Origin of the sequence: Streptomyces sp. cmx-4-9 (assembly GCF_046548835.1) — a bacterium.
In the GTDB taxonomy this organism is placed as follows: domain Bacteria; phylum Actinomycetota; class Actinomycetes; order Streptomycetales; family Streptomycetaceae; genus Streptomyces.
On the sequence record NZ_JAEBEE010000007.1, the window covers coordinates 343530 to 398880 of the forward strand.

Genomic DNA, 55351 nt, shown 5'->3' on the forward strand with positions numbered 1-55351 from the left:
ACCCCGGCGCCTTTGCGCGCCTCGGCAAGCCCCTCGGCTTGCAGGACACCGAACGCCTGGCGCGCCGTCATCCGCGCCACCCCGTACGCGCTCATGAGGTCGCTCTCCCCGGGCAGCCGGTCGCCCGGACCGTACTCTCCGGAGGCGATGGCGTCCTTCAGCGCGGCGGCGATGCGCAGGTACTTGGGCAGCCGTGCGGTGGCGTCCTCAGGCATGTGTGCTCCCGTCCATCCCGCCAGCCTAGGGGCGCACCGTCGGCGCACCTACGAGGCGCCCCCGGCCCCCATAAGGGCGAACCTGTCTAGACACCTCTTGACCCGGGCCCTTTGCACCCTTTGACTGAGCGCAGGTATCTAGATAGGTGGTCGCCATGGTCCTGCCCTCCGCCGATGAGATCTTCCTGCTTCTGCCCCGGAACACCCGCGCTCCGGGACGGGCCCGCGCACTGCTGCGGGAGCGGCTGGCCGCCTGGGAGGTCGAGGCGGAGCCCACCGCGACGGCCGAGCTGCTGCTGTCGGAGCTGGTGACCAATGCCGTCCGGCACGCCCGTGCCCCGCAGGGGCGGGACATCGGCGTCCGGCTCGCCCGCCGCGACGGCGTGCTGCGCGTCGAAGTCTCCGACGCGGGCCCGCCCGTCACACTCACGCCGCAGGTCGTGGCGGACGAGGACGAGCGGGGCCGCGGCCTCGCGATCGTCTCGGCCCTGGCCGAGCGGTGGGGCTGCTGCCCCCGCCGCCACGGCATCGGCAAGGCCGTCTGGGCCGAGGTGGCCGTCAGGGAGTAGCAGCCGGCTTCACCACGGGGGGCTCGGCCAGGGGCTTGTTCTCACAGCCCAGGGCGTCGGTCACCCGGCGGGCCATGAGGTAGGTCAAGGCGGTCTGCCGGTCACGGGCCGCCTGGTCGACGTCCGTCCGGCCGATGTTGACCGTGTAGGAGGCATCGGCGTAGAGCCACGCCGACTTCGAGCGCTCACCGAGGTCGCCAGGCAGAGTGCAGGCAATGTACATCCTGGTATGGGTGTCACTGCTTGCACCGAAGGCGTCGTTCACCGCGTAGGGGGCGCCTCCGGGCAGGGGGTTTTCAGCGCCCTGCGAGACACGGGGGGCCCACCCGAACCCGAACGTCGCGCGCTCGACGGCGGCCCTGGGTCGGAAGGCGCAGGCGTACTCCGGCAGCGTCTCCTTCTGGGGCTCCATCCCGCGGAGCTCGCCTTCCAGCGCTTCTGCAAAGCGTTCCGAGCTGCTGCTGATCTGCGTGTCGAAGTCCTCACCCCGGAGGACCTTCCGCAGGGAAGCCCCCTCTTCCGACGACGGTCGCACTTCGCACAGCGGCGCCCTCTCGGACTCGGACCCGCCTGCGCCGCACGCTGCCAGCATCACCACGGCGAGCAGGACGGCTGCGGAACGGCCTACGCGCCGGAGCCCTATCACCCTTGGCCCGCACTGCCGGGCGCCGGCTTCACCACGGGGGGCTCGGCCAGGGGCTTGTTCTCACAGCCCAGGGCGTCGGTCACCCGGCGGGCCATGAGGTAGGTCAAGGCGGTCTGCCGGTCACGGGCCGCCTGGTCGACGTCCGTCCGCGGGGGGCCGGCGGGCCGCGAAGCCTTCGCCTGGAGCCAGGCCGCCTTCGACGGCCCGCCGAGTTCGCCGGGCATCTCGCAGGTGACGAGCATGGCCGTATCGGTGTCGTTGGCCTGCCCGTGGGCACCGCCCGCCGTTTGGAACGGCACGGCGTCGGGCAGGGGCTGCTCCGCCTCCGTCGACGTACGCGAGACCCAGCGGAAGCTGAAGGTCACCCGGTCACCGCCGTTCTGTCCCGCCGCCCACAGGGCGCAGGTCTGCTTCGGCGACGTCCGCCCGGCCGGGCTCATCCCGGGCAACGCGCTCCGCAGCGTTGTCGCCACGTCGTCCGTGCTGTTGTAGACCAGCGCCTCGAACTCCTGCGCACCGAGGATCTCCTTCAGCAGGACGCCTTCCTCCGAGGAGGCGCTGACCCCGCACGGCTGCCCGCTCTTCGCCTCAGGCTCCCCGGAGGAGCACGAGGCCAGCATCACCACGGCGAGCAGGGCAGTCGCCGATGGCACGAACGCCTTGAGCACGTTACGGCCGCAGGTGCGCACGGGCAGCCTCCCGACCAGCGGAATACGCATCGCCGGCCCCGTCCTTGGCGTGCTCGAACGCAGGGTTCCCGCCCATCTTTCGCTCATCTCTCCATGCATCCAAGAGTTCGTTGGTCCCGTCCATGCCCGCCGCGTAATTCGTGCTGGAATCCTGCTTGCTCTGCTCCTCGGCCGCGTCCTTGACGCCCTCGACCCAGTCGTACTTGCCTGCATCGATCAACGACCCTCCGATCGTGCTCACGACCGGGATCTCGCCGATGAGCCCGTTCACTCCGGCTGCCGTGTACTCAGCCGTACCCTCCGCCCACTTGACCTGGTCGTCTTCCTTGTCCTTGTACACGTCGGCCCCGATGCCGTTGAGGGCGCCCGTTGCCGCTCCGATGTCATGGGCACGGTTGTCCCAGTCGACACCGGCCTTCTGGGGGTCGGCCTCGTAGCGGTCAGCCGTCACGAGTTGTTCCGCCGAGTACACCTGCTCCGCCATCACCAGCAAGCCGTACGACGGGCCGTCGTCCGCAATGCCGCGCATGACCCGGATCAGGCTGCCCTGGCCCACCGCGATCTGTGCGTTGTCCCCCGCACCATGGATGGAGTCGTTGCCCTTGATGCCACCCAGGTCGGAGTTCTGGCCGCCGAGGATGACGTGCGTGTCCTCCACGTAGTCGACCAGCGCCTTCGCCATCGGCTGGCGCAGGCCCTCCAGGTCCTCGGGGAACTTGTCCCCGCCCATCTCGTCGTCCAGCATGCGGATCGCGTGGTGCATCACGCGGGCCTGGCCCTCGGTGTGGGGGCCGGGCGGGCCGAGCTTCTCGCCGTCCGTGTGGCCGGTCGCCGCCGCCTGGAGGGCGGCGCCCAGGCCGGCCGTTTTGTCGCCGTCCATCTCGATCGGCGGGCCGACGGCGGTCGAGATCCACGGGTCCGGCATGTCGCGGTCGTTGAGCAGGTACTTCAGGTGCTCGTTCTTGTTCCCGGGCGCCTCGGGGTCGAGGAAGTACGTCGCCGAGTCCGGGTCCTTGGCCATGATGCCCAGCAGGCCGTCCAGCGGGTCCGAGACCAGGTTCGGGCGCTGGGAGTCGTAGGCGTGGTCGTACATGTGCGGCTTCGACTTCTCGGCCTCGATCATGCCGTCGCCGAGGTCGTTGAGGAACTGCTTGCCGTAGCCGCCGCCGTTTGCCATCAGCGTGACCAGCGACTGGTAGCCGTACGTCGGCCGCAGGCCCTTGGCGACCAGCTCGGGGCCCTGCTCCTTGAGCCCGTTGACGAAGGGCTTGTAGGCGTAGCTCTCCGGGTCCTTGGTGCCCGAGGCGATCGTGCCGGCGAGGCCGGAGTTGATCGACTCGTAGAGCTTCTTCTCCGCTGCCGACGCACCGCGGTCGTTGGACGCCAGGTTCATCTGGTCGGCGAGGTGCAGGGTGTCCTTCGCGCCCAGGGAGTGCAGGTATGCCTCGCTGAAGTGCGGGTCGCCGCTGTTCTGGCGCAGCAGCTCGTCGTAGTGCTTCAGCTCCTCGGGGGAGGCGTCACCCGAGCGGATCTTGTGGGTGAGGGCCAGCGCTTCCACGGCCTCGACGTCGTTCACGGGCTTGGAGTTGAAGCCGAACATGGAGGTCCCGTCCGCGCCCGAGGCGTTGAGCAGGGCCGTCTTGACGTCCTCGTCGAACTCGGTGACCACCTTCACCGTGTCGGCGATCCGGCGGGTCCAGGACCGCTCGACCTCCGGGAGGTCGGGGTCGTGGCGGATCGCGTTCACCGAGGCGGGGTCGGCCTTGCTGAAGTCGTAGCTCGCGATGCCCGCGTCGGAGACCTTCATGCCGGCCTTGACGGCGTCCGCGACGGCGGAGGTCACCCGCCCCTTCAGCTCCGTGAACCGGGCGTGCGCGTCGCGCAGCAGCGACTCCATCGCCAGCGCCTCGGTCTGGGCCGCGTCGAACTCGCCGCGGGTCATGGCGGAGTTGCTGCTCGCGGTGGTTGCGCTGCTGCCGATCCAGCCGTTGCCCTTGGAGACGCTCTGGACCTCCTTCTCGTACACGTCCTCCATCGTCTTGAACTTCGCGGCCATCGATTTCCAGCCGTCGGCGGCCGTGGTCAGCGCGGAGAGGTCCGTCTGCATGATCTCTTGGTAGCTCGGCACGTCGTTCCCCTACACCCCGTCGACCTTGGACTGCACGGGCTGGAAACTGCTGCCCGTCAACTGGTCGTTGCCGGTGAAGAGGTTCGAGGCGCCGCGCAGGGCCGTCTTCTCCGAGTCGAGCCGCCCCATCAGCCGTTTGACCTGGTCGTCCCAGTGCGTGTGCGCCTTGGCCAGGCCCACGGCGGTCTCCCATCCGTGGAAGGCCTTGACGGCGCCCTGCGTCGGTTCGTCGGCGGCGTCAGCGGCCTTCTTCGTACCGGGCTGCAGGACGTTCTCGATGGTGTTGGCGGCCTTCTTCTTCTCCGGCGGGGCCGTCGCGAGGACGCCGTAGCCGCCACCGCCGCCCGGGTCCGCGGCGAGCTGGTTCAGCCGCATCTGCGGCGACGGGCCGGCGGCCGCGGCCTGCTTCTGCCGGGCCCACTCCTGCTCGAACGACACCGTTCCCCCTGAGACATCCGTTTCGGCCTTGACCGCCACCACCCTAGCCAGGGGTCCCAGCCGCCCCCGCCGGGACCCCGGGCGGACGGCCGGCCATGGCCGGAACTTGCCGTTGTCTACAGGTGGGTGGGGGCGAACATCTTCAGGGTGGCCGGGAGGACGAGGACGGAGGGGCCCGGCGTGGCCAGGGCCTGCTTGAGGTCCGCCGCCAGCGCCTGCGGGGTGGTCGTGGCCGCCGGGACGCCGAAGGAGGCGGCCAGCGCGACGAAGTCGGGGCGGGCCAGTTCCGTCCCGGTGGCGCTGCCGAAGGAGTCCGTCATGTACGCGCGCAGGATGCCGTAGCCACCGTCGTCCACGATCAGCCAGGTCACGTCCAGGTCGTGCTGGCGGGCCGTGGCCAGGTCGGCGAGGGAGTACATCGCGCCGCCGTCGCCGGACACGGCCAGCACGGGGGTGCCCGGTTCCGCCACGCAGGCGCCGAGGGCCGCGGGGAAGGCGTAGCCGAGGCCGCCCGCGCCCTGGGCCGAGTGCATGGTGTTGGGATGCTTGGGGTCGAAGGCCGACCACGCCCAGTAGGACAGGATCGTCATGTCCCAGAACGACGGCGAGCGGGCGGGCAGGGCGGTGCGGATCGAGGTCAGCAGCTGCTGCTCCAGGCCCACGTCCTGGCCGGCCAGCCGGTCCGCGATGTCCGCGAGGACCGCCTTCACCCGGTCGGCGGCCGACGGGTCCTCGCGCACCGGGACCGTCTCCAGCAGGGCTTGGAGCGCCAGCCGGGCGTCGGCGTGGATGCCGAGGCCGGGGTGGTTGGACTCCAGCTTGCCGAGGTCCGCCTCGATCTGGACGACCCGGCCGGTGGGGAAGAAGGTGTGGTAGTTCGAGGAGAGTTCGCCGAGGCCCGAGCCGACGACCAGCAGGACGTCCGCGCCCTCCAGGAAGTCGGTCATGTGGCGGTCCTCCAGCCAGGACTGGAGGGACAGCGGATGGTTCCAGGGGAAGGCGCCCTTGCCGCCGAAGGTGGTGACGACCGGCGCGTTCAGCCGTTCGGCGAGCTGCTTGAGCTTGCCCGCGGCGTCGGCCCGCACCACACCGCCGCCCGCGACGATCACCGGGCGGGCGGCCTGCGACAGCCAGTGCGCGGCGACCGCCGTCAGCTCGGGTCGCGGGGCCAGCTCGTGCGGGGTGGCGTCCATGCCGGTGACCTGCGGGATGAACGTCTCGGCCCGCAGGACGTCCTCGGGGATCTCCACCCAGACGGGGCCGTGCGGGGCGGTGAGCGCCGACTCCCAGGCCTCGGCGACCACCGAGGGGATCTGCGAGGGGGTGCGGACCACGTGGACGGACTTGACCACGTCCCGGAAGGAGGCGGACTGGTCGCGCAGTTCGTGCAGGTGGCCGCGGCGGCCGCCGCCGAGTCCCGCGACCGGCACCTGGGAGGCGATCGCGAGGACCGGGGCGGAGGCGGCCGCCGCCTCGGCGAGGGCAGGCAGGGCCATCAGGGCGCCGGGGCCGGTGGACAGCAGCAGCGGCACGGCTTCGCCGGTGATGCGGCCGTAGGCGTCGGCGGCGAAGCCGGCGTTGTTCTCCGTGCGCAGGCCGATCAGCCGCAGGTCGGAGCGGCCGACCGCGTCGAAGACGCCGAGCGCGTGCTGGCCCGGCAGGCCGAAGACGGTGGTCGCGCCGAGCGAGCGCAGCGTCTCCACGACCAGGTCTCCGCCCGTGCGGCCCGGCGGCGGTGCGAGGGCGGCCGCCGTCTGGGCCTCGGTGGGACGGAGTACCAGGTCATGGTCGTGCGTCACGGTGCTTGGTTGCCCTTCGCCTTCGCCGCCGCGATCTGACGGCTCATGATCGTCGTGAGTTCGTACGCGGTGTGCGAGGCCGCGACCGAGGTGATCTCGGCGTGATCGTACGCCGGGGCGACCTCGACCACGTCCGCGGAGACCAGGTTGCAGGAGGACAGGCCGCGGATGATCTCCAGGAGCTCGCGGGAGGTCATGCCGCCCGCCTCCGGGGTGCCGGTGCCGGGCGCGTGCGCCGGGTCCAGCACGTCGATGTCGATCGAGATGTAGAGCGGGCGGTCGCCGATGCGCTGGCGCAGCTGGTCCGCGACCTCGTCGGCGCCGCGCCGGTAGACGTCGGCGGAGGTGACGATGCCGAAGCCCATCTTGGCGTCGTCGTCCAGGTCCTGCTTGCCGTACAGCGGGCCGCGGGTACCGACGTGGGAGAGTGCCTCGGTGTCGAGGATGCCCTCCTCGACGGCGCGGCGGAACGGGGTGCCGTGGGTGTACTCGGCGCCGAAGTAGGTGTCCCAGGTATCCAGGTGGGCGTCGAAGTGGAGCAGCGCGACCGGGCCGTGCTTCTTGGCGACCGAGCGCAGCAGCGGCAGGGCGATGGTGTGGTCGCCGCCGAGGGTCATGAGGCGGGAGCCGGCGCCGAGCAGTTCGTCGGCGGCGGCCTCGACCGTCTCGACGGCCTCGTTGATGTTGAAGGGGTTCACGGCGATGTCGCCGGCGTCGGCGACCTGCGCGAGGGCGAAGGGGGAGGCGTCCTGCGCCGGGTTGTACGGGCGCAGCAGGCGGGAGGCCTCGCGGATGGCGTTGCCGCCGAAGCGGGCGCCGGGCCGGTAGGAGACGCCGGAGTCGAAGGGCACCCCGACCACGGCGACGTCGGCGGAGCCGACCTCGTCGAGGCGCGGCAGCCGGGCGAAGGTCGCCGGGCCCGCGTAGCGCGGGATGCGGGAGGAGTCGACGGGGCCGCGCGGCTGCGTGCTCATGGGGGTGCCCTTCTGGAAGTCCTTCGAGTGCGGTCCTTCGAGCGTAAGCGGGTGCCCGCGGACCGCGAAGTGTACGTTTCCTCCATTGAGCCCCCTCTACCTGTACGGAGTATCCATGGAGGCTTTCTCCGTCCCGGCGGCCCCGCCCACCCCGCCGGTCGCACTGGGCGCGCTGCTGCCCGACCGGGAGCTGGGCCTGCGCCACCTCGCGGGGCCCGCGGAGGCCGAGGTGCACGGGGTGCACGCCTCCGAGATGGCCGATCCGTCCCCGTACCTGCTGGGCGGCGAGCTGCTGCTCACGGCGGGGGCGGAACTGGCCGGGGCCGATGCGGGGGCGTATGTGGCCCGGCTCGCCGCGGCCGGGGTGGCGGCGCTCGGCTTCGGAGTCGCCCCCGTGCACGAGGTGGCACCGCCGGGCCTCGCCGAGGCCTGCGAGCGGTACGGGCTGCCCCTGCTGGAGGTCCCGCCCGGTACTCCTTTCAGCGCCGTGGCCCGGGCGGTGTGGCGGCTGATGGCGGGGGCCCGGACGCGGGAGCTGCGGCGGGTCACCGAAGCCCAGCAGTCGCTGGCGGCGGCGGCCGCCCGGCCCGACCCGGTGCCGGCGGTGCTGGCCCGCCTCGCGGCGAGCCTGGGCGGCTGGGCGGCGCTGCTCCCGGCGACGGAACCGGCAGCAGAACCAGAGCCTGCCGCTCCGGAATCCGGGGCGGCGCCGGCGCCGGTGTACGGGGTGGAACCGAAAGCCGGAGCCGCGTCGGGACCCGGGGCGGCACCGGGAGCGGCGCGGGCCGGAGCGGCGGGAGCGGCGCAGGCCGGAGCGGCGGGGCCCGCGCCGGCCGAAGCAGCGGCGGCGGCCCCGGCCGGCGTCGAGGCCGGGCCCGCGCCCGCCGGGGAGGTGCGCGCGGCGGTGGCGGAGCTGGCCCGCCGGGTCGCGCCCGGCGCGGCGGCGACCGCCACCGACACCTTCGGCGGGCTGCACCTGGCCGCCTACGCCGTGGGGGCCGGCCGGGTGCTCGTCCTCGCCGTCCCCTCCCGCGCCCCCGGCGACCACACCGTGGCCTCCGTCGCCGCGGTCCTGCTGGCCCTGCTCACCGCGCACCGCCCGGCCGGCACGGAGGCCGCGGCCCTGACCCGGCTGCTCCTGGACGGGGACCCCGACGCGGCCCTGGCCCCCGGCCCCTGGCACGTGGTGCACGCCCGCGGCTCCGGCGACCCGCGCGCCCTGGCCCAGGCCCTGGGCACCGTCCTGCTGGACCCGGGCGGGGACCCCGTACGCCTGCTCGCCGAGCGCAGCCCGCAGCCGCGGCCCGGATGGCGCCTGGGGGTGAGCGCCCCGGCGGCGCCCGGCGCCCTGGCGGCCGCCGACGGCCAGGCCCGCCGCGCCCTGGAGCGGGCCGAGGCGGCCCGGGCCCCCCTGGCACGGCACGCCGAGCCGGGGTTGGCGGGGCTGATCGGCGAGGACGAGGCCCGGGCGTACGCCGAGGCCCTGCTCGGGCCGCTCTCCCCGGTGCTGCGCGGGACGTTGCGCGGCTGGCTGGCGCACCACGGCGGCTGGGACCGCGCCGCTGCCGCCCTCGGGGTGCACCGCAACACCGTCCGCCAGCGCGTGGCCCGCTGCGCGGAGCTGCTGGGGCGGGACCTGGACGACCCGGACACCCGGATGGAGCTGTGGTTCGCGCTGCGCCGCGAGGAGTCCGGGCCGCCGCGGAGCAGCCCGCACCCGGCCCCCCGCCCGGGCCCGCCCGTCGGGCCCGGGCCGGCGCCCGGTGCGGAGCCACGGCCGGGCGGCTGACACGCCCCGCCGCGGGCCCCGCGCGGCCGCGGCCGGGCGGGGGGCGACCCTACGATGTGCCGCATGCTCGGCATGTGCGTACCGGCGCGGGGCCTCCCCCTCGGGGCGCGGCTGGCCCCGGCCGTCCGCATGCTGGTGTGCGCGGCCGTCCCCTGGTACCTGTGCGTGTGGCTCGGGACGAGCACCGCGCCGGTGCCGGCCGCCCTGCCCGCCGTGCTCATCCTGCGCGAGGACGTGTTCGCCGCGCCCCGGCTGGCCGTGGAGCGGCTGGCGGGGGTGGTCGCGGGCGTCCTGCTGAGCGTGCTGGTCCTGCACTGGCTGCCCCCGGGCGGTCCGTCCTTCGCGGTGCTGCTGGTGTGCGGCTGCGCCGGGATGTTCCTGCTCGGCGGCCCCGGCTCCCCCAACCAGCAGGTTCTGGTCACGGCCCTGGTGGTCTACGCGACGCCGGTGCCCGGCTATCCGCTGGCCCGGCTGGTGGAGAGCGCCGTCGGCATCGCCGTCGTGGTGGTCCTGGGCCCGCTGCTGTGGCTGCCCGACCCGTACCGGCAGGCCGCGGGCGGCCTGGAGGCGTACCGGTCCCGGCTGGGCGCGGTGCTCGGGCGGGTCCGCGCCCGGGCCGCGGCGGGGCGGCCCACGGGCCACGGCCCGCTGGACCCGATGGCGCTGTGGCACCGGCCGTACGAACTGTCCGCCGCACTGGAGCGCGGAACGGGCCGCCTGCTGCTCCTGCCGCCCCGGGCTGCCCCGGACGCAGCCGCGGGCACGCTCCGGGGCCGGCTGCGGCTGGCCGCCCGGACGGCGCCCGCCCTGCTGTTCCTCACCCGGGAGCTGGAGGCCCGGACCGCCGACGGGGCCGTCGGAGGCGCCGGGGCCGCGGGGGCCGACGCCGCGGTGCTCGACCTGGCCCCGCTGATCGGGGCGACCTCCCGGGCCCTCGACGCGGCCCTGGGCGGCGCGGACGGCGCCGACTGCGCGGCCCTGCTGCGCCGGGCCCTGGACCTGGAGGCGGAGCACCGGGCGGCGCACCCCGGCCGGCGCGACACCGCCCTGCGGGCCGGGCTGTACCTCACCCACGAGGCTCTGGCCGACCACCTCGCCCGCGGCGGCGGCTGAACCGGCGCCGAGTCAGGTCGGTCACTCTCTCTGGACAGGGGCGACAACCCGCCGGTAACTTAGTCTGAGCAAGCGCTTAGGCATAAGCGGCGGACCGCCGCGCACCGAAGGGAGCCGGCCGTGCGCCGTACCGTTTTCACCGAGGACCACGAGGCGTTCCGCGAGACCATCCGCGCCTTCATCGAGGCCGAGGTCGTCCCCGTCTACGACGAGTGGTTCCAGGCCGGTCAGGCGCCGCGCGACTTCTACTACAAGCTCGGCGAGCTGGGCGTCTTCGGCATCAACGTCCCCGAGGAGTTCGGCGGCGCGGGCCTGGACACCCACAAGTTCGAGGCCGTCCTGTACGAGGAGACCTCCCGTGCGGGCGTGAACTTCGGCGGCTCCGGCGTGCACGTGCTGCTCGCCCTCCCCTACATCAAGATGCTCTCGACGGACGAGCAGAAGAAGCGCTACCTGCCGAAGTTCGTCACCGGCGAGGAGATGTGGGCCCTGGCGATGACCGAGCCGGGCACCGGCTCCGACGTCGCGGGCATGAAGACCACCGCCAAGCTCTCCGAGGACGGCACCCACTACGTCCTCAACGGCTCCAAGACCTTCATCACCGGCGGCGTCCACGCCGACCGCGTCATCGTCTGCGCCCGCACCTCGGCCCCGCGCGAGGACGACCGCCGCTTCGGCATCTCCCTGTTCGCCGTGGACACCAAGTCCGAGGGCTACTCGATCGGCCGCAAGCTGGACAAGCTGGGCCTGCGCACCTCCGACACCGCCGAGCTGGCGTTCGTCGACGTCAAGGTGCCCGTCGAGGACCTCATGGGCGAGGAGAACAAGGGCTTCTACTACCTCGGCGCCAACCTGCCCTCCGAGCGCTGGGGCATCGCCTTCGGCGCCTACGCGCAGGCCAAGGCCGCCGTCCGGTTCGCCCAGCAGTACGTGACCGACCGCACCGTCTTCGGCAAGCCGGTCGCGCACTTCCAGAACACCAAGTTCGAACTGGCCTCCTGCCAGGCCGAGGTGGACGCCGCCGAGGCGGTCGCCGACCGCGCCCTGGAGGCCCTGGACGCCGGTGAGCTCACCGCCGCCGAGGCCGCCTCCGCGAAGCTGTTCTGCACCGAGGTCGCCCACCGCGTCATCGACAAGTGCCTCCAGCTGCACGGCGGCTACGGCTACATGAACGAGTACCCGATCGCCCGCCTGTACGCCGACAACCGCGTGAACCGCATCTACGGCGGCACCAGCGAGGTCATGAAGTCCATCATCGCCAAGTCGATGGGCCTGTAAGGGACTTCGAGGACCCCGGGACCTCCCGGACCTGCCCTTCACCTTCACCCATGAACGAGGCACTGACGACACTCCTCGACCTGCTCGACCTGGAGCAGATCGAGGAGAACATCTTCCGCGGTACCAGCCGTTCGGCGCTGGTACCGCGCGTCTTCGGCGGTCAGGTCGCGGCCCAGGCACTGGTCGCGGCCGGCCGCACCGTGCCGGCGGACCGCACCGCGCATTCGCTGCACTCGTACTTCCTGCGCGTCGGCGACCCGGGCGCCCCCATCGTGTACTCGGTGGACCGCATCCGCGACGGACGCTCCTTCACCACGCGCCGGGTCGTCGCGGTCCAGCACGGGCAGCCCGTCTTCCACCTCTCGGCGTCCTTCCAGGCGTACGAGGACGGCCTGGACCACCAGGCCGCCATGCCGGCCGCACCGGACCCGGAGACCCTGCCCACCGCGGCCGAGGCCCTGCCCGCCTACCGGGAGGTCTTCCGCGACCCGGACACCGTGGAACGCCTGATCGAGGCCCGCGGGGCGGTCGACCTGCGGTACGCCACGGTGCCGCCCTGGGGCAGCGTGGGCCGGCCGGTCGAGCCGCGCTCGCAGGTGTGGTTCCGTACGGCCGGGAAGCTGGAGAGCGAGGACCCGCTGCTCCACACCTGCCTGGCCACGTACGTCTCCGACATGACCCTGCTGGACTCGGTGCTGCTCGCGCACGGACGCGGCGGCTGGGCCGTCGGTGACGTGGTGGGGGCCTCGCTGGACCACGCGATGTGGTTCCACCGGCCGTTCCGCGCGGACGAGTGGCTGCTCTACGACCAGGAGTCCCCCTCGGCGGCAGCCGGCCGGGGCCTGGGCCAGGCCCGCATCTGGACCCAGGACGGCCGGCTGGCCGTCACCGTCATCCAGGAGGGCGTCGTCCGCGTGCCCCGCAGCTGACCGCCCGCCCCGGGCCGGGCGGCGGGCGGCCCCGCGGCGCCCTACAGCAGGCCCGCGGCGTCCAGCAGGTACGCCACCATCGGGTCGTAGAAGCGCGGGTCGCGCACGTGGTCGTCCAGGGGGACCGCCACCTGGAGGGTGCCCTCGGCCTCGCCGAGGAACAGCGCCGGGTCGTTGCAGTCCGCGTAGCCCACCGCGTCCAGGCCCCGCTGCGCCGCGCAGCCCGCCCAGCCGTGGTCGGCGACGACCAGGTCCGGCAGCGGGCGGCCCTCCGCGGCGAGGCCGTCCAGGATCGCGGCCATCGGCTCCGGCGAATGGGTGTGCCACAGCGTCGCGCCCCGCTCCAGCACGGCGACGTCCGCGAACTGCCACACCGAGCCCTCGTCGGCGGTCAGCCCGCGCGGGATCTCCACGATCCCGCAGCCCGCGGCGCGCAGGGCGGCGGCCGTGGCCCGGTGGACGTCCAGCAGGCCGCCCGGGTGGCCGGTGGCGAAGAGCACGCTCTGCCGGTCGAGCGCGGCCTTGCGCAGCCGCGCCGCCAGCCGGTCCAGTCCGCCCACGGTCAGCTCGGGGTCGATGGTGTCCTGGCCGTGGCGGTACGCCGGGTCGTCCACGACCCCGCAGCGCTCCGCCATCACCGCGAGGACGTCCTGCTCGTCGCTCCAGCGGTCGCCCAGTTCCAGGCCGAGCCAGTAGTGCCGGTCGCCGTTGGCGAGCTTGCGGTAGTGCGAGAGGTTGTTGTCGCGGGGCGTGGCCACCTGCCCCGCGATCCGGGTGCGGACCAGGTGGTCGACGAGTTCGGCGCGGCTCGGTACGGACGTCTCTATCGGCTTCGGCATGCGGCCCATTCTGCCGCCGCGGCGGCGCAGCCGTCCTGCCCGTTCCGTCCAGCGGACGCCCCGCCTCACCCCGACAGCGCCCCGAACGCCCCGTTCGCGAGGCGCCGCAGCAGCGCTTCGGTGGCCTCCCGGCCCAGGGCCGCCAGGTGCGGGGTGGAGTTCAGCAGTCCGAAGACGGCGTGCACGGCGACCCGCACCCCGGCCTCGGCGACCTCGGGGTGCAGCTGCCGGACGACGTCCACCCACAGTTCGACGTACTGGCGCTGGAGCTGGCGGACGAGTTTGCGGTCGGTCTCGCGCAGCCGGTCCAGCTCCCGGTCGTGCAGGGTGATCAGGGCGCGGTCGTCGAGGGCGAAGTCGATGTGCCCGTCGATGAGGGAGGCCAGGACCTGCGCCGGGTCGCCCGCCGCTTGCGCCGCCCGGAGCCGGCCGCCGGTCAGCAGCCGCTCGCTGATCCCGACGAGGAGTTCGGCGAGCATGGCGTCCTTGCCCGCGAAGTGCCGGTACAGGCCGGGGCCGCTGATGCCGACCGCGGCGCCTATCTCGTCCACGCCGACCCCGTGGAACCCGCGTGCGGCGAAGAGGCGGGCGGCCTCACTGAGGATCTGCTCGCGACGGGTCGGGGCGGCCGCTCTGGTGCTCATGGGAAACCATTCTAGACAGGGCCGTTAGCGGTCGTTAACCTAAGCTCCACACACGTTAACGACCATTAACAGCGTGCACCGAGCAGGTGGAACGAGCAAGGGAGCTCGACCGATGCAGCAGGCACCAGTGCTGACGAGCGCCGCGGACCCGGCGTCCGAGGCCTGGCGGACCAATGAGGCCGCCCACCGCGAGCTCACCAAGGGCCTGCGGGCCCGGCTCGACGCGGCCCGGCTCGGCGGCGGCGAGAAGGCCCGCGCCCGCCACACCGCCCGCGGGAAACTCCTTCCGCGCGACCGCGTCGACGCCCTCCTGGACCCCGGCTCCCCCTTCCTGGAGCTGGCCCCGCTGGCCGCCGAGGGCATGTACGGGGGCGCCGCGCCCGCCGCCGGGGTGATCGCCGGCATCGGCCGGGTCAGCGGCCGCGAGTGCGTCGTCGTCGCGAACGACGCCACCGTCAAGGGCGGCACGTACTACCCGATGACCGTCAAGAAGCACCTGCGCGCCCAGGAGGTGGCGCTGGAGAACCGTCTCCCCTGCCTCTACCTGGTCGACTCGGGCGGCGCGTTCCTGCCCATGCAGGACGAGGTCTTCCCCGACCGCGAGCACTTCGGGCGGATCTTCTACAACCAGGCGCGGATGTCGGGCGCCGGGATCCCGCAGATCGCCGCGGTCCTCGGGTCCTGCACGGCCGGCGGGGCGTACGTCCCGGCGATGAGCGACGAGGCCGTCATCGTCCGCGGGCAGGGCACGATCTTCCTGGGCGGCCCGCCGCTGGTGAAGGCCGCGACCGGCGAGGTCGTCACCGCGGAGGAGCTGGGCGGCGGCGAGGTCCACTCGCGGACCTCCGGCGTCACCGACCACCTCGCGGAGGACGACGCGCACGCCCTGCGGATCGTCCGGAACATCGTGGCGACCCTGCCGCAGCGCGGGGCGCTGCCCTGGTCGGTGGAGGCGCCCGAGGAGCCCGCGGTGGACCCGTCCGGCCTGTACGGCGCGGTCCCCGTCGACTCCCGCACCCCCTACGACGCCCGCGAGGTCATCGCGCGGATCGTGGACGGCTCCCGCTTCCAGGAGTTCAAGTCGGAGTTCGGCCAGACCCTGGTCACCGGCTTCGCCCGGATCCACGGGCACCCGGTCGGGATCGTCGCCAACAACGGCATCCTGTTCTCCGAGTCCGCCCAGAAGGGCGCCCACTTCATCGAGCTGTGCGACCAGCGCGGCATCCCGCTGCTCTTCCTCCAGAACATCTCCGGCTTCATGGTCGGACGGGACTACGAAGCGGGCGGCATCGCCAAGCACGGGGCCAAGATGGTCACGGCGGTGGCCTGTACCCGGGTCCCGAAGCTGACCGTGGTGGTCGGCGGCTCGTACGGCGCGGGCAACTACTCGATGTGCGGCCGGGCGTACTCGCCGCGGTTCCTGTGGATGTGGCCGAACGCCAAGATCTCCGTGATGGGCGGGGAGCAGGCCGCCTCGGTGCTGGCCACGGTCAAACGGGACCAGATCGAGGGCGCCGGGCAGGACTGGCCCGCCGAGGACGAGGAGGCCTTCAAGGCCCCGGTCCGTGCGCAGTACGAGGAGCAGGGCAACGCCTACTACGCCACCGCGCGGCTGTGGGACGACGGGGTCATCGACCCGGTGGAGACCCGGCAGGTGCTGGGACTGGCCCTGACCGCCTGCGCGAACGCCCCGCTGCAGGATTCCGGCTTCGGCATCTTCCGTATGTGACGTGAGGACCTCTTCGATGTTCAGCACTGTTCTGGTCGCCAACCGGGGCGAGATCGCGGTACGCGTCATCCGCACCCTGCGGGAGCTCGGCATCCGCTCCGTGGCCGTCTTCAGCGATGCGGACGCCGACGCCCGGCACGTCCGGGAGGCCGACACGGCCGTCCGGATCGGCCCTGCGGCCGCCGCCGAGAGCTACCTGTCGGTGGAGCGGCTCCTGGACGCCGCCCGGCGCACCGGCGCCGAGGCCGTCCACCCCGGCTACGGCTTCCTCGCGGAGAACGCGGCCTTCGCCCGGGCCTGCGGCGAGGCCGGGCTGGCCTTCATCGGCCCGCCGGCGAGCGCGATCTCCCTGATGGGCGACAAGATCCGCGCGAAGGAGACGGTCAAGGCTGCGGGCGTGCCCGTGGTCCCCGGCTCCTCCGGCAGCGGCCTGACCGACGCCGAACTGGCGTCCGCGGCCGCGGAGATCGGCATGCCGGTCCTGCTCAAGCCCTCGGCGGGCGGCGGCGGCAAGGGCATGCGGCTCGTCCGCGACGCCTCGGTGCTGGCCGAAGAGATCGCGGCGGCCCGCCGCGAGGCCCGCTCCTCCTTCGGCGACGACACGCTCCTCGTGGAGCGCTGGATCGACCGGCCCCGGCACATCGAGATCCAGGTCCTCGCCGACGCCCACGGCAACGTGGTCCACCTCGGCGAGCGCGAGTGCTCGCTGCAGCGCCGCCACCAGAAGGTGATCGAGGAGGCCCCCTCGGTCCTCCTCGACGAGAAGACCCGGGCGGCGATGGGCGAGGCGGCGGTCGAGGCGGCCCGCTCGTGCGGGTACGTGGGCGCGGGCACCGTGGAGTTCATCGTCCCCGGCGAGGACCCCTCCTCGTACTACTTCATGGAGATGAACACCCGCCTCCAGGTCGAGCACCCGGTGACGGAGCTGGTCACCGGCCTGGACCTGGTGGAGCAGCAGCTGCGCGTCGCGGCGGGCACGCCGCTGGGCCTCACGCAGTCCGACGTCCGGCTGACCGGGCACGCCATCGAGGCGCGCGTCTGCGCCGAGGACCCGGCGCGCGGCTTCCTGCCGTCCGGCGGCACGGTCCTGGCCCTGTCCGAGCCCTCGGGCGGGGCGGTGCGCACCGACTCCGGCCTGAGCGCGGGCGTCCCGGTGGGTTCGGCGTACGACCCGATGCTGTCCAAGGTCATCGCGTACGGGCCGGACCGTGCGGCGGCCCTGCGGGTGCTGCGGGGCGCCCTCGCGGACACGGTGATCCTGGGCGTCCAGACCAACACGGGCTTCCTGCGTCGCCTGCTGGCCCACCCGGACGTGGTCTCGGGCAACCTGGACACCGGGCTGGTCGAACGCGACCTGGCGGGGCTCCTGCCGCAGGGGGTGCCGCCGCAGGTGTACGCGGCGGCAGCCCTGCTGGCGCAGCCGGGAGCGGCGCCGGCGGCGGGCTGGGTCGACCCCTTCGACTCCGGCACCGGCTGGCGGCTGGGCGGCGTCCCCGCCTGGACGGTCCGCCACTTCCGCCTCCCCGGCCAGGACCCGGTGGAGGTCCGCACCCGCCCGCTGGGCCCGGACACGGAGCTGCTCCTGCCCGGCCCCGCCGAGGACGCCCCGGCCGCGCCGGTCCGCGGCCGGGTCGTGGCCCGCACCGCGTCCGCCGTCACCGTCGAACTCGACGGCGTCACGCACCGGTTCAGCCACGCCGCCTCCCCGGAGGGGGTCTGGCTCGGCCAGGACGGCGACAGCTGGCACGTCCGGGACCACGACCCCGTCGAGGCGGGCCTGGGCGGCGCCGGACGCGGCGGCGCGGACACCCTCGCCGCCCCGATGCCCGGCACCGTCACCGTGGTGAAGGTCGCGGTCGGCGACCGGGTCGCCGCCGGGCAGAGCCTGCTCGTCGTCGAGGCCATGAAGATGGAGCACGTCATCTCCGCCCCGCATGCCGGAACCGTCACCGAGCTGGACGTCTTCCCCGGCACCACCGTGGCCATGGACCAGGTCCTGGCCGTGGTCAGCCCGGACGGCGACGAGGAGGCGGACGCATGAGCGGCCTGCCCATGACCGTCCCGGCGGACGGCCTCCCGGCCCGCGTGCGGATCCACGAGGTCGGCGCCCGCGACGGGCTGCAGAACGAGAAGGCGACCGTCCCCACCGCCGTGAAGGCCGAGTTCGTGCACCGGCTGGCAGCGGCGGGGCTCACCACCATCGAGGCCACCAGCTTCGTCCACCCCGCATGGGTGCCCCAGCTCGCGGACGCCGAGCAGCTCTTCCCGCTGCTCGGCGACGTGCAGGCGGCGCTGCCCGTGCTCGTCCCCAACGAACGCGGCCTCGACCGGGCGCTGGCTCTGGGCGCCACCCGCATCGCCGTCTTCGGTTCGGCCACCGAGACCTTCGCCGCCCGCAACCTCAACCGCACCGTCGCCGAGTCCCTCGACATGTTCGCGCCGGTCGTGGCCCGGGCCGTGCAGGGCGGGGCCCACGTCCGCGGCTACCTGTCGATGTGCTTCGGCGACCCCTGGGAGGGCGCGGTCCCGGTCCCCCAGGTGGTCCGCGTCGCCAAGGCCCTGCTCGACCTCGGCTGCGACGAGCTCAGCCTCGGCGACACCATCGGCGTCGCCACCCCCGGCCACGTCCGCGCCCTGCTGTCGGCGCTGAACGAGGAGGGCGTGGGCACCGACCGGATCGGCGTGCACTTCCACGACACCTACGGACAGGCCCTGTCCAACACCCTCGCCGCGCTCCAGCACGGCGTGACCACGGTCGACGCCTCCGCCGGCGGCCTCGGCGGCTGCCCGTACGCCAAGAGCGCCACCGGCAACCTCGCCACCGAGGACCTGGTGTGGATGCTCGACGGCCTCGGCATCGAGACCGGGGTCGACCTTGCCGCCCTCACCACCACCAGCGTGTGGATGGCGCAGCAGCTGGGGCGCCCCAGCCCCTCCCGTACCGTCCGCGCCCTCTCCCACAAGGAGTAAGTGACTCATGTCCCTCGACCACCGGCTCACCCCCGAGCACGAGGAACTCCGCCGCACCGTCGAGGCGTTCGCGCACGACGTGATCGCGCCGAAGATCGGCGACCTGTACGAGCGCCACGAGTTCCCGTACGAGATCGTCGCCGAGATGGGCCGCATGGGCCTGTTCGGCCTGCCCTTCCCCGAGGAGTACGGCGGCATGGGCGGCGACTACCTCGCCCTCGGGATCGCCCTGGAGGAGCTGGCCCGCGTCGACTCCTCGGTCGCCATCACCCTGGAGGCCGGGGTCTCCCTGGGCGCCATGCCGCTCTACCTCTTCGGCTCCGAGGAGCAGAAGCGGCAGTGGCTGCCGAAGATGTGCTCCGGCGAGGTCCTGGGTGCGTTCGGGCTGACCGAGCCGGGCGCGGGCAGCGACGCCGGCGGCACCCGCACCACGGCCGTCCGGGACGGCGACGAATGGGTGATCAACGGTTCGAAGTGCTTCATCACCAACTCCGGTACGGACATCACGGGCCTGGTCACCGTCACCGCCGTCACGGGCCGCACGGCGGACGGCCGCCCGCTGATCTCCTCGATCATCGTCCCGTCCGGCACCCCGGGCTTCACGGTGGCCGCGCCGTACTCCAAGGTCGGCTGGAACTCCTCGGACACCCGCGAGCTGTCCTTCGACGGCGTACGGGTCCCCCTGGCCAACCTCGTCGGCGAGGAGGGCCGCGGCTACGCCCAGTTCCTGCGCATTCTCGACGAGGGCCGCATCGCCATCTCCGCGCTCGCGACGGGTCTCGCGCAGGGCTGCGTGGACGAATCGGTGAAGTACGCCAAGGAGCGGCACGCCTTCGGCAAGGCCATCGGCGACAACCAGGCGATCCAGTTCAAGCTGGCGGACATGGAGATGCGCGCCCACATGGCGCGCATCGGCTGGCGTGACGCGGCGTCCCGGCTGGTGGCGGGTGAGCCCTTCAAGAAGGAGGCGGCGATCGCGAAGCTGTACTCCTCGACGGTGGCCGTGGACAACGCCCGCGAGGCCACGCAGATCCACGGCGGGTACGGCTTCATGAACGAGTACCCGGTGGCCCGCATGTGGCGCGACTCGAAGATCCTGGAGATCGGTGAGGGCACCAGCGAGGTCCAGCGCATGCTGATCGCCCGCGAGTTGGGCTTCTCCTCCTAGTGCTGCGCCCGGAAGGGTTCACCGGGCACAGCACCAGGACGCCGGGTCCCGCCCGCACGCACGGCGGGCGGGCGGGACCGTACGGCCTTGCAGACCACCGCCCGCGAACGGGGCGGCGCACACCGGAACGGGTCCCTCCGGAAAGCTCTTCATAGGTTAGGCTAACCTTCCTTACTCAGGGCCAGGTGGCCGCTCCTCGTACGAAAACGGACCCCTCATGCGCACGCCCCGTACCTCCCCCCTCTCCCGTCGCAGCCTCATCGCGGCCGGCGGCGCCCTCGGGCTCGTCGCCGCGCTCACCGCATGCGGCAGCACCGATGCGGCGAAGGGGGACGGCGCGACGGGCGCCGCCGCGGGCGCCTGGTCCTTCACGGACGACCTGGGCAAGGAGATCAGCCTGAAGGCGAAGCCGAAGAACATCGTCGCCTTCACCGGCACCGCCGCCGCCCTCCACGACTACGGCGTACCCGTCAAGGGCGTGTTCGGCCCGACCAAGACCGCCGACGGCAAGCCCGACGTGCAGGCCGGCTCCCTGGACATCTCCAAGGTCGAGATCCTGGGCAACGTCTACGACCAGTTCAACGTGGAGAAGTACGCCTCCCTCCAGCCGGACCTGCTCGTCACCAACACCTGGGACGGCAGCTACTGGTACGTCCCGGAGGCCTCCAAGGACAAGATCCTCAAGCTGGCGCCGGCCGCCGCGGTCTCCGTGGGCGGTGACACCTCCCTGCCCAAGGCGCTGGAGCGCACCGCCGACCTCGCCAGGTCCCTCGGCGCCGACCTCGACGCCAAGAACGTGGTCGACGCCAAGGCCCGCTTCGAGGCCGCGTCGGGCAAGGTCCGCGAGGCGGTCAAGGCGAACCCCGGCATCAAGGTGCTCGCGGGTTCCGGCGCGGACGCCCTGTTCTACGCCTCCACCCCGGACACCGCGGCCGACCTCAAGTACTTCAAGGAGCTGGGCGTCGAGTTCGTCACCCCGGACAAGCTGGACGCAGGCGGCTTCTTCGAAGGCCTGAGCTGGGAGAACGCCGGCAAGTACCCGGCCGACCTGATCCTGCTGGACAACCGCAGCAGCGCCCTGCAGCCCGAGCAGCTGAAGGCGAAGCCCACCTGGGCCGAGCTGCCCGCGGTCAAGGCGAACCAGGTGGCCCCGCGGACCAGCGAGCCGATCTACTCCTACGACAAGTGCGCCCAGATCCTGGAGGACCTCGCGAAGTCCCTCCAGAACGCCAAGAAGGTCAGCTGACCCGGACGCCCGGGGCCGACCCCGGCGACGCCTGCGGCCAGGGCACCTCGGCCGTCCGGTGGTAGCCGATGCCCCGGGCGTCCAGGCGGGGCCCCTGCGCCGCGAGCCGGTGGCGGTAGGCGGCCCAGTCCGCGGGGCCCGTGCTCCAGCCCAGTTCGGCCAGGCCCAGGACCCGGGGGAAGGCCATGAGTTCGAGGTCCTCCCGGGTCGCGACGTTCTCCGTCCACAGGGCGGCCTCGACGCCCAGCACCGCGGACTCCGGTACTCCGTCCAGGTAGGACCCGGGATCCCAGGCGTAGCTGCGCTGGACCGGGACGTAACCGGCCCAGGACAGGCCCGGCTTGGTCTGCGGGTCGTACTTCATGTCCAGGTAGGCGCGGTCCGCCGGCGACAGGATGACCGGGTGCCCGGCCTTCGCCGCCGCCGCGACGGCCGCCTTCTCCGCCGCCGCGGTCCTGTCGTGGCCCCAGTACTGGAGCACCGCGCCCTTCGCCGGCCGGGCCGCCGCCAGCTGGTGCCAGGCCACCACGGTCTTGCCGTGCCGGCCCACCACGGCCTGCGCCCGGTCCATGAAGGCCGCGTAGTCCGCCGCCGGGGTCGCGTGCGCCTCGTCGCCGCCGATGTGGAGGTAGCGGCCCGGGGTCAGCCGCGCGATCTCGCCGAGCACCTCGTCGATGAAGGTGTAGGTGCGCTCCTTGCCGACGCACAGCGAGCTGAAGCCCACCTTGGTCCCGGTGTAGCGGGGCGGAGCCTTGCCGTCGCAGGTGAGTTCGGCGTAGGAGGCCAGGGCGGCGTTCACGTGGCCCGGCATGTCGATCTCGGGGACCACCTCCACGAACCGCTCGGCGGCGTACGCCACCAGCTCGCGGTAGTCCTCCTTGGTCCAGTACCCGCCGGGCCCCCCTCCGACCTCGCCGACTCCGCCGTACTGCGCCAGCCGCGGCCAGGAGTCGACCGCGATCCGCCAGCCCTGGTCGTCCGTCAGGTGCAGGTGCAGGGTGTTGACCTTGTACGCGACCAGCTGGTCCACGTACCTCTTGACCTGCCCGACCGTGAAGAAGTGCCGGGCGATGTCGAGCATCGCCCCGCGGTGGGCGAAGCGCGGCCGGTCGGTGACCGTCCCGCCGGGAACCGTCCCGGGCCCTGCCGCCGGCACCAGCTGGCGCAGGGTCTGTCCCGCGTGGAAGAGCCCCGCCGGAGTCCGCGCGGTGAGCGTGACCCCGTCCGGGCCGGACTCCAGCCGGTACCCCTCCTCACCCACCCCCGCGGCCTGCTCGTCGATCCGGAGCCGGATGCCCTCCTGCCCGGCCCCCTCCACCACCGGCAGGGGCAGGCCGCTGGGCCCGCGCAGCTGCTCGGCGAGGAGCTCGCCGACCTGCCGCACCTGCGCCCCCGCGCCGGGGCGCGTCCGGATGACCGTCCCGGGCCCGAAGGCGTACCCGCGTCCTGCGGCATGCGCCGAGAGGGGGGCCGGCAGGAGCTGTTCGTAGGGGGCGAGGGCGGCGGGGCGCCGGTCGCCGGGTCTGGTGTCGTCCCCGTGGGCGGGCGTGCCGGCGGCGCCCAGGAGCGGGGCCGTGCCGAGGAGCAGGAGGGTGCCGAGCGCGTGTCGCAGGACTCTCATGCGCCCAGGTATAGGCCACCGGGGCCGCCGGGGCCGGTGCGAGAATCACCGGATGGCGGAAATCATCCAGAAGGACGGCACGTGGACCTTCGACGGGGACACGGTGCGCATCGTGCCGGGCCGCGACAAGGGGGTGGGCCTGCTGCGCCAGACGCTCGGTGAAGTGGCGGTGCCGCTGCGGGCGGTGGCCGGGATCAGCCATGAGCCGGGCCGCAAGGCCGGCCGGCTGCGACTGCGGCTGCGCGACGGCGCGGACCCGCTGCTCCAGGTGACCGGGGGACGCCTGCCGGAGTCCTCCGATCCGTACCGGCTCACCGTGGAGACGGACCGCAGCGGGGTGGCGGAGTACTTCGTGGACGAGGTGCGCAACGCGCTGCTGCTGGAGCAGGTGGAGAGCGGGCCGACGGTCGCGTACCTGCTGCCGGGCCCGGCCGTGCCGGTGACGGTGAGCGCGGGCGACGGCACGGTGGCCTTCGACGGCGACCGGGTGGTGCTCGAATGGAACTGGAAGACGGAGGACGCCAAGAGTTCCGGCGGGGCGCGCTCGTTCCGGGTCGCGGACGTGCGGTCGGTGGACTGGTACCCGGCCGTGGGCCTGGAGAACGGCTGGCTCCGGTTCACCCTGGCCGGGGCGACGGCTTCGGCGCCCGCGGCCAAGTACGACCCGCATGCGGTGGAGCTCTTCGGGTTCCGGAAGGACCCGCTGATGGCGCTGGTCGCGGCGGCCGTCGCGGTGCGGCTGCCGCATCCGGCGGCCGAGCCCGCCGACGCGGTGCCCGCGCCGGCCGCGGCCCTGACGGCGGTGGAGGCGGTCCGGGCCGCGGAGGAGCCCGCCGACCACGACGCCCTGCTGAGGCGGCTGCGCGAACTCGGTGAGCTGCACCAGTCGGGGATTCTCACCGCTGAGGAGTTCACGGCCGCCAAGCAGGCCGTTTTGCGGCGTTTCTGACCGGATCCATCCATTCCGCTGGTCCAGACCAGGAAGATCCTGCCCGGATTCGGGCAGGATCTTTGCATTGCACGGTGCGAGCCGCCAGTATCTACGGGTGCTCGATCGCCGCCCGTCGCATGACGACCTCGTCGACCACCTGGTGCGCAGCACCGCGCTGCAGCGCGGGGAGGCCGCCCGGGTGGTGCTCGACGTGCTGGCGTACTTCGACGAGACGACCGAGGAGTTCGTCCGCCGCCGCCACCGCGAACTGCAGTCCGGCGGAGCGGTCAACACGGAGATCTTCGAGCGGATCGCGGCCGAACTGCCGCACCGCGCCGTGGCGCCCCCGGAGCTCTCGCTCCGGCAGCTGCGCCGCATCGTCTACGGCTGAGGCCGGGCCGCTTCGGCGGCCTCGGACGGGTACACGAACCGAACTTCAGGAGGGGCAGAACCGTATGTGTGGAATCGTCGGTTACATCGGCAAGCGCGACGTGGCACCGCTGCTGCTGGAAGGCCTGCAGCGCCTTGAGTACCGCGGCTACGACTCCGCGGGCATCGTCGTCAACAGCCCGAAGGCCAGCGCCCTGAAGGTCGTCAAGGCCAAGGGCCGGGTCCGCGAGCTGGAGAGCCGCGTCCCCAAGCGCTTCGCCGGCACCACCGGCATCGCCCACACCCGCTGGGCCACGCACGGCGCCCCGAGCGACCTCAACTCGCACCCGCACCTCGACCCCGAGAACCAGGTCGCCGTCGTCCACAACGGCATCGTGGACAACGCCTCCGAGCTGCGCGCCCGGCTCGAAGGCGAGGGCGTGGTCTTCGCCTCGGAAACCGACACCGAGGTCATCACCCACCTGGTCGCCCGCTCCGCCGCCGCCTCCCTGGAGGAGAAGGTGCGCGAGGCGCTCAAGCTGATCGAGGGCACCTACGGCATCGCCGTGATGCACGCCGACTTCCCGGACCGCATCGTGGTCGCCCGCAACGGCTCCCCGGTGGTCCTCGGCATCGGCGAGAAGGAGATGTTCGTCGCCTCGGACGTCGCCGCCCTCGTCGCCCACACCCGCCAGGTCGTGACCCTCGGGGACGGCGAGATGGCCACCCTGAAGGCCGACGACTTCCGCACCTACACCACGAGCGGCACGACGACCACCGCCACCCCGGAGACCGTGGAGTGGGAGGCCGCCTCCTACGACATGGGCGGCCACGACACCTACATGCACAAGGAGATCTCCGAGCAGGCCGACGCGGTCGACCGCGTCCTGCGCGGCCGGATCGACGACCGCTTCAACACGGTGCACCTGGGCGGCCTGAACCTGGACCCGCGCGAGGCGCGCGGCATTCGCCGGGTCAAGATCCTGGGCTGCGGCACCTCGTACCACGCGGGCCTGATCGGCGCCGGCCTCATCGAGAGCCTGGCGCGCATCCCGGCCGACGCCGAACCCGCCTCCGAGTTCCGCTACCGCAACCCGGTCGTCGACCCCGACACCCTCTACATCGCGGTCTCCCAGTCCGGTGAGACGTACGACGTGCTGGCGGCGGTGCAGGAGCTCAAGCGCAAGGGCGCCCGCGTCCTCGGCGTGGTCAACGTGGTCGGTTCCGCGATCGCCCGCGAGGCCGACGGCGGCGTGTACGTGCACGCCGGCCCCGAGGTCTGCGTCGTCTCCACGAAGTGCTTCACCAACACGGTGGTGGCCTTCGCGCTGCTGGCCGTGCACCTGGGCCGGATCCGGGACCTGTCCGTCACCGACGGCAAGCGGATCATCGAGGGCCTGCGCAAGCTCCCCGCGCAGATCCAGGAGATCCTGGAGGGCGAGGAGGACATCAAGAAGCTGGCGGCGCAGTACGCCGAGGCGAAGTCGATGATGTTCATCGGCCGGGTCCGCGGCTACCCGGTGGCCCTGGAGGCCTCCCTCAAGCTCAAGGAGATCTCCTACATCCACGCCGAGGCCTACCCGGCCTCCGAGCTCAAGCACGGCCCGCTCGCGCTCATCGAGCCGGCGATGCCGACGGTCGCGATCGTCCCGGACGACGACCTGCTGGAGAAGAACCGTGCCGCGCTGGAGGAGATCAAGGCCCGCAGCGGCCGCATCCTCGCGGTCGCCCACCGCGAGCAGGAGAAGGCCGACCACACCATCCTCGTGCCCAAGAACGAGGACGAGCTGGACCCGATCCTGATGGGCATCCCGCTCCAGCTGCTGGCGTACCACACCGCCCTGGCCCTGGGCCGGGACATCGACAAGCCGCGCAACCTGGCCAAGTCGGTCACCGTCGAGTAGTCGGCCCGGCGGCCGTCGACGCAGCCCGGCCGAGCACCGCGGAGAGCCGCCGAGAGCCGGGGAGAACCGCCGAGAACCGCCGAGAACCGCCGACGGCCCCGCGCACGGCAGCGGCCCCCGGGACACCTCCCGGGGGCCGCTGCCGTTGCCGCGCGCCGTCGCTCAGCCCGTGGCCACGGCCCCGCGCCGCGAGGCCCGGCCCGCCGCCATCGGCCAGTGCGCCAGGACCGCGGTGGCTCCGTACCAGGCCAGCAGCCCGGCGACCGCGGCGACCCAGCCGGCGATCTTGGCCGGCATGCCGCTGTCCGCGAAGGCGCCGACCGCCAGGAGCACCAGGGAGAGGGTGAACAGGCCGTAGACGCCCTGTCCGAACAGTCCGCTCGCCGCGCCCACCGTGAGGGTCAGGCCGAGCAGGGCGAACAGGACCAGGAAGGCTCCGGCTGCGTCTGCCGAGACCTTTCCGTCGGCTCCGGCGGCCCAGGTGAACCAGAAGGCACCGAGGCCCGCGAACGCCGTGCCGTTGAAGCCGTTGCCGCCGCGGAACTCCAGGATTCCGAGGACGAACAGGGCGATGCCGCCGACGTAGGTGGCGAGCGACACGGAACTGGCAGCGGTGACACCGTCGATGACGCCGGTGTGGCCGATGCCGAAGGCGAGAAGGGTGAGCCCCAGGGCCATGTGCCCGAGGGTCGAAGTCGAGGCCGTGCTTCCCGCAGAGACACCGTTGTCCACGGCGGGCTCCCTTCGATCTGCAGTTGTTTGCTGCGTCCCAGCAGCATTTATCTACCCTTTACAGGGGTGCACAACCGCACAAGGGGCTTGACGGACGGTTACGGAATGACAACAACGGGTCGCTGTGCGCGCTTGGCCAGCCGCCCCGCCACCGACCCGAAGATCCGGCCGACGATCCCGTGCGTGGAGCCCACCACGATGGCGTCGGCCGAGTACTCGCGGCCGACCTCCTCCAGTTCGTGGCAGATGTCGCCGCCGCGTTCCACCAGGATCCACGGCACCTCGGCCAGGTAGTCGGCGCAGGCCAGCTCCAGGCCCAGCACCTCGGTGCGGTGGTCGGGCACGTCCACGAAGACGGGCGGCTCGCAGCCGGCCCACACGGTGGTGGGCAGCCGGTTGGCCACATGGACGATGATCAGACCGGATCCGGAGCGGCGGGCCATGCCGATCGCGTAGGCGAGGGCGCGCTCACTGGAGGTGGATCCGTCGAATCCCACAACGACGCCGTGCCGGAAGGCCGGATCGCAGGGCAGACGTGGCTGTTCCACCGCCCGCACATCGGCGGCCGACGCGGAGTCGGCGAGCCGTTTGCGCTTGCGGTCCGCGGGTTCGGGGGATTCGTGACCGGCCATGGGTGTCTCGGCGAGGAGGTCCTTGGAGGAAGCAACAGGGCGATATCGGCGACGCTGGGTGACGGAGCTCTGTCCGGGAAGCATCTTCCCAACCCCGTACTCACCAGGGTACGGCGACACTCGTGTCCTGCACAGGGCTTGCCGCCCTTGGAGAGCGTCCCAGGGAGCATGCCGGAGGGAGCGCGCCTTGGCAATGGCCGCTGCCCCCTACAGCCAGTGACGAGCGGGGCCCGCTCCACCCGTGCGCGCAGTGACCGAGCCCGCCGCGCGGCGTTGGACAGGAGTCCGACCGTCCAGGAAGAGCCCGCAGGGAGCACGCCGTGCCCGGTCATCCGGTACACCCCGTCCAGCCCGCCCAGCCGACTCGAGGCCTCCGGTCCACCCGGTCCGCGCCGCCGGGACCGCGTTTCGCGCCTCCCCCGCTTCACTCGTCCGTGCACCCCGCCGCCCGCCCCCAGGACGACCCCGCGGGTGACGTGGTGCGCTGGGCGGCCTTCAGCTGCCTGCTCGTCCCCGTGGTCCTGGTCGTCTACGGTGCGTCCTTCGGCGGGGCGGCCGTCGCCACCCTCGGCCTGGCCGCGGTCACGGCCGCCTGCCGCATCCTGCTGCGCCACTCGGAGCGGATGGCGACGCGGGCCGCGGCCCCGGTCCGTACGGAGGAGGCGTACGCGCCCGGGCCGCGCGGCCGGCACTCGCGGGCGGGCGGCCCTCGGCGGGGCTGCCACGGCGGCGCAAGCTCCGGCTCCGGCTCTGACGCAAGCTCCGGCTCCGGCGCGAGCTCCGGCTCCGGCTCCGGCTCCGGCAACTACCAGCCCCCTCAAGGCTGACTGGTTCGCACACCCACACCCGCACGTTTTCAGCCAACTTCCCGCCCTCGCGCCCCGCTTGCCGGAATGTCCCCCCGACCCCCCTACCACCAGCGACTACGCGGCCCGGGGGGCGCCGGCACCCTACGGGTACTGGCCATGGCCGAGCGGCGTCCTTCCCACCCCGGTAGCGGAGTGGAACGCTTCCTGATCGAATGCTTTTCGCCAAGTTGCCAAGTCGACATAGCGCTGCGTGCTGAACTTGTCACGCCGACACCACGGGACGCAGTAGATTCGATCATGTATTTACAGCGGGGGATCCACGTGCAAGGCCGAGGGGAAACGTGCAGGTGCGACCAGACCAAGGAGTCGCGACACCCAAGGGGGGCTTAGCGCCATGAGCCAGGATTCCACCGCCGTCGTCGCGGACGCCGGCCGGAAGCTCGCGGGGCGTCGCCGCAGGGAGATCGTCGCGGTGCTGCTCTTCAGCGGCGGACCGATCTTCGAGAGCTCCATTCCACTCTCCGTGTTCGGCATTGACCGGCAGGACGCGGGAGTTCCACGCTACCGACTGCTCGTGTGCGCCGGTGAGGACGGTCCGCTGCGGACCACCGGCGGACTCGAACTGACCGCGCCGTACGGGTTGGAGGCGATCGCCCGGGCAGGCACGGTCGTCGTTCCCGCGTGGCGTTCCATCACCTCACCGCCGCCTCCGGAGGCGCTCGACGCACTCCGCCTGGCGCACGAGGAAGGCGCCCGGATCGTCGGACTGTGCACGGGGGCCTTCGTGCTGGCCGCCGCCGGTCTGCTGGACGGCCGGCCCGCGACGACGCACTGGATGTACGCGCCGACGCTGGCCAAGCGCTACCCGTCCGTCCATGTCGACCCGCGCGAACTGTTCGTCGACGACGGCGATGTGCTGACGTCCGCGGGCACCGCGGCCGGAATCGACCTGTGCCTGCACATCGTCCGTACGGACCACGGCAGCGAGGCGGCCGGGGCCCTGGCCCGCAGGCTCGTCGTCCCGCCGCGCCGGACGGGCGGCCAGGAGCGCTACCTCGACCGGTCGCTGCCGGAGGAGATCGGCGCCGACCCGCTGGCCGAGGTCGTCGCCTGGGCGCTGGAGCACCTCCACGAGCAGTTCGACGTGGAGACGCTGGCGGCCCGCGCCTACATGAGCAGGCGCACCTTCGACCGGCGGTTCCGCTCGCTGACCGGCAGCGCACCGCTCCAGTGGCTGATCACCCAGCGGGTACTCCAGGCCCAGCGGCTCCTGGAGACCTCCGACTACTCGGTGGACGAGGTCGCCGGACGCTGCGGGTTCCGCTCGCCGGTGGCCCTGCGCGGCCACTTCCGCCGGCAGCTGGGATCCTCCCCGGCCGCCTACCGCTCCGCCTACCGGGCACGCCGGCCGCAGGCCGACGTGGCGCAGGTCTCCCAGCTGTCGGAGAGTCCCGTTCCGCACCAGCGCACCCCGCAGCCCCAGCGGGCGGCGGCGGCCCTGGCCGCGGCCGGTCCCACCGTGACGGAGCTGTACGCCCCGAACCGGGTCCTGCGCGAGCACGCGTAGCACCCCGCTCCGGGTCCGCCGGCACCCGCGGACACCGCACGTGCTCGGGCCCCCTCGGCCACCGCCGAGGGGGCCCGAGCACGTGCGCGCCCGCTGCGGCGGCGCGGGGAGCGCATAAGGTGGGGCGCATGAACGATCGCATGGTGTGGATCGACTGCGAGATGACCGGGCTCTCGTTGACGGACGACGCACTTATCGAGGTGGCCGCGCTGGTCACCGACTCGGAGCTCAACGTACTCGGCGAAGGCGTGGACATCGTGATCCGCCCGCCGGACGCCGCCCTGGAGACCATGCCCGACGTGGTGCGCGAGATGCACACCTCGTCCGGCCTGCTCGACGAGCTGGCCGGCGGGACCACCCTCGCGGACGCCGAGGCCCAGGTCCTGGCGTATGTGCGGGAACATGTCAAGGAGCCCCGCAAGGCGCCCCTGTGCGGGAACTCGGTCGGCACCGACCGCGGCTTCCTGTTGCGTGACATGGCCGCGCTGGAGGGCTACCTGCACTACCGGATCGTGGACGTGTCCTCGGTCAAGGAGCTGGCGCGGCGCTGGTACCCGCGGGCCTACTTCAACAGCCCTCCGAAGAACGGCAACCACCGGGCGCTCGCGGACATCAAGGAGTCCATCGCCGAGCTGCGCTACTACCGGGAGGCCGTCTTCGTGCCGCAGCCCGGGCCCGACTCGGACACCGCGCGGAGCATCGCCGCGAAGCACGTGGTCCCGGGCGCGTAGCCGGAGGGCGTCCCTGCGGAGGCGGGGGCGGGGAAAGGGGGGAGCGAGCACCCTCCCGGACCCTGTACCCTTTTCTTCGGCCGGTCGGTTCTCCGACCGGACATGGTGGGTGTAGCTCAGTTGGTAGAGCACCTGGTTGTGGTCCAGGTGGCCGCGGGTTCAAGTCCCGTCACTCACCCTGGGAGAAGGCCCGGTCCGCGACAGCGGACCGGGCCTTCTGCTTATCCGCGCCCGCGGGCCTCAGGAGGACTCCCGGACCACGAGCCGGGTCGGCAGGACGACGGACGGTGCGCCCGGTCCGTCCTGCTCCCCCGCGCCCGTGCGGAGCGCCGCGATGTGCTCCAGCAGGACCCGCGCCATGGTGCGGCCCATGTCCTCGATCGGCTGCCGGACGCTGGTCAGGGGCGGGTCCATGTGCCGGGCGACCACCGAGTCGTCGAAGCCGACGAGGGCCACGTCCTGCGGGATGCGGCGGCCGGCCGCGCGCAGCTCCCGCCGGGCCCCCGCGGCCATCACGTCGGAGGCGGCGAAGACCGCGTCGAGTGCCGGGCGGCGCTCCAGCAGCTCCCGCATGGCCCGGCGGCCCCCCTCCTCGGTGAAGTCGCCGGCGGCGACGAGCAGCTCGTCGGCGGGCCGCCCGGCGGCGGCCAGGGCCGTGCGGTAGCCGTCGAGGCGGCACTGGGCCCCGTACACGTCCAGCGGCCCGGTGATGGTGGCGATGGCGCGGCGGCCCCGGACGAGGAGGTGGCGCACCGCTTCGGCGGCGCCCGCGAGGTTGTCGGAGTCCACGTACGGCAGGGTCTCCGCGGCGGAGCGGCGGCCGCTGATCACCGCCGGAATGCCGAGTTCGGTCAGCAGCTCGGGCAGCGGGTCCCCGGCGTGCACGGACACCAGCAGGACGCCGTCGACGCGGTGCCCGGACAGGTACTGGGCCAGGCGGCGCCGCTCGCGGTCGCTGCCGGCCAGGGTGAGGACGAGCTGCACGTCGGTCTCGGCGAGCGTGGCGCCGACCCCGCGGACCACGTCGGAGAAGTAGGGCTCCGCGAAGAACCGGGCCTCGGGCTCGGGGATCACCAGCGCGACGGCGTCCGTGCGGTTGGCGGCGAGGGCGCGCGCCGCCCGGTTGGGTACGTACCCCAGCTCGGCGACGGCGGCCTCGACGGCGGTCCTGGTGTGCTCGCTGACCTTGGAGGATCCGTTGATCACCCGGGAGACCGTGCCGCGCCCGACTCCGGCGCGCGCCGCGACCTCCTCGAGGGTCGGCCGTCCCCCACTGCGCCCCTGCCCGTTCATGGTTTCCTCCCGGTTGTGAATCTACCCCTTGACGCGCGTGGGAGCGCTCCCACAGTGTGTCTCACGACACCTGGCACGTCACGTCCTTCAGGGAGGATGCACATGCGAGCCCCATCCAGAGCCCGAAGAGGCTTCGTCACCACCGGTACCGCGCTGGCCGCGGCAGCCCTGCTGCTCGCGGGCTGCGCACAGGACCCGGAGGGGCCGTCCGGATCGGGCGGCGCGTCCGGCGACAAGGCGGGCGGCGGTGCGCAGACGACGCTCACCGTCGGGGTCTTCGGAGCCTTCGGCCTCCAGGAGGCCGGACTCTACGACGAGTACACGGCGCAGAATCCCGGCATCCGCATCGAGCAGACCTCCATCGAGCGGAACGAGAACTACTACCCGCAGCTGCTCACCCACCTCGGCACCGGCAGCGGACTCGCGGACATCCAGGCCGTCGAGGTCAACAACATCGCCGAGATCACCGCCACCCAGGCCGACAAGCTGGTGGACCTCGGCAAGACCGCGGGCGTGGACAAGTCCGCCTACCTGCCGTGGAAGTGGGCGCAGGGCACGGCGGGCGGGGCCAAGGGCACCGGTCCCACGGTGGGCCTCGGCACCGACATCGGCCCGCAGGGCATCTGCTACCGCAAGGACCTGTTCGCGGCGGCCGGGCTGCCCACCGACCGGGCCGCGGTCGGTGCGCTGTGGGCCGGCGACTGGAACAAGTACCTGGAGGCCGGCAAGGCGTACAAGGCGAAGGCCGGCGAGGGCAAGGCCTTCGTGGACTCCGCCTCGGGCGTGATGGCAGCGGTGACCGGAAGCAGCGATCAGCGGTTCTACGACGACCAGGGCAAGGTCGTCTACAAGACCAACCCGGCGGTGCGCGAGGCCTTCGACCTGGCGGCCTCCTTCGCCACGGAGGGGCTGAGCGCCAAGCTCCAGCAGTTCACCCCGACCTGGGACCAGGGCTTCTCCAACGGCACCTTCGCCACCCTCTCCTGCCCGGCCTGGATGCTCGGCTACATCCAGGACAAGGCGGGTCCGGCGGGCAAGGACAAGTGGGACGTGGCGCAGGCGCCCAAGCCCAGCAACTGGGGCGGCTCCTTCCTCGTGGTGCCGAAGGCCGGCAAGCACGCCGAGGAGGCCGCCAAGCTGGCGGCATGGCTGACGGCTCCGGCCCAGCAGGCCAAGCTGTTCGAGAAGCGGGGCAGCTTCCCGAGCGCGAGCGCCGCGTACGCGCTGCCGTCGGTTTCGGGCGCACAGCACGCCTACTTCGGCGGCGCCCCGATCGGGGAGATCTTCGCGAAGGCGGCGCAGAGCGTGCCGGTGGCGGCGCTCGGCCCCAAGGACCTCCTGATCGCGCAGAACCTGGCGGACATCGGCATGCTCCAGGTCGACCAGAAGGGCCGCTCACCGCAGGAGGGCTGGGAAGCCGCGGTGAAGGCGATCGACAACGCCCTGGACCAGTGAGGCACCAGTGACGGACGAGACGGCTGTCCTGTCCCCTTCCTCTCCCTCCTCTCCCCGTGCACGGCGGGGAGAGGAGGGGGCGGGGGGCAAGGGCGGCGCGGGCAGGAGCCAGGTGTGGCGCTCGCGCCGCTACCGGTGGGACCTGCGCTGGAGCCCGTACGCCTTCGTGGCGCCCTTCTTCCTCTTCTTCGCCGCCTTCGGGCTGTTCCCGCTGCTGTACACGGGCTGGGCGGCACTGCACCAGGTGGAGCTGACCGATCCGGACAGCATGACCTGGGTGGGGCTGAAGAACTTCACCCGGCTGTGGGACGACGAGTTCTTCTGGAACGCGCTGCGCAACACCGTCACCATCGGGCTGTTGTCCACGGTGCCGCAGCTGCTGATCGCGCTCGGCCTGGCCCACCTGCTCAACTACCGGGTCCGCGGTTCGGCGTTCTTCCGGGTCGCGGTGCTCACCCCGTACGCGACCTCGGTCGCCGCCGCCACCCTCGTCTTCGTGCTGCTCTTCGGCCGGGACTACGGGATGGTCAACTGGGCGCTCTCGCAGGTGGGTCTGGACGCGGTCGACTGGCAGAACGGCAGTTTCGCCTCCCAGCTGGCGGTCTCGACGATCGTGGTGTGGCGGTGGACCGGCTACAACGCCCTGATCTACCTGGCGGCGATGCAGGCCGTGCCCGGCGAGCTGTATGAGTCGGCCGCGCTGGACGGGGCTTCCCGCTGGCAGCAGTTCCTCCATGTGACGGTGCCCTCGCTGCGACCGACGATCTTCTTCACCTGTGTGGTGTCGACGATCGGAGCGACCCAGCTGTTCGGCGAACCGCTGCTGTTCAACGGAGGCGCGGGCGCCACGGGCGGCTCGGACCACCAGTTCCAGACGCTCGGGCTCTACCTGTACGAGCAGGGCTGGGTGAACCTGCACCTGGGGCGGGCCTCCGCCATCGCCTGGGCGATGTTCCTGATCCTGCTGGTCATCGCGGGCGCGGCACGGCTGCTGCGCGGACGGGAGGCGTCCTGATGGGTTCCCTGCGCGCGGGCAAGTTCACGTATGCGGTGCTCGCCCTGTTCACCGCCGGCTCGCTCTTCCCGCTGGTGTGGACGGCGATCGCGGCCTCCCGGAGCAACACCCGGCTGGCCCAGACCCCGCCGCCGTTCTGGTTCGGCGGGAATCTGGGGCGCAACCTGCAGACCGCCTGGACCGACGCCAACATGGGCGTCGCCCTGCTGAACACGGTGATCGTGGCGGGCACGGTCGCCGCGGGCACGGTGCTGTTCTCCACCCTGGCCGGCTTCGCCTTCGCCAAGCTGCGCTTCCGCGGCCGGCGGCTGCTGATGTCCCTGGTGGTGGCCACCATGCTGATCCCGCCGCAGCTGAGCGTGGTCCCGCTGTACATGCTGATCGCCGAGCTCGCGTGGACGGACCGGCTCCAGGCGGTCATCCTGCCGACGCTGGTGTCCGCCTTCGGCGTGTTCTTCATGCGGCAGTACCTGGCGCAGGCGCTGCCGACGGAACTGGTGGAGGCGGCGCGGTCGGACGGTGCCAGTGCCCTGCGGGTCGTGTGGCACGTGGTGTTCCCCGCGGCGCGGCCCGCGATGGCGGTGCTGGCCATGCTGACCTTCGTCATGGCCTGGAACGACTTCTTCTGGCCGATCGTCGCGCTGACCCAGAACGGCAGCCCGACGGTGCAGGTGGCCCTGACGGGTCTGGGTCGGGGTTACATCCCCGACCAGTCCGTGATCATGGCGGGTGCGCTGCTCGGCACGCTCCCGCTGCTGCTGGTGTTCCTCGTCTTCGGCCGCCAGATCGTCGGCGGCATCATGCAGGGAGCCGTGAAGGGTTGACGAACGCATCCATGAACACACCACCGGTAACCACCCCGACGAACTCCATGGCGGACACTGCGACGGACACTGACACGCACACTGCGACGGCCTCCGCAGCGGACTCCGCGGCGGGAAGCCCGGCCCGCACTGCAACGGCCTCCGTGGCGGGAAGCCCGGCCGGAACTGCGGTGGACACCGCGACAGGGGCCCCGACAGGAACCCCGCCGGGAACCCCGACAGAAACCCCGGCGGCTTCCCCCGCGCAGGAGGAGCGGCAGAAGGAACCACTCCGCTTCCCGGCCGGGTTCGTGTGGGGGGCGGCCACGGCTGCCTTCCAGATCGAGGGGGCGGCCGAGCTGCGCGGCCCCTCGATCTGGGACACCTTCTGCCGCACGCCCGGAAAGGTGCACGGCGGAGACACCGGCGACGTGGCGGTGGACCACCACCGGCTGTGGCGGGATGACGTCGCGCTGATGGACCGGCTGGGGCTGGGGGCCTACCGCTTCTCCGTCTCCTGGCCCCGGGTACTGGCCGGCGGAATCGGCTTCTACGACGCCCTGGTGGACGAGCTGCTCGCGCACGGCATCCAGCCCTGCCTGACCCTGTACCACTGGGACCTGCCGCAGGAGCTGGAAGACGCGGGCGGCTGGCCCGAACGGGAGACCGCCCATGCCTTCGCGGCGTACGCGGAGACCGTCGCCGGGGCGCTGGGCGACCGGGTGCAGCTGTGGACCACCCTCAACGAGCCCTGGTGCAGCGCCTTCCTCGGCTACGCCTCGGGGGTGCACGCCCCCGGGCGCACCTCCCCCGCGGACTCTCTGCGGGCCGCCCACCACCTCAACCTGGCCCACGGCCTGGCCGCGGCGGCGCTGCCCTCCTCGGCACGGGTGGGGATCGCCCTCAACCCCAGTGCGGTGCGGCCGCTGACCGGCTCGGCCGAGGACCTGGACGCGCAGCGCCGCATCGACGCCCTCGCCAACCGGATCTTCACCGGACCCCTGCTGCACGGGGCCTATCCCGAGGATCTGAAGGCCGACACCGCCCGGCTCACGGACTGGTCCTTCGTCCGCCCCGGCGACGAGGCGCTGATCCACCAGCCGCTGGGCTTCCTCGGCGTGAACTACTACACCCCGGCGGTGGTGTCGGCGGCTCCCGACGGGGGCGGCCCCCGATCCGACGGTCACGGGGCCACGGCGTACTCCCCCTGGCCGGGGGCCCAGGACGTGGCCTTCCACCAGCCGCCCGGCGAACTGACCGACATGAACTGGTCGATCGACCCGACCGGCCTGTACGACCTGCTGATGCGGTTCGCCCGGGAGGTTCCCGGGCTGCCGCTGATGGTCACCGAGAACGGCGCCGCGTACGCACCCGACCTGCACGATCCGCAGCGGATCCGCTATCTGGAGGAGCATCTCACCGCCGTGCACCGGGCGGTCACGGACGGCGCCCCCGTGGAGGCCTACTACCTCTGGTCGCTGCTGGACAACTTCGAATGGTCCTACGGCTACAGCAAGCGCTTCGGCATCGTCCACGTCGACTACGCCACCCAGGCCCGCACCCCGCGGGCCAGCGCCCACTGGTACGCCCGCCTGGCCCGCACGGGCACCTTGTAGGCACCCCCTTCCCGGCCTGTGGGCCCACCGCCGCACGGGCGCGCCGGTCATCAGGCGGAGGCCGGCCGGCCTCCCCGACCTCCCCGGCAGCTCCAGCCTCCCCAGCCCCCTCCCGCCCCGGCAGCCCCGGGAGTCCGCGTCAGGCTGCGAAGGCCTCGGCGTGGTCCCGGCACCAGGTCTCGAAGGTGCGCGGCGGGTGACCGGTGAGCTGCTCGACGGCGTCGGTGGTCTCCACGGGGACTCCGTCGGAGGCAGCCCAGAAGTCGAGGAGGGCGTCGGCGTACGGGCCGGGTATGTGCCCTTCGGCCTCGGCCCTCCACCGCCGGGCGGGAACCGCCTCGAAGGGAAGGGGCCGGCCCAGGACCGAGCCGAGTATCGCGAGCTGCTCGGCGAAGGTCAGCGACTGCGGGCCGGTGAGGGTGTGGGCCCCGCCCGCCCGGGCGGGGTCGGTCAGGACGGTGAAGGCGGCCTCGGCGAGGTCGGCCTCGTGGACGGGGTCGGTGTGCGCGCCCGGGTAGGGCAGGTGCACCGGCCGGCCGGAGGCCAGCGGCCGGGCCCAGCCGAGGGCGTTGCCGGCGAAGGACCCCGGCCTCAGCAGTGTGGCGCGCAGCGGGGAGGCCTCCAGAGCCTGCTCCACGGCGAGGTGGGCCGCGGACAGCGGGCTGTCCGCGGCGCCGGGCCCCAGCACCGAGGAGGAGGACAGCAGCACGATGTGCTCGACTCCGGCGGCGACGGCTTCCTCCACGAAACGCTCGACGGCGGTGGCCTCGGCGTAGAGGAAGACGGAGTGGATCCCTCTCAGGGCCGCGGGGAACGTCGAAGGATCGGTGAGGTCGCAGCGGACGGTACCGGGTGGCGCATCCGGGGCGCGGGAGGCGACCCGGTGCGGCAGGCCGTGGGCGGCGAGTCGGGCGGACAGGCTGCGGGCGACAGCGCCGCGGCCGCCGGTGACGAGGATCGACATGGCAGTACCTCTTTCTCCTCCGTCCGGGCCCTGCGGGCCGGGCGGACTACGGGATAGGATGAGCATGTGACACAGATTCTGCGAGACGCATCCACTGCGTCACACAGATAAATTTGGAGCACGGAGAAGCCGATGTCAACCAATTCCCCCCGTACGGGTGAGGCACGCGACCAGCAGGCCGAGTGGAGCCGCGCCGAGCTGCTCGCCCGCATCGTCACCGAGAGCCAGCGGCACTACGCCGACTACTCGCTGTTCAACCAGGCCATGGCCGACCACGTCGGGCTGCACCCCACCGACATGCAGTGCATCGCCCTGCTCGACATGGAGCCGGGCCCGGTCAGCACGGGCGACATCGCCCGGCTCACCGGCCTGACCTCCGGCTCCGCCACCCGCCTCGTCGACCGGCTGGTCAAAGCGGGCATCGTCGAGCGCCACGCCGACCCGCACGACCGCCGCCGCTCCCTCGTCGCCCTCGCACCCGAGGCCCGCGAGCGGATCGGCGCGGCCTGGGACACCCCCGGCCGGGCCTTCGGCGCCGTACTGGAGAGCTACTCCGACGCCGAACTCGGCGTCATCGCCGACTACCTGCACCGCGCCGCCGAAGTCGGCCGAGCCCAGGCACAACGGCTGAACGCCGGCGCTGAGGCCGAAGCCGACGCCGACGCCACGGCCTGAGGCCGCGACCGCTCAGGTGCGGCCCCGCATGCGCCGGCTGCCGCGCCGGGCCCCGCGCCCGCCACGCGCCGCACCCGAGCCGCCACGGGCCCGGTCGTCCAGCCCGATCCACACCCGGACCTCCGTGCCGCCGAGCACCGAGCGTCCCAGCCGGACGTCGCCGCCGGTGGACTCCGCGACCCGGCGCACGATGTCCAGGCCCAGACCGGTCGAGCCGTCGCGGCCCCCGTCGTTGCCCCGGCGCAGCGCGGCATCCGGGTCGGCGATGCCCGGGCCCGCGTCGGAGACGAGCACGATCACCGCGTCGGAGGCGTCGTGGACGTCCACCGCGAAGGGGGTGCCCTCGGGGGTGTGCCGGAAGACGTTGCCGAGCATGGCGTCGAGTGCGGCCGCGAGCTCGGGCCGGGCCACCGGGATGCGCACCGGGCGGTCCACCCCGGCGAGCCGCACCTCGCGGCCCTCGTCCTCCGCCAGCGCCGACCAGAAGGCCATCCGGTCGCGGATGACCTCGGAGGCGTCGCAGCCCGCGCCCGCCCCGACCAGACCGGTCGCCGGCCGCTGTTCACGGGCCGTACGGATGATCGTGTCGACCTCGCGCTCCAACTGCTCCACCGCCGCCCGGGTCTGCTCCGCGGCCGGGCCGTCGCCGAGGGAGGCCGTGTTGAGGCGCAGCACCGTCAACGGGGTCCGCAGCCGGTGCGAGAGGTCGGCGGCCAGCTCCCTTTCGTTGGCGAGGAGTTCGACCACCTGGTCCGCCATCGCGTTGAACGCGACGGCTGCCGACCGGAGTTCCTTGGGCCCCTGCTCGGGGACCCGCGCCCCGAGCCGTCCCTCGCCGAGCTGGTGTGCGGCGTCCGCGAGCCGTCCGGCGGGCCGCACCAGCCGGGCGCCGAGCCGGTCGGCCACTCCGACCGAGCCGATGATCAGGGCGAGGCCGACGCCGGCGAGCACCACCCAGGCGGTCGCGACCCCGTTGCTGACCTCGCTCTCCGGTACGAAGACCTCCACCACCGCGATGTCCCCGGACCCGAGGGCGGTCGGCTGGAGCAGGGCCGAGCCGCCGCGCACCGATGCGGTGGTGGCCCGCCCGATCCGCCGGGTCTCGGCCACGGCGGACTCCCCGGCCCGGCCCGTACCGATGTCCACGGGTGCGCCGTCGCCGACCGCGGGCAGGTGGACGGCCATCCGCCGGGCCGCGCCCATCTGCGTGGACTCCACGGCCTTGCTCAACTGTCCGGGGTCGGTGGTGATGGACAGGGTCGGCCCGATGGTGGCGGCCTGCCGTTCGGCGTTGGAGAAGGCCCGGTCGCTGGCCATCTCCTGGACGACGAGCCCGAGCGGCACGGCGAAGGCCACGACCACCATGGTGGTGACCGCCAGGCACACCTTGACCAGGGCCCATCTCACAGCGGCGGTTCCAGCTTGACCCCGACCCCCCGCAGCGTGTGCAGGTAGCGCGGCCGGGCGGCGGTCTCGCCGAGTTTGCGGCGCAGCCAGGACAGGTGGACGTCGATGGTCTGGTCGTCGCCGTAGGACTGCTGCCAGACCTCGGCGAGCAGCTCCCGCCGGGCCACGACGACCCCGGGCCGTCCGGCGAGGAAGGCCAGCAGGTCGAACTCGCGCCGGGTGAGGTCCAGGGCCGTCCCGTCCAGCCGGGCCTGGCGGCGCAGCGGGTCGATGGCCAGCCCGCCGACGCGCAGCACCCGCGAGGGCGGTTCGGTCGCCGCGGCCTGGGAGCGGCGCAGGACGGCTGCCATCCGGGCGGAGAGGTGCTCGACGGAGAAGGGCTTGGTGAGGTAGTCGTCGGCGCCGTCGTTGAGCAGCCGCACGATCTCCGCCTCGTCGTCGCGGGCGGTGGCGATGATCACGGGTACGTCGGTGATGCCGCGCAGCATCTTCAGTGCTTCGGACCCGTCCAGGTCGGGGAGCCCGAGGTCGAGGATGACCACGTCGAAGCGGTGGTGGGCGACTTCGCGCAGGGCCTCCAGGGCCGTCCCGACGCTGCGCACGGTGTGCGAGGCCTCGGTGAGGTGCCGGATGAGGGCGGATCGTACGAACTGGTCGTCCTCGACCACGAGCACACTTGCCATGGCCCGCACCGTAGCCCATTCGGGGGACCACCCGGGGTGTCGGGACACTCTTGTGGCGGGTGGTGCAGTATGTGCTCTGATGCTACGAGGACTTGTACATGCCATGGCGTGGATGCTGGCGACCGGGGCTGCGGTGACGCTGTCCTGGTGGGGCGTGCACACCGTCATGTCGGGTACGGCCTACGATCCGCCGCTCGCGGTGCCGCTGGCCGCGCAGCCGCTGTCCTCTTCCACGCACGACGCGCGGTCGCCCTCGCCGGCCACCCCCGAATCCGCAGCCGCCTCCCCGTCGGCGTCCCCCTCACCCTCGCCGAGCGCGTCGGCGTCCCCGTCCGCGCCGCCGTCGGCGGACCCCTCCGCAGGGCCGCCGGCGAAGTCCGGGCCGAACCCGTACCGGCAGCCCCCGCAGAGCGACGGCGGGCAGGTCAAGGCCTATCCGGTCACCGGCGGCCGGGTCGTCTTCGACCTGGGCGGGACCTCGGCCGAGCTGGTGTCCGCAACCCCGTCGGCGGGCTGGCGGATGCAGGTGTGGAAGCAGGACTACTGGATCCGGGTCACCTTCACCCGGGACGGCCGCGAGGTCTCGGTCTTCTGCACCTGGCACGACCACGCCCCGGCCGTCGAAATCGTCGACCCCTGACGCGGCCACGAAGGCTGGTCCAGCACGGACTCAGCACGGGCTCCGTGCGGGCCCCGTGCGGGCTCAGCACGGGAGAACCGGGCTCGACGCCATTCCGCCGGCCCCGCACCCTCGTTACGTCAGGGGTTCGACTCCGAAGAGTCGAACCCCTTTGAGCTGCATGTCTGCTAAGTCATCTGCGTTGCGGCGCGCAGCTGCCTACACGTTCAACCGGAACGTGTCGCGTAGAGCTCTGACCTGCGCAAACGCAATTCTTGGCGGTCCAAGTCAGCAACGAATCAGCACGGGACTACGGCATCCATCACGCGAGAGCACCACCATCACCCATCGGCTCCATGGGGATCTGCCGGACGGCGGACTCCACCGAGCCAGCGTCCTCAATGTCCGCCTCGTGTTCCGGGTTCTGAGGTTCCAGTACCCTCTGAATCTGACGGCTCAGTGCTTCGACGGAGCAAGACTGCTCCTCCTGCGCATCCGCACTCCTCTTGAGGTGCTTGGCGATCAGGTGCGCGCTCCACTCCGTCGAATCGGTCTCAAGGGCACTGTCCCTGAGAGCTTCGAGATCCACCGTGTAGGTGAGCGGGTCCACGCGACCGAAGGGTCCGTCCGACTCCACCCGGAACTCGTAGACCTTGGGCAGCTCCGAGGAGAACAGTTGAGGGCCCACATCCATGACGAAGGGGATGCGGCGCTTGGGAGGAAGGGTCGCGATGCGCCGACCAACAGCGCGGTTGAGGGTCTCGGCCCGCTCGGCCCCCAGAGTGGTCTGGAGCGGAGGACTCACCGAGATGCTCACGTTGCGGGCCAGCGTCTGGCCGATGTTCTCGATCACCAACACAAGCAATGACGAGCCAGGGATACGAGGCCTGATGTCGACGATGACGTACGGCTCCGCCTGCTCCCGTTGGGCCTTCTCCGTGAGGGCGTTGGCCTGGGCAACCGCCCTCGCCTGACGCCGGTTGTAGACGAGAGCCCAAAACGCGGCCGTCGTGGAGAAGACGAGAGCCGCCACGGAAATGACCACTGTGGCGATCTGAACCGTTGAGTGGCTCATGACCGGATGCTAGGCAGGTGGCTGGTTGCAGCGCGGAAAGTTGCCGAAAATCATCCGGCCGAGATCGTTGGCACTCCAGCCTGAGCTGCGGGCCGCTACCGTGAAGCCATGACCGCACTGCCCGACTGGATGCGCCCGCCGCGCGCGGAAGGCTGGTTCGCGGAGGACCTCGACCGCCTCCCCGAGGCACCACGCCACACCGAATTGATCGATGGAGCCCTCGTCTTCATGATGTCGCCGCAGAGGTGGTGGCACGGCCACCTCGTCACCATGCTCACGGTCGCACTCATGGAGCAGGTGCCCGCCGATACCAGAGTCGGCCGTGAGATGACCATCAAGCTCGACCCACGCAACCGTCCCGAACCGGACCTGCTGGTGACGACGGTCGACTTCGACGGTGACCGCACCTGGTTCGCACCGGAAGACGTCCAGCTCGTCATCGAGGTCGTCTCCCCCGAGTCCGCCCATCGCGATCGCACAGTAAAGCTCCGCAAGTACGCAGAGGCCGGCATCCCACACTACTGGTGCATCGAGGACGAGGACGGTGCTCCCGTCGTCCACGTCTACGAGCTCGACGGACCCACCGGCGCCTACGCGCCCGCCGGCATCTTCCGAGGCACTCTCCAGCGCCCCGTGCCCTTCGAGGTCAGCCTGGACCTCGACAAGCTCACACCGCCCCGAAGCAGCTGACAAGTCAGCACCAAGTCAGCACGGGAATGCAGAAGGGGTCGGACTCACCAGAGTCCGACCCCTTCTGACCTGCACATTTGACGAAATCATTTAACGTGCAGTCACGGAACGATCACAAGTTGAAGCGGAACGTTCAGCACAGCGCTCCGACCTGCGAAAACCTGGTTTTCGGAGCCCTCATCCAGCACCCATCCAGCACGGTGCAGGTTCGTCCAGCACATCCAGCACGCGCGACCGCGACGAAGTCCGTCGCCCGCGTCGGCGACACGTTGTGTACACATGGGACACTCGGTACGCTTGAGCGCATGACGCAGCCGCTGCCCATAGAGTCCATCCGTGATGTGCGTGCCCACCTCGCCGAGGTCGTGGAGCGCGCCGACCGCGACGACGTGCCCACTGTGATCACACGCCGGGGCAAGGAAGTCGCCGCCGTCGTCTCCATCGAGGTGCTGCGCAAGTACCAGGAGTGGGAAGAGCGCGAGATCAACCGGATCATCGACGAGCGCATGGCCAACCCCGCGCCCGGCATCCCGATCGAGGACATCATGAGGGAGACGCTGGCACGCGGTGAGTGAGTACCGAACCATCTTCCGCCCCGAGGCGCAGGCCGAGCTCCGGAAGATCCCCCGCGACATGGCGCTTCGCATCCTGGCCAAGCTGGCCGAGTTGGAGGCCGACCCCCTCGGCTTCAACACCACCGCACTGGTGTCCCAGCCCGAACGACGCCGGCTGCGCGTCGGCGACTACCGCGTCGTCTACACGATCGACAACGGGGAACTGGTGGTCTGGGTCGTTCACGTGGGACACCGGTCCACCGTTTACGACATCTGATTGCCGCTGACCACGCGTCAGAATATCCAGCACCCATCCAGCACGGTGATGGCGAAGGGGCCGGACTCGACAGAGTCCGACCCCTTCCGGCCTGCACGTTTGACTCAGTAGCTAACGTGCAGTATGCGCACGATTACACGTTGAAGCGGAACTCCACCACGTCGCCGTCCTGCATGACGTAGTCCTTGCCCTCCATGCGGGCCTTGCCCTTGGCGCGGGCTTCCGTCACCGAGCCGCATTCGACCAGGTCCGCGAAGGAGATGACCTCGGCCTTGATGAAGCCCCGCTGGAAGTCGGTGTGGATGACGCCGGCCGCCTCCGGGGCGGTCGCGCCCTGCTTGATGGTCCAGGCGCGGGTTTCCTTCGGGCCTGCCGTCAGGTAGGTCTGCAGGCCCAGGGTGGCGAAGCCGACGCGGCCGAGGGTGGCGAGGCCGGGCTCGTCCTGGCCGACCGACTGGAGGAGTTCGAGGGCCTCCTCGTCGTCCAGCTCCGCGAGGTCCTGCTCCAGCTTCGCGTTCAGGAAGATCGCCTCGGCGGGAGCCACCAGCGCGGCCTGCTCCGCCTTGAAGGCCTCGTCCGTCAGCTCGTCCTCGTCCACGTTGAAGACGTAGAGGAAGGGCTTCGTGGTCAGCAGGTGGAGCTCGTGGAGGAGGTCGCCCTTCTCCGTGCCCTTGGTGATGCCCTTCGAGAAGAGCGTGTCACCGGCTTCGAGGATCTTCTGCGCCTCGACGACCGCCGCCAGGACCGCGACCTTCTCCTTCTGCAGGCGGGACTCCTTCGTCAGGCGCGGCACCGCCTTCTCGATGGACTGGAGGTCGGCGAGGATCAGCTCGGTGTCGATGGTCTCGATGTCGTCCTTCGGGGAGACCTTGCCGTCGACGTGCACGACGTTCTCGTCCTTGAAGGCGCGGATGACCTGGCAGATCGCGTCCGACTCGCGGATGTTCGCGAGGAACTTGTTGCCCAGGCCCTCGCCCTCCGACGCACCGCGCACGATGCCGGCGATGTCGACGAAGTCGACGGTCGCCGGGAGGACCTTCTGCGAGTTAAAGATGCCGGCGAGGACCGCGAGGCGGGCGTCGGGGACGCCGACGACACCGACGTTCGGCTCGATGGTGGCGAACGGGTAGTTGGCCGCCAGCACGTCGTTCTTGGTCAGGGCGTTGAACAGGGTCGACTTGCCGACATTCGGCAGGCCGACGATTCCGATCGTGAGCGACACGTTGGCGACTTCCCGTAGCTGGAGGGGGCGGCGGCCCGAAGGTGGGCCGTCGGACAGTTTACTTTCCGATGAGTGGCGGTGGATGTACGCGTGTCCGGGGCCGGATCCGGCGGCCTCCCCACCTACTTTGGAAGGGTGGAGCACTACAGGACGCGATCAGCCCCTCACCCCCAGCGACCTCCCGCGCAGCGCCGGAGGCGGACGGCCGGGCGCGCGGCCGTGCCCGTCCAGGGCGGCCCGCGGCCCGCGGCGTTCGTACGGCGGTTGCCGCGGCCGCGGCTGACGGGGCTCGGCGGGGGCCTCTTCTCGTGCGCCGCGATGCTGCTGGCGAGCGGGGCCGCCTGGCTGCTGTTCGACTCCTCGCTCTTCGTCTACGGGCTGCTCTTCGTGCCCGTGGCCGCCGCCACCGCGCTCTGGGTGCGGCCCGCGGACCTGATCACCGCGCCCGTCAACGCCCCGCTGGCCTTCGCCGCCGGGGTGTGGCCCCTCTCCGGCGGCTCCGGCGGGTTCGGCGGGCACCTCATGGGGATGGTGTCGGCCCTGTCCCTGCACGCGGGCTGGCTGTACGCGGGCACCCTCCTCGCCGCGCTGATCGCCCTCGTCCGCAAGGCCGTACTGATCGGCAGGCGGCGGCTGCCACGCCGCACCGCCCCCACCTCCTGAGCGCAGCGGCGGCCGGGGGCCGCCCCGTCCGGCCCGGCCGCCCCGGCCGGGACCACCGCGAGCCGCCCCGGCGGACCGACCGGCGGCCAGCCCCGGCGGCCAGCCCCGGCCGACCGGCCTGCGGCCGGCCCCGGCGGGGCCGCCCCGGCGGTCAGGCCTTCGGCTCCTTCGGCGCGCCCCGCGCCGCCATCGCCGCTCCCACGATGCCCGCGTTGTTCTGGAGCTGCGCCGGGACGATCTCGGCCCGGATGCCCTCGATCAGCGGGAGGAACTTCTCCGGCTTGCGGCTGACACCGCCGCCGATGATGAAGAGGTCCGGGGAGAACAGCATCTCCACGTGCGCGAGGTACTTCTGGACCCGGTGCGCCCAGTGCTCCCAGCTGAGCTCCCCGTCCTCCTTCGCCTTCACCGAGGCGCGCGTCTCCGCGTCGTGGCCCTTCAGTTCCAGGTGGCCGAGTTCCGTGTTCGGGACCAGCCGACCGTCCGTGAACAGGGCACTGCCGATGCCGGTGCCCAGCGTGAGCAGGATGACCGTGCCGGCCTTCCCGCGCCCGGCTCCGTACGTCATCTCCGCGACGCCCGCCGCGTCCGCGTCGTTGAGGACCGTGACGGGCCGCCCGCCGAGCCGGTCGGAGAGCAGGGCCGCCGTGTCGACGCCCACCCAGGCCTTGTCCATGTTGGCGGCCGTCCGCGTGACGCCGCCGGTGACCACCCCGGGGAAGGTGACCCCGACGGGGCCGTCCCAGTCGAAGTGGCGCACCACTTCGACGACACAGCCGGCCACCCCGTCGGGGGTGGCCGGCTGCGGTGTCAGTACCTTGTGACGCTCTTGTGCCAGGTCGCCGCGGTCCAGGTCCACGGGAGCGCCCTTGATCCCGGATCCGCCGATGTCCACACCAAAGATCTCCATGGACATACCGTACGAAACGAGTTACCTGTCGGCGACCAGTTCCGCTGCCTCCGCACGAAGATCGCGGCGCAGCTCCTTCGGCAGCGAGAAGACGATCGACTCCTCGGCCGTCTTGACGAGTTCCACGTCGGCGTAGCCGCGCTGCGCGAGCCACTCCAGGACCTCCTCGACCAGCACCTCCGGCACCGAGGCTCCCGAGGTCAGGCCGACCGTGGTGACGCCCTCCAGCCAGGCCTCGTCGATCTCGCTCGCGAAGTCGACCAGGTGGGCCGCCCGGGCGCCCGCGTCGAGGGCGACCTCGACGAGGCGGATGGAGTTCGAGGAGTTCTTCGAGCCGACGACGATGACCAGGTCGGAGTCGGCGCCCATGGCCTTGACGGCGGCCTGCCGGTTCGAGGTGGCGTAGCAGATGTCGTCGCTCGGCGGGGAGACCAGCAGCGGGAACTTCGTCTTCAGTGCGTCGACCGTCTCCATCGTCTCGTCGACGGAGAGGGTGGTCTGGGAGAGCCAGACCACCTTGGACTCGTCGCGCACCTGGACCTTCGCGACGTCGTCGGGGCCGTCGACGATCGTGATGTGGTCCGGGGCCTCGCCCGAGGTGCCGATGACCTCCTCGTGGCCCTCGTGGCCGATGAGGAGGATGTCGAAGTCCTCGTTGGCGTAGCGGACGGCTTCCTTGTGCACCTTGGTGACCAGCGGGCAGGTCGCGTCGATCGTCGCGAGCCGGCCGCGCGCCGCCTCCTCGTGGACCACCGGCGCCACCCCGTGCGCGGAGAACATCACGATGGAGCCCTCGGGCACCTCCTCCGTCCGCTCGACGAAGATCGCGCCCTTCTTCTCCAGGGTCTGGACGACGTACTTGTTGTGCACGATCTCGTGGCGTACGTAGACCGGCGCGCCGTACTGCTCGAGCGCCTTCTCGACGGCGATCACGGCACGGTCCACGCCCGCGCAGTAGCCGCGGGGCGCGGCGAGCAGGACACGGCGGGAAGCGGCAGCAGGGGCGGAAGCAGTCATGCGCTCCATCGTACGGGGGTCCTCAGCAGGCCGGTCGTCGCCCGTTCGGCAGAGACTGGGTCGAAACCCTGTCCCGACTGTCCCCCGGAGGATGGATGGCGTCCGTGACGGATTCCGGCAAGGCGGCGCCCGCCGCACTGCGGCGCAGCCTCGGCTTCCGCGACCTGGTCGTCTACGGGCTGCTCTTCATCGCCCCGATGGCCCCGGTCGGCGTGTTCGGTGCCCTGGACGCCGCCTCGCACGGCGCGGTGGCGCTGGTGTACCTCGCGGCGACCGTGGCGATGGCCTTCACGGCGTTCTCGTACGCGCAGATGGTGCGGGTCGCCCCGCAGGCCGGCTCGGTGTTCACGTACGCCCGCAAGGGCCTGGGCGAAGGGCCGGGGCTGATCGCCGGGTGGATGGCGATGCTCGACTACCTGCTGATCCCGGCGGTGGCGTACCTGTTCTCCGGGATCGCCATGAACGCGCTGGTCCCGGAGGTCTCCCGCTGGGTGTGGACGGCGCTGGCCGTGGTGGTCACCACGGCGCTCAACCTGTGGGGCGTACGGGCGGCCGCGCGGGTGGGCTTCGCCGTGCTGGCGGTGGAGGTGCTGGTGCTCCTGGTCTTCGTGGCCGCCGCGGTGACCGTACTGGTCCAGGACGGGCCGCGGCGGGGCTGGCTCTCGCCGCTGACCGGGGACGGCTCGCTGGGCTTCTCGGTGGCGGCGGTACTGGGCGCGGTGTCCGTGGCGGTGCTGTCGTACCTCGGCTTCGACGCGATCGCCTCCTTCGCGGAGGAGGTGACGGGCGGCTCGGAGCGGGTGGCGCGTGCGGTGCTCTTCTGCCTGGCGCTGGCGGGGCTGCTGTTCGTGGCGCAGAGCTATCTGGCGGCGCTGCTGATGCCCGTCTCCGCGGCGGAGCTGGCGGCGGATCCGGCGCAGCAGGGACCCGCCTTCTACACGGCGGTGCAGTCCTCGGTCGGTACGTGGCTGCACGACCTGGTGGCGGTGAGCAAGGCGGTCGGGGCGGCCTTCGCGGCGCTGGCCGGGCAGGCGGCGGCCGGGCGGCTGGTGTTCGCGATGGCGCGGGAGCGGCGGCTGCCGGGGGTGCTGGCGCGGACCTCGGGCGGGACCCCGCGGCCGGCGCTGCTGGTGGCGGCCACGATCACGCTGGTCGCGGCGGTATGGGCGGCGCGACGCGACGACGGGCTCGGGCACCTGGTCTCGGTGGTGGACGTCGGGGCGCTGGTGGCCTTCACGCTGCTGCACGCGTCGGTGGTGGGCTGGTTCGTGGTGCAGCGGCGCGAGGGCGCCCCGGTCTGGTGGAAGCACCTGCTGGTGCCGGTGCTGGGCGCGGTGGTGACGGTCGCGGTGATCGTGGAGGCCGCGTGGGAGGCGCAGCTGGTGGGAGCGGTCTGGCTGGCGGCGGGCCTGGGAGTCCTGGCCGCCCAACGCGGCCGCCACCACCCCGGCCCGCGGGGCCGGGGTGGCCTGGCCGGCCCGGAGGGTCCGGGTGGCCCCGGCGGCGCGGGTGGCCCGGAGAGCCCAGAGGATGTGGGTGGCGCGTAGCGCGGGCTCGGAGGGTCGGGGTGGCCCCGGCGGCGCGGCTGGCCCGGAGGGCTCAGAGGGTGTGGGTGGCGCGTAGCGCCGGGGTGGCGCGTAGCGCGGGGTGGCACGGGGCTCGGGTGGCCCGGAGGGCCGAAGTGGCTGGGGCGGCCCGGGCGGCCCAGGGGGCCCAGGTGGCCCAGGTGGCCAGGGGGCCCGGAGGGCCTGGGGGGCCCGGCTGGCCCGGAGGGTCTGGGGGCTGGCTGGCCCGGAGGGTTTGGGGGGCGGGAAGGCCCGGAAGGTCTGGGTGGCGCGGAGGGTCCCGGGCGGCCCTGATGGTCCGGGTGGCCCAGGTGGCCAGGGGTGCCTGGAGGGCCTGGGGGCCCAGGCGGCCTGGAGGGGTTAGGTGGCTCGGGCGGCCCTGATAGCCCAGGCGGCCCGGAGGGCCCAGGTAGCTTGGGCGGCTCTGGTGGCCCGAACGGGACGGGCGGGGCAGGCCGGCCGGGCGGGCAGGTAGGGCAACCCGGCAGGCTGAGGCACCGGCTGGCACCCCGGCGACCCCGGGCGGGACGGGCGGGGCAGGCCGGCCGAGTGAGGCCCCCCGCGAGCTGAGGCAGCGGCTGGGCCCCGGCCGCCCCGGGGCGGCGCGGAGCGTCCGGGGGCCCAGCTGGCCCCGGCGGCTCAGGCGGCCCGGAGGGCCTGGGTGGCCCGGGCGCCCCGCGGGCCCGGGCGCCCCGCGGGCCCGGGCGGGACGGGCGGGGCGGGCCCGCCGGGCGGGTGCGGCAACCCGGCAGCCCGGCACCCCGGCAGGCTGAGGCAGCGGCTGGGCACCCCGCCCGCGCCGGCCACCCCGGCCGCCCCAGACGCCCCGCCGCCTGCCGCCCGCCGTCCCCACCGTCCCCGCCGGGTGCCCCGGGGGTTCGACACCACCGGCGGGGCCTGGGGCGCTGTCATGCCGGGCGGCTAGCCTGCGTGCATGGGTCTGAATACGTCGGCCGAGGCCCCGCTGCCCGTTGGCCAGGTGTCCCGGCTCATCGGGGGCTGGATCGAGCGGCTCGGTCAGGTGTGGGTGGAGGGGCAGATCACCCAGCTCTCGCGACGGCCGGGGGCGGGGGTGGTGTTCCTGACGCTGCGCGACCCCTCGCACGACATCTCGGTCAGCGTGACCTGCTTCCGCCAGGTCTACGACGAGGTCGCGGACGCGGTGTCGGAGGGTGCGCGGGTCGTCGTACGGGCGAAGCCGGAGTGGTACGCCCCGCGCGGCCAGTTGTCACTGCGTGCCACGGAGATACGGCCCGTCGGGATCGGGGAGCTGCTGGCCCGGCTGGAGCGGCTGAAGCGGTCCCTGGCCTCCGAGGGACTGTTCGCGCTGGACCGCAAGAAGCCGCTGCCCTTCCTGCCGCAGCTGGTCGGGCTGGTGGTCGGGCGGGCTTCGGCGGCCGAGCGCGATGTGCTGGAGAACGCCCGGCGGCGCTGGCCCGCGGTCCGCTTCGAGGTGCGCAACGTGGCCGTCCAGGGCGTGCACGCGGTGCCCCAGGTGGTCCGGGCGGTCCAGGAGCTCGACGCCCTGGACGAGGTGGACGTGATCATCGTGGCCCGCGGCGGCGGGAGCGTCGAGGACCTGCTGCCGTTCTCGGACGAGCAGGTGGTCCGGGCCGTGGCCGCGGCCCGTACCCCGGTGGTCTCGGCGATCGGCCACGAGCCGGACTCACCGCTGCTGGACCTGGTCGCCGACCTGCGGGCCTCCACGCCCACGGACGCGGCGAAGAAGGTGGTTCCGGACGTGGGCGAGGAGCTGGAGCGGGTGCGGCAGCTGCGGGAGCGGGGCCTGCGGGCGGTACGGGGTCTGCTGGACCGGGAGGAGCGCGGTCTCGCGCACGCCCTGGGGCGGCCGGTGTTCGTCCATCCGCAGCGGATGGTGGAGACCCGCGAGGAGGAGTTGGAGGCGTTGCTGGCCCGTAGCCGCCGCACCCTGGGGCACCTGCTGGACCGGGCGGACTCGGAGCTGCGGCACACCCTGGCCCGGGTGGTGGCGCTGTCGCCCGCGGCGACCCTGGAGCGGGGCTACGCGGTGCTCCAGCGGGAGGACGGGCACGTGGTGCGCTCGCCCGAGGACGTCGTACCGGGGCAGCTGCTGCACGCGCGGGTGGCACGCGGGGCGTTCCCGGTGGAGGTCTCCCCCGGCCACGCGCCCGCGTCGGAGCCCGGCCCGACCGGCTCCACCGGGGCCGCCGGGGACACCGCGGCCGACCAGGACACCGGGGACACCGGGGACGGCGCCGCGTGACGACATCCGCGCGCAACATGTTCGTTGTACTACACACATAAGGCGGGAACGGGAATGTCTGAGACGGACACGGCGCTGGGGTACGAGCAGGCCCGGGACGAACTCATCGAGGTCGTCCGCAAGCTGGAGGCGGGCGGCACCTCGCTGGAGGACTCCCTCGCGCTCTGGGAGCGCGGCGAGGAGCTGGCGGCGGTGTGCCGGCGCTGGCTGGAAGGGGCCCGGGCCCGGCTGGACTCCGCGCTGGCGGCCCGCGAGGGCGAGGGGGAGCCCGACGGCGGGTGACCGGCCGGGGCGGGTGGCCTCGCTCCGGGTCGGGTGACCTCGCTCACAGCCAGCCCGACTTTAGTTGAAATTTCATCTACTTTCGCCGTAGAGTCGGGGACATCGCTTCACCACACGTATGGAAGAAGGCTTTCCGATGTCCCTCGTTCTCGACGCCGCCGCACAGGACCTGCTGTTCCGCGAGGCCCGCACCGCCAACTCGTTCTCCGACGAGCCGGTGACCGAAGAGCAGATCCAGGCGATCTACGAGCTGGTGAAGTACGGCCCCACCGCCTTCAACCAGACCCCGCTGCGCATCACCCTGGTCCGCTCCCCCGAGGCCCGCGAGCGCCTCGTCCAGCACCTGGCCGAGGGCAACCGTGCGAAGACCGCCGCGGCGCCGCTGGTCGCGATCCTCTCCGCGGACAACGAGTTCCACGAGGAGCTGCCGCAGCTGCTCCCGCACTTCCCGCAGGCCAAGGACGCGTTCTTCGCCGAGCGTCCGGTCCGCGAGCAGTCGGCGCTGCTGAACGCCGCCCTGCAGGCCGCTTACTTCATCGTCGGTGTCCGCGCCGCCGGCCTGGCCGCGGGCCCGATGACCGGCGCCGACTTCGCCGGCATCCAGAAGGAGTTCCTGGACGCCGACCACACCCCGCTGATGGTCGTCAACATCGGCAAGCCGGGCGAGGCCGCCTGGTTCGACCGTTCGCCGCGCCTGTCCTTCGACCAGGTCGTCACCACGGTCTGAGCCGGACCGGGGCCGAGCGTCGCGAGGCCGTACGCGAAAGGGCCGCACACCCCCCAGGGGATGTGCGGCCCTTCCGCATGCCGCCCCATGGAACCGATGCCGCCCCGTGGAACCGATGCCGCCCCACGAAACCGACGCCGCGCCGACCCCGACGCGCGCGCCGACGCCCGCAGGGGGCGGCCGAGAGACGGCCTATGCGCCCTGCTTGAACTCCAGCGCCGCCGCCAGTACCCCGAGCTCCTCGAAGGAGGCCGTGCCGGTCACCACCGTGACGTGGCCCTGCTCCTGGTGCACGAGGGCGTCGTACTTCTCGCCCTCCCAGCGCTCCCAGGTGCGCTCGCCGGCCTGCTGCGTCTGCCCGGTCGCCGCCGCATGCCGGGTGATCTTGCCGATGTTCTTGGCCGAGGCGTCGGAGGACTGCTCCACCGCCACGTACTGCTGCTGTCCGTTCAGGAAGCCCAGGTGCCAGCCGTCGGCCTGCTTGCGGTCGTACGAGACCGAGGTCGCCCGCCACTGCGGCGCGAGCCCCACGGGCGCGGCCACCGGGTACGGCGCGGCACGCCGGGCCGTGATCGTCTCCACCCGGTAGTCCACCGTCCGCGTCGGGTCGGCGCTGTCGTCGTGCGGGATGAAGAAGTAGATCCCCGCGACGACGATGCCGATCACACCCAGCGAGCGGACCATGTCCAAAACCGTCTGCTTGCCCCTCATATTCGCCACGGCACCATGGTCCCGCATCACCGGGGGCGATCACCCCCGGGGTCCCTCTGCCGTGCGGGTGCCGTGCGGGCGCCGTGCGGGCGCGCCCCGTACGCTGCCCGGGCAAGGCGTCCGCTCAGGCCAAACCGCTGACCGATATGCCGCTCAAACGTGACCCGCTCTGCTCAATATGTCGACGTACCGATAGAGTTCCGAGCACCCTCACATCCCGGCCGTCGTCGTACAGAAAGGTGCGCTCCGATGACCGAGCACAACCTGCCGCCCCAGCTCGAAGTCTCTCCCGAAGCCCCCGACCGCAACCTCGCCCTGGAACTCGTCCGGGTGACCGAGGCCGCCGCCATGGCCGCGGGCCGGTGGGTCGGGCGCGGCGACAAGCTCGGCGCCGACGGCGCCGCGGTCAACGCGATGCGGACCCTGATCTCCACCGTCTCGATGAACGGCGTCGTCGTCATCGGCGAGGGCGAGAAGGACGAAGCCCCGATGCTCTTCAACGGCGAGCGGGTCGGCGACGGCACCGGCGCCGAGGTCGACATCGCCGTGGACCCGATCGACGGCACCACCCTGAACGCCAAGGGCATGCCGAACGCGATCGCCGTCCTCGCCGCCGCCGATCGCGGCACCATGTTCGACCCGTCCGCGGTCTTCTACATGGAGAAGCTGGTCACCGGTCCCGAGGCCGCCGACTTCGTCGACATCAACGCCCCGGCCTCGGTGAACATCCGCCGGGTCGCCAAGGCCAAGCAGATGGCCGTCGAGGACGTCACCGTGGTCATCCTGGACCGCCCCCGCCACGAGGGCATCGTCAAGGAGATCCGCGAGACGGGCGCCCGGATCAAGTTCATCTCGGACGGCGACGTCGCGGGTTCGGTCATGGCGGTGCGCGAGGGCACCGGCGTGGACCTGCTCCTCGGCATCGGCGGCACCCCCGAGGGCATCATCTCGGCCTGTGCCATCAAGTGCCTCGGCGGCACCATCCAGGGCAAGCTCTGGCCGAAGGACGAGGCCGAGCGCCAGAAGGCCATCGACGCGGGTCACGACCTGGACCGGGTGCTGCACACCGACGACCTGGTCTCCGGTGACAACGTCTTCTTCGTCGCCACCGGCATCACCGACGGCGAGCTGCTGCGCGGCGTCCACTACCGTTCGGCGACCGCGACCACGTCCTCGCTGGTCATGCGCTCGAAGTCGGGCACGATCCGGCAGATCGACTCGACACACCGCCTGGCGAAGCTGCGCGCGTACAGCGCGATCGACTTCGACCGCGCCCAGTAGAGGCGGTTCGCGGCGGCGTACGCGAGAGGGGCGGCCCCGTGCGGGGGACCGCCCCTCTGGCATGTGCAGCAGGGACCGGGACGAAGGCGGTACGGGCCCGCGGACCCGGGCGGGCCGGCGGACGGGGCGTCGGACGGGACGGGGTTCAGCCCGCGGCGGCGATCGGACCGGCCCCGGGGGCCTGGTGCCGTTCGGCTGCCCGGCGCCGCATCCGCGCCAGGACCACCCGGCGTTCGGCGGCGGTCAGGCCGCCCCAGACCCCGTACGGCTCGGGCTGGAGGAGCGCGTGCTCACGGCAGGCGACCATCACGGGGCAGCGGGCGCAGACACGCTTGGCCGCCTCCTCGCGGGAGAGCCGGGCCGCCGTGGGCTCCTTGGACGGGGCGAAGAAGAGACCCGCCTCGTCGCGGCGGCACACCGCCTCCGCATGCCACGGGCCGTCCTCCGCCCTGGCCGGCACCCTCGGCTTCGGCACGGCGCCCGGGCGCCCCTGGAGGCTCTGGACGGCGGCTACCTGCAGGGACTGATGCGGCGGATGCGGCACGGTCTACTCCTGACGACGTATACGCGAGCGAGAGACGATGCACCAGTCCCTACCCGCTGGGCGGGCCGCTATGCACCCCGTGCCACCGGGCGCCGGGGGTTCGTCCGAAACGCGACGCTCCCCCTGGGGCCCCGCGCCACAGCCCGTACGGCCCTCCCGGCGCTCCGCGCCCGCCCGCCCCCGTCAGCCCCTCGGCTGCCCGGGCGCCAGATCGACCACGCGGGCGCCGGACTTGGGCCGGGCCTCGATGTTGCCGAGGAGGGCGAAGCCGCGGACGATCACGACCGGGGCCTGCGGGTCGGCGTCCGAGCGACCCTCGCCGCCGACCTCGAAGTTGCCGAGGACTCCGCTGCCGTAGCCGCGCAGGGAGACGTTCTCGGGGACCAGGATCTCGACGTTGCCGAGGACGCAGGTCACGTTGATCTCGGTGACCTGCTGGGCGAAGACGGCCTCGGTCAGGTCGAGGGTGACGTCACCCATGACCGAGACCGCGCGGGTGTGCGCGCCCGGCCGCCAGCGGCCCTTGCGCGCGGCGCTGCTGCACACCGCCACGACATGGTCCGAGACCCCGCCCGGCGCGGCCCCGGCCGCGGGGGCCG

The 55351-nt window shown here is 72.5% G+C and carries 54 protein-coding genes and 1 tRNA gene (2 of these 55 only partly in view); 32 read left to right on the forward strand and 23 right to left on the reverse strand.

Translation table 11 applies throughout. From position 1 onward, the window contains the following. Positions 1-215, reverse strand: partial view of a GntR family transcriptional regulator gene (locus ACLJTM_RS23165; protein WP_411105598.1) — the 5' end (the start) only. It extends 550 nt beyond the left edge of the window; only the first 215 of its 765 coding nucleotides appear in the window; the start codon lies at positions 213-215; its stop codon lies off the left edge, out of view. Positions 216-370: 155 nt separating this feature from the next. On the opposite strand from ACLJTM_RS23165, the gene ACLJTM_RS23170 reads away from it, so the two are divergent. After that, positions 371-784, forward strand: coding sequence for an ATP-binding protein (locus ACLJTM_RS23170; RefSeq protein WP_411105599.1), 414 nt, complete (start codon positions 371-373; stop codon positions 782-784). On the opposite strand, the gene ACLJTM_RS23175 is transcribed toward ACLJTM_RS23170, so the two are convergent. From ACLJTM_RS23175 to speB, 6 genes are all read right to left on the reverse strand, one after another. Then, on the reverse strand, positions 774-1382 hold the full coding sequence (locus ACLJTM_RS23175; RefSeq protein ID WP_411105600.1) for a hypothetical protein: 609 nt from the start codon (positions 1380-1382) through the stop codon (positions 774-776). The genes ACLJTM_RS23170 and ACLJTM_RS23175 overlap by 11 nt on opposite strands. Before the next feature lie 44 nt (positions 1383-1426). Beyond that, positions 1427-2149 carry a hypothetical protein gene (locus ACLJTM_RS23180; protein ID WP_411105807.1) on the reverse strand — a complete coding sequence of 241 codons (723 nt, stop codon included), beginning with the start codon at positions 2147-2149 and terminating at the stop codon, positions 1427-1429. After that, on the reverse strand, positions 2100-4247 hold the full coding sequence (locus tag ACLJTM_RS23185; protein ID WP_411105601.1) for a DUF6571 family protein: 2148 nt from the start codon (positions 4245-4247) through the stop codon (positions 2100-2102). The genes ACLJTM_RS23180 and ACLJTM_RS23185 overlap by 50 nt, the downstream gene beginning before the upstream one ends. A gap of 9 nt (positions 4248-4256) precedes the next feature. Further along, the gene (locus ACLJTM_RS23190; protein WP_411105602.1) at positions 4257-4685 is read right to left on the reverse strand and encodes a hypothetical protein; all 429 of its coding nucleotides are present in this window, start codon (positions 4683-4685) and stop codon (positions 4257-4259) included. Positions 4686-4801: 116 nt separating this feature from the next. Continuing rightward, on the reverse strand, positions 4802-6484 hold the full coding sequence (locus ACLJTM_RS23195) for a thiamine pyrophosphate-binding protein (protein WP_411105603.1): 1683 nt from the start codon (positions 6482-6484) through the stop codon (positions 4802-4804). Next, positions 6481-7458 (reverse strand): agmatinase, encoded by a 978-nt coding sequence (gene speB / locus ACLJTM_RS23200; protein ID WP_390536937.1) that lies wholly within the window; start codon positions 7456-7458, stop codon positions 6481-6483. The genes ACLJTM_RS23195 and speB overlap by 4 nt, the downstream gene beginning before the upstream one ends. A 115-nt stretch (positions 7459-7573) precedes the next feature. Here speB and ACLJTM_RS23205 point away from each other — a divergent pair, with 115 nt between their 5' ends. From ACLJTM_RS23205 to ACLJTM_RS23220, 4 genes are all read left to right on the forward strand, one after another. Next, positions 7574-9247 (forward strand): helix-turn-helix domain-containing protein, encoded by a 1674-nt coding sequence (locus ACLJTM_RS23205; RefSeq protein ID WP_411105604.1) that lies wholly within the window; start codon positions 7574-7576, stop codon positions 9245-9247. Positions 9248-9310: 63 nt separating this feature from the next. Next, a complete protein-coding gene (locus tag ACLJTM_RS23210) occupies positions 9311-10360 on the forward strand; it encodes an FUSC family protein (protein WP_411105605.1) in 1050 nt (349 codons plus the stop codon). Between the two features lie 120 nt (positions 10361-10480). Continuing rightward, entirely contained in the window at positions 10481-11638 is a 1158-nt protein-coding gene (locus ACLJTM_RS23215) for an acyl-CoA dehydrogenase family protein (protein ID WP_383806165.1), read from the forward strand. Positions 11639-11688: 50 nt separating this feature from the next. Next, the gene (locus tag ACLJTM_RS23220; protein ID WP_411105606.1) at positions 11689-12567 is read left to right on the forward strand and encodes an acyl-CoA thioesterase; all 879 of its coding nucleotides are present in this window, start codon (positions 11689-11691) and stop codon (positions 12565-12567) included. A gap of 41 nt (positions 12568-12608) precedes the next feature. Here the strand turns inward: ACLJTM_RS23220 and ACLJTM_RS23225 are convergent, their stop codons facing one another. After that, entirely contained in the window at positions 12609-13415 is an 807-nt protein-coding gene (locus tag ACLJTM_RS23225; protein WP_411105607.1) for a phosphatase, read from the reverse strand. A 56-nt stretch (positions 13416-13471) separates the two neighbouring features. Next, complete coding sequence (locus tag ACLJTM_RS23230) at positions 13472-14050, reverse strand: TetR/AcrR family transcriptional regulator (protein WP_411105608.1); 579 nt, start codon at positions 14048-14050, stop codon at positions 13472-13474. Between the two features lie 112 nt (positions 14051-14162). Here ACLJTM_RS23230 and ACLJTM_RS23235 point away from each other — a divergent pair, with 112 nt between their 5' ends. The 5 genes from ACLJTM_RS23235 (at position 14163) to ACLJTM_RS23255 (ending at position 21163) form a co-directional block, all read left to right on the forward strand. Next, a complete protein-coding gene (locus ACLJTM_RS23235; RefSeq protein ID WP_411105609.1) occupies positions 14163-15779 on the forward strand; it encodes a carboxyl transferase domain-containing protein in 1617 nt (538 codons plus the stop codon). A 16-nt stretch (positions 15780-15795) separates the two neighbouring features. After that, entirely contained in the window at positions 15796-17820 is a 2025-nt protein-coding gene (locus ACLJTM_RS23240) for an acetyl-CoA carboxylase biotin carboxylase subunit (RefSeq protein WP_411105610.1), read from the forward strand. Further along, positions 17817-18749 carry a hydroxymethylglutaryl-CoA lyase gene (locus ACLJTM_RS23245; protein ID WP_411105611.1) on the forward strand — a complete coding sequence of 311 codons (933 nt, stop codon included), beginning with the start codon at positions 17817-17819 and terminating at the stop codon, positions 18747-18749. Before ACLJTM_RS23240 ends, ACLJTM_RS23245 begins: the two co-directional genes overlap by 4 nt. Positions 18750-18756: 7 nt before the next feature. Then, a complete protein-coding gene (locus ACLJTM_RS23250) occupies positions 18757-19917 on the forward strand; it encodes an acyl-CoA dehydrogenase family protein (RefSeq protein WP_411105612.1) in 1161 nt (386 codons plus the stop codon). A 217-nt stretch (positions 19918-20134) separates the two neighbouring features. Further along, positions 20135-21163, forward strand: a complete 1029-nt coding sequence (locus tag ACLJTM_RS23255; protein ID WP_411105613.1) for an ABC transporter substrate-binding protein — start codon at positions 20135-20137, stop codon at positions 21161-21163. Here the strand turns inward: ACLJTM_RS23255 and ACLJTM_RS23260 are convergent. Next, positions 21156-22784, reverse strand: a complete 1629-nt coding sequence (locus ACLJTM_RS23260) for a beta-N-acetylhexosaminidase (RefSeq protein WP_411105614.1) — start codon at positions 22782-22784, stop codon at positions 21156-21158. The genes ACLJTM_RS23255 and ACLJTM_RS23260 overlap by 8 nt on opposite strands. Positions 22785-22836: 52 nt before the next feature. On the opposite strand from ACLJTM_RS23260, the gene ACLJTM_RS23265 reads away from it, so the two are divergent. The 3 genes from ACLJTM_RS23265 to glmS all read left to right on the forward strand — a co-directional run bounded on the left by ACLJTM_RS23265 (position 22837) and on the right by glmS (position 25988). Continuing rightward, positions 22837-23733, forward strand: a complete 897-nt coding sequence (locus tag ACLJTM_RS23265) for a DUF4429 domain-containing protein (protein ID WP_411105615.1) — start codon at positions 22837-22839, stop codon at positions 23731-23733. Positions 23734-23830: 97 nt separating this feature from the next. Next, positions 23831-24106, forward strand: a complete 276-nt coding sequence (locus ACLJTM_RS23270) for a hypothetical protein (protein ID WP_329101771.1) — start codon at positions 23831-23833, stop codon at positions 24104-24106. 64 nt (positions 24107-24170) lie between these two features. Beyond that, complete coding sequence (gene glmS / locus ACLJTM_RS23275) at positions 24171-25988, forward strand: glutamine--fructose-6-phosphate transaminase (isomerizing) (protein ID WP_411105616.1); 1818 nt, start codon at positions 24171-24173, stop codon at positions 25986-25988. Positions 25989-26150: 162 nt separating this feature from the next. On the opposite strand, the gene ACLJTM_RS23280 is transcribed toward glmS, so the two are convergent. Together ACLJTM_RS23280 and ACLJTM_RS23285 are read right to left on the reverse strand one after the other, a co-directional pair. Beyond that, positions 26151-26720 (reverse strand): acetate uptake transporter, encoded by a 570-nt coding sequence (locus tag ACLJTM_RS23280; RefSeq protein WP_411105617.1) that lies wholly within the window; start codon positions 26718-26720, stop codon positions 26151-26153. A gap of 98 nt (positions 26721-26818) precedes the next feature. Continuing rightward, on the reverse strand, positions 26819-27352 hold the full coding sequence (locus ACLJTM_RS23285) for a universal stress protein (RefSeq protein ID WP_411105618.1): 534 nt from the start codon (positions 27350-27352) through the stop codon (positions 26819-26821). 434 nt (positions 27353-27786) lie between these two features. Between ACLJTM_RS23285 and ACLJTM_RS23290 the strand changes: the two genes are divergently transcribed. The 4 genes from ACLJTM_RS23290 (at position 27787) to ACLJTM_RS23305 (ending at position 30637) form a co-directional block, all read left to right on the forward strand. Continuing rightward, complete coding sequence (locus tag ACLJTM_RS23290; RefSeq protein ID WP_411105619.1) at positions 27787-28179, forward strand: hypothetical protein; 393 nt, start codon at positions 27787-27789, stop codon at positions 28177-28179. 376 nt (positions 28180-28555) lie between these two features. Next, on the forward strand, positions 28556-29728 hold the full coding sequence (locus ACLJTM_RS23295) for a helix-turn-helix domain-containing protein (RefSeq protein WP_411105620.1): 1173 nt from the start codon (positions 28556-28558) through the stop codon (positions 29726-29728). Between the two features lie 128 nt (positions 29729-29856). After that, positions 29857-30459: an oligoribonuclease gene (gene orn, locus ACLJTM_RS23300; protein ID WP_411105621.1), complete on the forward strand. Its 603-nt coding sequence runs from the start codon at positions 29857-29859 to the stop codon at positions 30457-30459. Positions 30460-30564: 105 nt separating this feature from the next. Further along, positions 30565-30637: transfer RNA gene (locus tag ACLJTM_RS23305), tRNA-His, on the forward strand. 62 nt (positions 30638-30699) lie between these two features. On the opposite strand, the gene ACLJTM_RS23310 is transcribed toward ACLJTM_RS23305, so the two are convergent. Then, complete coding sequence (locus ACLJTM_RS23310) at positions 30700-31752, reverse strand: LacI family DNA-binding transcriptional regulator (RefSeq protein ID WP_411105622.1); 1053 nt, start codon at positions 31750-31752, stop codon at positions 30700-30702. 102 nt (positions 31753-31854) lie between these two features. On the opposite strand from ACLJTM_RS23310, the gene ACLJTM_RS23315 reads away from it, so the two are divergent. From ACLJTM_RS23315 to ACLJTM_RS23330, 4 genes are all read left to right on the forward strand, one after another. After that, the gene (locus ACLJTM_RS23315) at positions 31855-33207 is read left to right on the forward strand and encodes an ABC transporter substrate-binding protein (RefSeq protein ID WP_411105623.1); all 1353 of its coding nucleotides are present in this window, start codon (positions 31855-31857) and stop codon (positions 33205-33207) included. A gap of 112 nt (positions 33208-33319) precedes the next feature. Continuing rightward, the gene (locus ACLJTM_RS23320) at positions 33320-34222 is read left to right on the forward strand and encodes a carbohydrate ABC transporter permease (RefSeq protein ID WP_411105624.1); all 903 of its coding nucleotides are present in this window, start codon (positions 33320-33322) and stop codon (positions 34220-34222) included. Continuing rightward, the gene (locus ACLJTM_RS23325) at positions 34222-35046 is read left to right on the forward strand and encodes a carbohydrate ABC transporter permease (protein ID WP_411105625.1); all 825 of its coding nucleotides are present in this window, start codon (positions 34222-34224) and stop codon (positions 35044-35046) included. Before ACLJTM_RS23320 ends, ACLJTM_RS23325 begins: the two co-directional genes overlap by 1 nt. A 170-nt stretch (positions 35047-35216) precedes the next feature. Beyond that, positions 35217-36641, forward strand: a complete 1425-nt coding sequence (locus ACLJTM_RS23330; RefSeq protein WP_411105626.1) for a GH1 family beta-glucosidase — start codon at positions 35217-35219, stop codon at positions 36639-36641. Between the two features lie 139 nt (positions 36642-36780). On the opposite strand, the gene ACLJTM_RS23335 is transcribed toward ACLJTM_RS23330, so the two are convergent. Continuing rightward, on the reverse strand, positions 36781-37605 hold the full coding sequence (locus tag ACLJTM_RS23335; RefSeq protein WP_411105627.1) for an NAD(P)H-binding protein: 825 nt from the start codon (positions 37603-37605) through the stop codon (positions 36781-36783). Between the two features lie 132 nt (positions 37606-37737). Here ACLJTM_RS23335 and ACLJTM_RS23340 point away from each other — a divergent pair, with 132 nt between their 5' ends. Then, positions 37738-38280, forward strand: a complete 543-nt coding sequence (locus tag ACLJTM_RS23340; RefSeq protein WP_411105628.1) for a MarR family winged helix-turn-helix transcriptional regulator — start codon at positions 37738-37740, stop codon at positions 38278-38280. 12 nt (positions 38281-38292) lie between these two features. On the opposite strand, the gene ACLJTM_RS23345 is transcribed toward ACLJTM_RS23340, so the two are convergent. Beyond that, on the reverse strand, positions 38293-39687 hold the full coding sequence (locus ACLJTM_RS23345) for an ATP-binding protein (protein WP_411105629.1): 1395 nt from the start codon (positions 39685-39687) through the stop codon (positions 38293-38295). After that, positions 39684-40370, reverse strand: a complete 687-nt coding sequence (locus tag ACLJTM_RS23350) for a response regulator transcription factor (protein WP_411105630.1) — start codon at positions 40368-40370, stop codon at positions 39684-39686. The genes ACLJTM_RS23345 and ACLJTM_RS23350 overlap by 4 nt, the downstream gene beginning before the upstream one ends. Before the next feature lie 79 nt (positions 40371-40449). On the opposite strand from ACLJTM_RS23350, the gene ACLJTM_RS23355 reads away from it, so the two are divergent. Beyond that, positions 40450-41010, forward strand: a complete 561-nt coding sequence (locus ACLJTM_RS23355) for a hypothetical protein (RefSeq protein WP_411105631.1) — start codon at positions 40450-40452, stop codon at positions 41008-41010. Positions 41011-41311: 301 nt separating this feature from the next. Here ACLJTM_RS23355 and ACLJTM_RS23360 read toward each other — a convergent pair whose 3' ends face one another. Beyond that, positions 41312-42064 carry a hypothetical protein gene (locus tag ACLJTM_RS23360; RefSeq protein WP_411105632.1) on the reverse strand — a complete coding sequence of 251 codons (753 nt, stop codon included), beginning with the start codon at positions 42062-42064 and terminating at the stop codon, positions 41312-41314. A gap of 108 nt (positions 42065-42172) precedes the next feature. Here ACLJTM_RS23360 and ACLJTM_RS23365 point away from each other — a divergent pair, with 108 nt between their 5' ends. From ACLJTM_RS23365 to ACLJTM_RS23375, 3 genes are all read left to right on the forward strand, one after another. Further along, the gene (locus ACLJTM_RS23365; protein WP_411105633.1) at positions 42173-42754 is read left to right on the forward strand and encodes a Uma2 family endonuclease; all 582 of its coding nucleotides are present in this window, start codon (positions 42173-42175) and stop codon (positions 42752-42754) included. Between the two features lie 305 nt (positions 42755-43059). Next, positions 43060-43329 carry a type II toxin-antitoxin system Phd/YefM family antitoxin gene (locus tag ACLJTM_RS23370; RefSeq protein ID WP_019434848.1) on the forward strand — a complete coding sequence of 90 codons (270 nt, stop codon included), beginning with the start codon at positions 43060-43062 and terminating at the stop codon, positions 43327-43329. Beyond that, the gene (locus tag ACLJTM_RS23375) at positions 43322-43585 is read left to right on the forward strand and encodes a type II toxin-antitoxin system RelE family toxin (protein WP_411105634.1); all 264 of its coding nucleotides are present in this window, start codon (positions 43322-43324) and stop codon (positions 43583-43585) included. The genes ACLJTM_RS23370 and ACLJTM_RS23375 overlap by 8 nt, the downstream gene beginning before the upstream one ends. Before the next feature lie 133 nt (positions 43586-43718). Here ACLJTM_RS23375 and ychF read toward each other — a convergent pair whose 3' ends face one another. Continuing rightward, a complete protein-coding gene (gene ychF / locus ACLJTM_RS23380; protein ID WP_411105635.1) occupies positions 43719-44807 on the reverse strand; it encodes a redox-regulated ATPase YchF in 1089 nt (362 codons plus the stop codon). A 219-nt stretch (positions 44808-45026) separates the two neighbouring features. Here ychF and ACLJTM_RS23385 point away from each other — a divergent pair, with 219 nt between their 5' ends. Continuing rightward, positions 45027-45470 (forward strand): DUF6542 domain-containing protein, encoded by a 444-nt coding sequence (locus ACLJTM_RS23385; RefSeq protein ID WP_411105636.1) that lies wholly within the window; start codon positions 45027-45029, stop codon positions 45468-45470. Positions 45471-45621: 151 nt separating this feature from the next. Here ACLJTM_RS23385 and ppgK read toward each other — a convergent pair whose 3' ends face one another. Next, positions 45622-46380 carry a polyphosphate--glucose phosphotransferase gene (gene ppgK, locus ACLJTM_RS23390; RefSeq protein WP_411105637.1) on the reverse strand — a complete coding sequence of 253 codons (759 nt, stop codon included), beginning with the start codon at positions 46378-46380 and terminating at the stop codon, positions 45622-45624. Between the two features lie 21 nt (positions 46381-46401). Then, on the reverse strand, positions 46402-47406 hold the full coding sequence (locus ACLJTM_RS23395) for a 4-hydroxy-3-methylbut-2-enyl diphosphate reductase (protein WP_411105638.1): 1005 nt from the start codon (positions 47404-47406) through the stop codon (positions 46402-46404). 86 nt (positions 47407-47492) lie between these two features. Between ACLJTM_RS23395 and ACLJTM_RS23400 the strand changes: the two genes are divergently transcribed. The 4 genes from ACLJTM_RS23400 to ACLJTM_RS23415 all read left to right on the forward strand — a co-directional run bounded on the left by ACLJTM_RS23400 (position 47493) and on the right by ACLJTM_RS23415 (position 52216). Beyond that, a complete protein-coding gene (locus tag ACLJTM_RS23400) occupies positions 47493-48944 on the forward strand; it encodes an APC family permease (protein ID WP_411105639.1) in 1452 nt (483 codons plus the stop codon). A gap of 952 nt (positions 48945-49896) precedes the next feature. Continuing rightward, positions 49897-51207, forward strand: coding sequence for an exodeoxyribonuclease VII large subunit (gene xseA, locus ACLJTM_RS23405; RefSeq protein ID WP_411105640.1), 1311 nt, complete (start codon positions 49897-49899; stop codon positions 51205-51207). 54 nt (positions 51208-51261) lie between these two features. Next, complete coding sequence (locus ACLJTM_RS23410) at positions 51262-51489, forward strand: exodeoxyribonuclease VII small subunit (RefSeq protein WP_411105641.1); 228 nt, start codon at positions 51262-51264, stop codon at positions 51487-51489. A 136-nt stretch (positions 51490-51625) separates the two neighbouring features. Continuing rightward, complete coding sequence (locus tag ACLJTM_RS23415; RefSeq protein ID WP_411105642.1) at positions 51626-52216, forward strand: malonic semialdehyde reductase; 591 nt, start codon at positions 51626-51628, stop codon at positions 52214-52216. Positions 52217-52408: 192 nt separating this feature from the next. Here ACLJTM_RS23415 and ACLJTM_RS23420 read toward each other — a convergent pair whose 3' ends face one another. After that, entirely contained in the window at positions 52409-52927 is a 519-nt protein-coding gene (locus ACLJTM_RS23420; protein ID WP_411105795.1) for a DUF4245 domain-containing protein, read from the reverse strand. 249 nt (positions 52928-53176) lie between these two features. Between ACLJTM_RS23420 and glpX the strand changes: the two genes are divergently transcribed. Then, entirely contained in the window at positions 53177-54208 is a 1032-nt protein-coding gene (glpX, locus tag ACLJTM_RS23425) for a class II fructose-bisphosphatase (protein WP_411105643.1), read from the forward strand. Positions 54209-54353: 145 nt separating this feature from the next. On the opposite strand, the gene ACLJTM_RS23430 is transcribed toward glpX, so the two are convergent. Beyond that, positions 54354-54752 carry a WhiB family transcriptional regulator gene (locus tag ACLJTM_RS23430; RefSeq protein ID WP_411105644.1) on the reverse strand — a complete coding sequence of 133 codons (399 nt, stop codon included), beginning with the start codon at positions 54750-54752 and terminating at the stop codon, positions 54354-54356. Between the two features lie 183 nt (positions 54753-54935). After that, positions 54936-55351 carry the 3' portion of a DUF1707 domain-containing protein gene (locus ACLJTM_RS23435; protein ID WP_411105645.1) on the reverse strand. It continues 226 nt past the right edge of the window, so 416 of the gene's 642 nt are visible here — the last part of the coding sequence; its start codon lies off the right edge, out of view; its stop codon occupies positions 54936-54938.

Excerpts from the sequence above, each read along its gene's own strand:
- ACLJTM_RS23170 (WP_411105599.1), top strand. The coding sequence starts at position 371 with ATGGTCCTGCCCTCCGCCGATGAGATCTTCCTGCTTCTGCCCCGGAAC.
- ACLJTM_RS23180 (WP_411105807.1), bottom strand. The coding sequence starts at position 2,149 with ATGCGTATTCCGCTGGTCGGGAGGCTGCCCGTGCGCACCTGCGGCCGT.
- speB (WP_390536937.1), bottom strand. The coding sequence starts at position 7,458 with ATGAGCACGCAGCCGCGCGGCCCCGTCGACTCCTCCCGCATCCCGCGC.
- ACLJTM_RS23205 (WP_411105604.1), top strand. The coding sequence starts at position 7,574 with ATGGAGGCTTTCTCCGTCCCGGCGGCCCCGCCCACCCCGCCGGTCGCA.
- ACLJTM_RS23210 (WP_411105605.1), top strand. The coding sequence starts at position 9,311 with ATGCTCGGCATGTGCGTACCGGCGCGGGGCCTCCCCCTCGGGGCGCGG.
- ACLJTM_RS23220 (WP_411105606.1), top strand. The coding sequence starts at position 11,689 with ATGAACGAGGCACTGACGACACTCCTCGACCTGCTCGACCTGGAGCAG.
- ACLJTM_RS23225 (WP_411105607.1), bottom strand. The coding sequence starts at position 13,415 with ATGGGCCGCATGCCGAAGCCGATAGAGACGTCCGTACCGAGCCGCGCC.
- ACLJTM_RS23230 (WP_411105608.1), bottom strand. The coding sequence starts at position 14,050 with ATGAGCACCAGAGCGGCCGCCCCGACCCGTCGCGAGCAGATCCTCAGT.
- ACLJTM_RS23235 (WP_411105609.1), top strand. The coding sequence starts at position 14,163 with ATGCAGCAGGCACCAGTGCTGACGAGCGCCGCGGACCCGGCGTCCGAG.
- ACLJTM_RS23240 (WP_411105610.1), top strand. The coding sequence starts at position 15,796 with ATGTTCAGCACTGTTCTGGTCGCCAACCGGGGCGAGATCGCGGTACGC.
- ACLJTM_RS23245 (WP_411105611.1), top strand. The coding sequence starts at position 17,817 with ATGAGCGGCCTGCCCATGACCGTCCCGGCGGACGGCCTCCCGGCCCGC.
- ACLJTM_RS23250 (WP_411105612.1), top strand. The coding sequence starts at position 18,757 with ATGTCCCTCGACCACCGGCTCACCCCCGAGCACGAGGAACTCCGCCGC.
- ACLJTM_RS23255 (WP_411105613.1), top strand. The coding sequence starts at position 20,135 with ATGCGCACGCCCCGTACCTCCCCCCTCTCCCGTCGCAGCCTCATCGCG.
- ACLJTM_RS23260 (WP_411105614.1), bottom strand. The coding sequence starts at position 22,784 with ATGAGAGTCCTGCGACACGCGCTCGGCACCCTCCTGCTCCTCGGCACG.
- ACLJTM_RS23265 (WP_411105615.1), top strand. The coding sequence starts at position 22,837 with ATGGCGGAAATCATCCAGAAGGACGGCACGTGGACCTTCGACGGGGAC.
- glmS (WP_411105616.1), top strand. The coding sequence starts at position 24,171 with ATGTGTGGAATCGTCGGTTACATCGGCAAGCGCGACGTGGCACCGCTG.
- ACLJTM_RS23285 (WP_411105618.1), bottom strand. The coding sequence starts at position 27,352 with ATGGCCGGTCACGAATCCCCCGAACCCGCGGACCGCAAGCGCAAACGG.
- ACLJTM_RS23295 (WP_411105620.1), top strand. The coding sequence starts at position 28,556 with ATGAGCCAGGATTCCACCGCCGTCGTCGCGGACGCCGGCCGGAAGCTC.
- orn (WP_411105621.1), top strand. The coding sequence starts at position 29,857 with ATGAACGATCGCATGGTGTGGATCGACTGCGAGATGACCGGGCTCTCG.
- ACLJTM_RS23310 (WP_411105622.1), bottom strand. The coding sequence starts at position 31,752 with ATGAACGGGCAGGGGCGCAGTGGGGGACGGCCGACCCTCGAGGAGGTC.
- ACLJTM_RS23315 (WP_411105623.1), top strand. The coding sequence starts at position 31,855 with ATGCGAGCCCCATCCAGAGCCCGAAGAGGCTTCGTCACCACCGGTACC.
- ACLJTM_RS23325 (WP_411105625.1), top strand. The coding sequence starts at position 34,222 with ATGGGTTCCCTGCGCGCGGGCAAGTTCACGTATGCGGTGCTCGCCCTG.
- ACLJTM_RS23335 (WP_411105627.1), bottom strand. The coding sequence starts at position 37,605 with ATGTCGATCCTCGTCACCGGCGGCCGCGGCGCTGTCGCCCGCAGCCTG.
- ACLJTM_RS23340 (WP_411105628.1), top strand. The coding sequence starts at position 37,738 with ATGTCAACCAATTCCCCCCGTACGGGTGAGGCACGCGACCAGCAGGCC.
- ACLJTM_RS23350 (WP_411105630.1), bottom strand. The coding sequence starts at position 40,370 with ATGGCAAGTGTGCTCGTGGTCGAGGACGACCAGTTCGTACGATCCGCC.
- ACLJTM_RS23355 (WP_411105631.1), top strand. The coding sequence starts at position 40,450 with ATGCTACGAGGACTTGTACATGCCATGGCGTGGATGCTGGCGACCGGG.
- ACLJTM_RS23360 (WP_411105632.1), bottom strand. The coding sequence starts at position 42,064 with ATGAGCCACTCAACGGTTCAGATCGCCACAGTGGTCATTTCCGTGGCG.
- ACLJTM_RS23365 (WP_411105633.1), top strand. The coding sequence starts at position 42,173 with ATGACCGCACTGCCCGACTGGATGCGCCCGCCGCGCGCGGAAGGCTGG.
- ACLJTM_RS23370 (WP_019434848.1), top strand. The coding sequence starts at position 43,060 with ATGACGCAGCCGCTGCCCATAGAGTCCATCCGTGATGTGCGTGCCCAC.
- ppgK (WP_411105637.1), bottom strand. The coding sequence starts at position 46,380 with ATGGAGATCTTTGGTGTGGACATCGGCGGATCCGGGATCAAGGGCGCT.
- ACLJTM_RS23395 (WP_411105638.1), bottom strand. The coding sequence starts at position 47,406 with ATGGAGCGCATGACTGCTTCCGCCCCTGCTGCCGCTTCCCGCCGTGTC.
- ACLJTM_RS23400 (WP_411105639.1), top strand. The coding sequence starts at position 47,493 with ATGGCGTCCGTGACGGATTCCGGCAAGGCGGCGCCCGCCGCACTGCGG.
- xseA (WP_411105640.1), top strand. The coding sequence starts at position 49,897 with ATGGGTCTGAATACGTCGGCCGAGGCCCCGCTGCCCGTTGGCCAGGTG.
- ACLJTM_RS23410 (WP_411105641.1), top strand. The coding sequence starts at position 51,262 with ATGTCTGAGACGGACACGGCGCTGGGGTACGAGCAGGCCCGGGACGAA.
- ACLJTM_RS23415 (WP_411105642.1), top strand. The coding sequence starts at position 51,626 with ATGTCCCTCGTTCTCGACGCCGCCGCACAGGACCTGCTGTTCCGCGAG.
- ACLJTM_RS23420 (WP_411105795.1), bottom strand. The coding sequence starts at position 52,927 with ATGAGGGGCAAGCAGACGGTTTTGGACATGGTCCGCTCGCTGGGTGTG.
- glpX (WP_411105643.1), top strand. The coding sequence starts at position 53,177 with ATGACCGAGCACAACCTGCCGCCCCAGCTCGAAGTCTCTCCCGAAGCC.